Raw genomic sequence first — 57,671 nt, 5'->3', positions numbered from 1 at the left:
CGATAATTTCGGAGAGTTGCTAACGGGCGCGGGCGAAATGGACAAACATTTCCGCGACAGCGATTTCCATGAAAACATTCCCGTTGTACTAGCCTTGTTAACCGTTTGGTACAACAACTTTTACGGCGCCGAATCCGAAGCGCTGATTCCGTACACCCAATACTTGCAAAAATTAGCGCCATATTTACAGCAAGGAATCATGGAAAGTAACGGAAAAAGCGTTGATCGTTCCGGAAACCCAATCGACTATCAAACCGGAACCATCATTTGGGGCGAGCCGGGTACAAACTCGCAACACGCTTTCTTTCAATTGTTGCATCAAGGAACGAAACTCATTCCAACAGACTTTATCGGCTTCGTTAAATCCTGTCACGGTCTGCAAGATCACCACGATAAACTCATGTCGAATTTCTTTGCACAAACCGAAGCACTACTGAATGGGAAAACGGCTGAAACGGTTCAAGACGAATTCGATCAAGCGCAAATGAATCCAGAAAAGGCGGCGTTCTTAAAGCCTTTCAAAGTGTTTTCAGGCAACCGCCCTACCAATACCATTCTCATCGACCAACTTACGCCACATGCGCTAGGTGCCTTAATAGCCCTTTACGAACACAAAATTTTTGTTCAAGGCGTGATTTGGAACATCTTCAGCTACGACCAATGGGGCGTTGAATTAGGGAAGCAACTCGCCAATTCAATTCTAGACGAATTCGACGGAAAATCATCGAAAAAACACGACGGATCGACAGCTTCGCTCGTTTCATACTACCTCGACAAAAGGTAAACTTAGGTTTTAAGCGACATTTTCTATATATTTACCCTTATAAACATCGAAACAACTATGTATAATTTTTTGCAAAACGCACATTCTGGTTGGGCTTACATCGTCCTTATTGTTTTATTCTTCACCGTTTTAAACGCGGTTATGAGTACCGCAAACGCTAAAGCTTTTTCAGACAAAGACCGCAAATTAGCACTCTTTGCTTTAATTGCTTCACATGTGCAATTGCTTTTAGGATTAGTACTTTGGTTTGTTTCGCCAATCGGAAAAGCAGCACTTAGCCAAATGCAAGATGCCAGCTTACGATTAACAGCACTAGAACATCCGCTAACAAATATTATCGCTATTGTTTTGATTACCATAGGCTGGTCGAGACACAAAAAGATGACTGACAGTGGAGCTATCTTCAAAAATTTCTTGCTTTTCTACGGATTAGGTTTAGTGCTGATTTTAACAAGAATCCCTTGGCAACTTTGGTTTTAAAACCCTGCCTGCACTAACCTGTATTTTATGAAATTAAAACTAGTATACCTATTGCTCACCACGGCTGCTACACTATTTGCGATGGCTAGCTTCGACAAACCGGCTCCTAAGCCTAAAAAAGTCGTGACGCAAACTCGCGTACAACAAGACACGATCAAGAAAGCAGATTCACTTTCGAAAAAAGTGAAATACAAGTTGTTCAAGAAAAACGCACACGCTTCGTACTACGCCGATAAGTTTAACGGCCGACGAACCGCTAGTGGAAAACGATTCGACAACAACAAATACACGGCGGCACACCGAAAATTACCTTTCGGAACTAAACTACGCGTTACTAACGAGGTCAACAAAAAATCAGTTGTCGTGGTGGTTAACGACCGCGGACCTTTCACCCGCGGACGCGACATCGACCTATCCAAACGCGCATTCATGGATATCGCGTCCTCACGTTACGGCGGATCGCTTAAAGTAACCATCGAAGAAATAATCGAATAATGCGCAGCGCGCAATGGCTTCTATCTTGCAGTCTTGCTTTGCTGCTTTTTGGTTGTGGAGCTTCCAAAAGCAAACAAAACCTACTGAAATCACAAGCAGAAATTAGTTATTATGCCGATTCTTTCGAAGGAAAACGAACCGCTTCCGGCAGCACATTTCGCCAAAAAGAAAAAACCGCCGCACACCGCACACTCGCGTTCGGAACCAAACTTAAAGTAGTTAATACCAAAAACGGAAAATCGGTTGTGGTAACAATTACCGATCGCGGACCCGCTAAAAAAAGTCGCGAACTCGATTTGTCTAAAAGCGCGTTCCTAGAAATTGCCGAATCAACGTCTATCGGCATTCTTAAAGCCGACATTTACATTCTCAACTAAAAAACTGAGAAGAATTTACCAAGTATTAAACGGGTTTTCAGCAATAAAAGCATTGTAAAACCGTGCATCGCCGGTAACTTCTTCACCCAACCAATCGGGACGATCAAAAGGCTCATCGGCACGTTCCAACTCAATTTCTGCAATCACCAAACCAGTATTCGCACCTTCAAAAACATCTATTTCATAGGTGTGTTTTCCCGCATGAATTAAATGCCGAACCTTATAAATTGGCTCCGGAAGGCAAAGTTTCAAAAGCTCCAGCGCATCGTCTACCGGAATTTCCTTTTCCCACTCGTACCTACTCGATCCATCGCCTGACGAACTGCCTTTAATGGTCAGAAATCCTTTGTCATCTTTGGTTCGAACGCGCACAGTACGCGCCGGATCGGTACTTAAATAACCCTGCGAAATACGATACGAACGCTCCGCAAATTGCAAACAATCTAAGTGAGTAACTCGAAATTTTCGTTCTATTTCAATCATTTTTTTAGTTGGGCGTTGCGCCGCCGACGTTTCGTTGATACAATAAAATAAGTAACTGCGGCGCCGGGTGCTCTGCTTTAGTCCTCGCTGCTCCGCTATGGCTCCGCAGCTGTGGGCTACCGCTGCCGCCCCCTAACGCGGGCAATCGTTACCGAAAATTAGTGCAAAAATTACGGTTTTTCCGTAATCGCAACTGCAAAAAAGCCATTAACTTTACCCGAATATAAGCCAATTTAATTTTATACGCCATGAAAACACCTGCTCTTGCAAGGATTCTCTTGCTCTTTTTCTCAATTCTTTACCATTATAGCTCTGCACAAGATTCCGGAGTGCCCGTAAACGTAAGTTTTGGTCGTTATGCCAGTGAAAACGGCGGATGTTTGGGCGGTCGCGGTATTTGCAGCTTTTCGGCAGCTACAATTGCAACAAAAAACGCTGTGCTGTACGAACTCGAAAACGGCACCATTCGACTCGTAATTGACCTTGAAACCCTTCCCGATATCGAGAAACAAAGCATTTACAGGCAAATCAACTTGTTTACAAAAGATGTAAATCTGTTTGTTCAAGAAGAAAAAATAACCGTTCCTGCGATTCTATTCGATAAAAACCGAAGCAGCAGCAGAGATTTGCTAGTACCCGCAGGTAACTATCCGATGCAATCTAGTAGCAGCAAGATTACCATCGATTTCAAACCCATTAGAACAACTGCGCCATGAAACCGCTGCTGTTTGCCGCCGCTCTATTTTACTTGCTTCCTGGAGCCGCAAACGAGCTTCATACAGCTGTTGCCGAACTCAATCTCACAGTCGAACAACGTTTGCAACAAAGTGCTTTCGAACTCAAAAGGATAAATTTAGAAATCGATTATATTTCGAGACAGCTCGTTGTGGAAACCAATAACCAAACGATTATTCAATACTTAAAAGCCAACGAATTATTGCGACTTAAAAAAAAGCGCTTGCTTGCCGAATTGCAATTCGATATTTCCAAAATACGCTATTTGAAAGGCGTTCAAATCATCCGTTTGTTGTACGAGAAAGTGCTGAGTCTCGACCATCATTTCGCGTCAGTACGAACCTTGGGCGAAATTCATAAAATATCGAATCCGACGCAGTACGCCGAGTATCAAAAACTACGCGATTACATCAGCTCGAAGCGCGACAAGAAAAACAATGTCGATTTGAGCACAGTTTTAGCAACTAATCCGTTGGTTTCTCTGGTAAATACCTTTACAAACATGATTAGTTCGAACCTCAACAAAGAGGAAAAAGAAAAGGAACTCGCCAACATCGAATGCATACTCGATTTTACGTTGCGCATGCAAAACGATTTAAACACGATTTATTTCGAAACGGCCTATTTAACTACATCGAATTCGCGTATTAAGCAAGAAATTGAAGTGCTTTTTAAAGACTACACCAAACCCGTAAACTACAGCGAAACACTCGAAAAATGTCGCGCCAACGACGACTGGGACACGCTAACCCAAAAAATGGAGGAATATCTCGGTAAGATGAAATCGGCGCAAGGAAGTGCACAATACAAAATGCAAGTAAACATCGAATTTCCGGTTGATCGACTGTTGCAATTCATCAATCAGTACAATGTCTTTATTGATCAGGGCGGCAAGTTTTACGAGAAGTTTCGGATTATCTTAAACAGTTACGAAAATGCCCAACGTTGCGAAACCAAATTGCCGTCGGAGTTTCAGAAAATGCGCGCCGATATTGATGTAGCGATCAACAAGTTTAATGTAGCCTACAAACCTGTAGAGATAAACGGCAGCAAAATGAAGGAAATCTTATACGGACTAAACGAATTTGAATAAGCGATTACACAGCGAAAAAACTATAAACTCCAATTAAAAACGTAATTGCCATGAAAAAGTAAAACACCTCTAATCTGATTTTATCGGCAGGCGTGTTTTGTTCGTTGTTTCTGATTTTATAAAAATAAAACAACAGCGTTCCAACAATAGCAGAAACTACAGCTATAATCGCACGGATCTCGATAGCTATAAAAGACTGCCTTAAAAACAGAATGAAACTCGCTAATATTAAAAGTACTGCTGCTATATGCTTTTGTTTCATAAATCATAATTTTCACAAAGTAAAAACAATTTCGTAAAACGTTTGTTTTCTGCTGTTCGAATTACTGATTTTTTTTCAAAATTGCATGCTTAAGATAATTGCTTTCCTATCCGCGATCGAAGAAAATGCCGAATGGGGCACAAGCGTGCTTTTGCGCTAAAGTAGTGGAAACATAAAAAAGCTTGAATTCGAATACCACTTTTATTCAGAATGTTTGAATGTAGGTAGTTACAAAAAAGTTCGTTGTACGATAATCTCAAATCGATTTTTCCGATCTTATCCTCATAACACTACTGCTTGAGCGCTTTAAACACAATACGCAGCTCGGATTTTGCACACCACGGAATGCTCTAGAAAGCATGTTTACTATGGCTATAATTGGTGTTTAACTGTAGTTTTGATGCGCTCCAGTGAATAGAGGTAACTTATCTTGCACAACTTTTCAGCGACTTATTCTTGACGAAGTACTTTTCTGCAAGAGCGGTTGACGCGGAAATATAGCTGTACAAAAAGCTTGCGTAGGCGGTGTTTTTGGGGCGATTTCATGAGCCAGAAAAACGCCAGCCGCAGCTGCTTTTTGTAAGCGGTATTGCTGCAAACCTGAGTTCGATTAAAAATCTTTGTCAGATCGCTTGAAATCAAATAGCAATGGAAAATAACAACTTGCACACTAAACAGATAAACGGCTGCCTACTTCGTTAGATTTTTTTGCGATACTACAGTATCCCAAAAAAATCTGCCTTGTAATCAACCATTTATCTGCTTTCTGACTGCAATTTTTAAATCGAACTCAGGCAGCAAAGACGCGACCTGCCGCTTCATTAGTTTCCACAGACAGCGGCAGGGCTTGCCCTAAAAAACAACAAAGTAAGTTCAATACAAAAATCTTGGTTACAGCACTTGTAGTGTATGCTTTAAAAGATCGAGGAAAAATTTTTAAAAGTTAGCGATTCCATTCGTCGGTTTCGTCGGTATACTTTTTTGAGATACCTCAGTATCGCAAAGAAAATACGCCTGTTACACCGTTTTAAAGATTCCTAACTTCAATTTCTACGTCGAACGCAAGTCAGATTATTGATATACCCGAATATAATCAATTTCGAATGTTTGTGGAAATGCCGTTTCATCGATGGTCGGACCGCCAAAATTGCCTCCGACAGCCACATTTAAAATGAAATAAAATGGCTGATTATAAGGCCAGGTATCTTCATTTTTAACAGCTGGGTTATACGTATACACGTGGTTTCCGTCGACGAAAAATGCAATCGATTCTTCGTTCCATTCAATAGCATATTCGTGAAAACCTTGATCGATTCCGGCAATTTTTGAAATTTTAGTATTGATGGTGTTTCCGTGGCTCGACTGTGTGTGCAGAGAAGTAAACACTTCGCCGGGAGCGCGTCCGACGTACTCCAAAATATCAATCTCTCCACATTTGGGCCAGCCCACTTGTTTAATGTTTGCACCCAACATCCAGAAAGCAGGCCAAGTTCCAATGGCTGTAGGCACTTTTGCGCGCGCTTCCATACGGCCGTACTTGAACTCCTTTTTAGAAGCCGTTGTAATTCGGGTCGAGTAAAATTTGTCGTCTTTCTTGGTTACGTTTATCACAAGTTTTCCGTCGCGCAGTTCGTGGTTGTCGCGGGTGTACAACTGTTTTTCGTTATTTCCCCAGCCGCAGATGTTCGGGCAGCCGTCGCCAAGCTCGAAATTCCAAACTTTTTCGTTTAGTGTCTTGCCGTTAAATTCTTCCGACCAAACTAATTTTCGCTTTTGCGCGAAGCTCGACAGGCTGCACGCGAGAATCAAGATTGCAATTTTAGTTTTCATTATTCTACGGTTAAAACTTTAAACGAATTGGTTTGTGCATTTGTGCCGATATAAATTTTAAAAGTGCCGTCTTCGGTTTCCCATTTGCGGTTTGCGGAAAAGAATTCAAGCATTTTTTTGTCGATGGTAAACGTTACCGATTTGGTTTCGCCAGCAGCTAGCGTAACCAATTCAAAACCTTTAAGTTCTTTAACGGGGCGCGTTCCGGTTGCTACTTCGTCTTGGATGTACAGTTGTACGACTTCAGTTCCGCTTACTTTTCCCGTATTTGTAAGATCGATACTGGCAGTAATTTTTTGCGAATCGGTCAATTTGGCGCTGCTTAAGCGGAGGTTGTTGTACGAGAACGTGGTGTAACTGAGTCCGTATCCAAAAGGAAATTGCGGCGTATTGGGAACATCGCCGTAATGCGACCAGAATACGCTGTTGGGTTCATTAGCAGCCGGACGTCCGGTGCTTTTAGCGTTGTAATACAAAGGCAGTTGTCCGACCGATCGCGGGAAGCTCATCGGAAGTTTTCCTTGCGGGTTAAAATCGCCGAACAAGATTTGTGCAATGGCATTTCCGCTTTGCGTACCCAAATGCCAAGCTTCCACTATTGCTGGAATATTTTCGGCTGCCCAAGGAATGGTTAGAGGACGTCCGTTTTGCAATACCAGCACAATGCTTTTGTTTACTGCGAAAACAGCTTCTAGTAATTCTTGTTGAACTCCGGGCAATCCAAGTTCGGAACGGCTGCGTCCTTCTCCCGATTGCAGGCCATGTTCGCCGAGCATCATTACTACAATATCGGCATTTTTGGCGGTTTCGATTGCTGCTGCAAATCCGCTTTTATCGGTCGTATTGATGGTGAGTTCCGAAACGAATTTGGTTTCGCCAAGCGCAACATCAGCCCCTTTTGCGTATGTAATTTGGGCGTTGGGATAGTTTTTCAAGCCTTCGAGTAACGAAACGGCGGTATTGTCGCTGGCACCTATTCTCCAGCTTCCGAGCGGACTGGTTTTATCTGCTGCAAGTGCGCCAATCACTGCAATTCTTTTCCCTGATTTTGGTAAGGGAAGTAAATTTTGTTCGTTCTTAAGCAATACGACCGATTTCAGAGCCATGTCTAAAGCGATTATCTGCAAGGGTTCCGAGAAGGTTACTTCTTTCTCACGCTTGGCATCGCAGTATTTGTATGGATCGTCGAACAAGCCAAGTTCGAATTTCAGTTTTAAAACACGTCGTACGGCATCGTTTAAGTTTTCTTCGGAAACCTTACCGGATCTAACCAAATCTTCGAGATGATTCACGTAGGCGTAGGATTCCATATCGATATCGTTTCCGGCATTTAAGGCTATTTCGGCGGCATGAGATAAGTTTGAGGCGTATCCGTGTGGAATCATTTCCATAATCGAGCCCCAATCGGAAACCACGGCGCCTGAGAAATTCCAACGATTCTTAAGAACGTCGCGTTGCAAATACGAACTTGCTGTTGCGGGCACTCCGTTCAGGTCGTTAAAGGCATTCATAAAGGTTCGAACGCCGGCATCGACAGAAGCTTTGAATGGGGGAAAGAGTACGTTTTCGAGTGTAGCTTCGCTCACATCAACGCTGTTATAATCGCGTCCGGCTTCGGCAAAACCGTAGCCCACAAAGTGTTTGGCGCAGGCGAGTATGGTGTTATTTGCGGCGAGATCGGTTCCTTGAAAACCTTTGATGCGCGCAACGGCAATTTGACTTCCGAGATACGGATCTTCGCCGGATCCTTCCATGACTCTGCCCCACCGCGCGTCTCTGGAAACGTCGACCATCGGAGCGAACGTCCAGTTGATTCCGGCAGCTGAGGCTTCTTCCGCGGCCATTCGTGCCGATTTTTCAATGGTTCTCAGATCCCAACTAGCAGCTTCGGCCAGCGGAATGGGGGAAATAGTTTTAAAGCCGTGAATGACATCGAATCCAAAAATAAGAGGAATTTTCAAACGGGAATTGTCCATCACTATTTTTTGGATGTTGCGAACTTGTTCGGCGCCGGTAATGTTTAGAACTGAACCTACAAGTCCTTTTTTTAGATGTTCTAATTTCTCGGCTGCTTGCCCAGATTTGGGTTCTGGACCTGTTACGTCGTAAAAGCCGTTGTACTGATTGAGCTGTCCACCTTTTTCTTGGAGCGTCATCAGTTTCAAAACTGAATCAACTTTTATATCTATTGCACTTTTCGCTGCGGTTGGCGTTGTTCCCACAGGAGCTGTACTACTGCAGGCCATGCCCAAGGCAAGAGAAAGGCAAATGACGGATTTTACTATTTTCATTTTGCTTAAAAATAAGGCAGACAGCATTCTTTTGGAATGCGATGTCTGCCATAATTAAAAAGGATTTTATTGGTAAACGCGGATGTAATCTACTTCCATGGTTGCCGTTTGGAAGTCGTTCGCAACAGTTCCTCCGAAGGTTCCTCCCATAGCCACGTTCATGATTAGGAAGAAATCGCTATTAAACGGTACGCTGTTGTTGTTTGCGAAGGAATGGAACAAGACATCGTCTACATAGAAACGTATCGCAGATGGGCTCCAAATTACTTTGTAGAGGTGAAATTCTGAGCTTACGTTGGCTACGTTGGTTGTGTTGGTGTTTGCGTTTCCGCCGAAGTTTCCGGGGTAGTGCAGCGATCCGTGGATGACGCCGGGGCTATTTCCGCGGTGTTCCATGATATCTATTTCGCCGCAATTTGGCCACCCTACTTCGGGGAAATTTGCGCCAAGCATCCAAATAGCGGGCCAAGTACCTCCGCCTACGGGAAGTTTAGCACGTGCTTCTACTTTTCCGTACGTAAATTCGAATTTATCTTGTGATTTTAGGCGTGCTGATGTCCAGTTGTTGCCTGTTTTTAAGGCATTGATTTTCAGGGTACCGTTGCTAACTGCAACGTTTGCCGCGTTGTTGGTGTAGCTTTGCACCTCGTTATTACCCCAACCGCCACCACCTAAGTCGTAGCCCCATTTGGTTGCGTCGGGTGCTCCTGCAACATCAAATTCATCAGACCAAACAAGGTTTGTATAATCTGTTACAGGATCTTGTACGGGCGGTGTTGTCGTGAAGATATGATACCAAGCTAAACCAGAATCATTACCCATAACGGCTCGTACTACCATGCGGTTTTCAGTTATAGACAAGATTTCATAGGAGCTTTGACCTATGTAATATCCCATAAACCCTCCATCTGTGAAATTAAGCATGGTACCTCGAGTTTGTCCCGGTACATTATTAGCAACTACAGCTGAATTTGATGGACTCAAACCCACAACTCTTTCGTCAACAACTGCATATGGATAACAAAAATCGGTTCCTGCACTACCTCCTCCAACTCCTTGGTACGAGACGTGGAAAAATGTACTACCCCCATTGTCTAGTTTAAAATAAAGGTTGTCGCCGTCTTTACGGAAAGTTAATTCGTTGTCGTACAAACAGCTACTGTCTGGAGAGCCTGCCTTTTCGAAAGGTGCAGCAGCATAGTAAACAGGGAAGTAGTTTTGAGTTGCATCGCTGTTATTTGGTCCTACACCTAAATGTCCGGGTTCTCCCGCTGCCCAATACCAGGTTTTTTGCGTTCCACCTGTAAGGAATGCAACTGCTTCATCGTCACGGAAATTACTAAATACAGTAACTTCTGTGGTAATCGTAGAAGCAATACCAGCAGTTCCTGTGGCAGTAATTGTTACTGTATAAGTGTTTACACCCGGTTGAAAATATCCGTGAGTTACACTTCCGCTGGGCACGGTTCCTCTGACTCCATCTCCGTAGTCAAATTGATAAGAGATTGCATTATCGGCCGTTGCGGTAAATTTAACCAATCCACTACCGTCGCCATTCGGATTTTCAGCGTCTTGGCCGATAATTTCTACCGTCACAGCTAAATTTTCAGGAGAGGTCAACTCGCCGAAACTGTTATTTTCTTCGCATCCTAAAAACAAAAATAGGCCGAGAATGGTAAAGCTTTTAAAAAGTAACTTTTTCATAATTTTTATTCTTAGTTGTGGAAATAAACGTTGTCAACGAAAAGCGTTCCGGAGCCCGCAGGCGTTCCCGAAAAAATTAATTGAGCAATATGCGCACGATTGATTAAGCCTGTGAATTGCGATAGCGGAATGTCGTAACTGTTCCAACCGGCTTGTGTTGGTGTGAAAGTTAACTCGTGCTCAACGTCGTCGCCACCTTGGAATGCGCCGTTCGCTCCAAAATCAACTAGTTTGATTCGCACGGTGGTCATGTTTGGTGTCCAGACATCTACGTGAAAGTGCGTCATTGAAGTGGCATTAATTTGCGATGCAATGGTCTCTACACCTACAAAATTTAGATTCGTGTAGCGCTTAACAGCATTTCCAGCGATAGTTACATCGGTTAGAGTTCCTTGTGACCACGGAGTTTGCCAAGTGTCTACTGGAACATTGTTATAAACTCCGCTAAACATGGATATTACGTTTGCTTGCGGCAGTGTTGGGTTTGGAGCAGCTACTAGAGGAACATTTGATGGTCCGCCTTGATTGTAGAAATAAACATTATCAATGTAAACGGTTGTATTTCCGGCAGGCTGACCCACATAAATAAGTTGCGCAATGTGTGCTCTAGTTGTGAGTCCGGTAAACGAACTTAATGGAATATCTAAACTCACCCACTGATTGCGAGCTGGATTATCGATTACTATTTCGTGTTCCACATCGTCTCCGCCGCCAAAAGCTGCGTTTGCTCCAAAGTCAACTAATTTAACACGAAACTGTGTAAAGTCGGACGACCAAATGTCCGTGTGGAAATGCGTCATTCCCGTAGCGTTGATTTGGTTGTTAACGGTTTCTATACCAACGAAATTCAATGCGCTGTATTTCTTAATATCGTCACCATCCACTTGAAACTCTTCTAGATTTGCTTGCGACCACGATGTTCTCCAGGTATCAACTGGTACATTTGTGTATGTATTACTGAATAGTGAAATTACACTCGATTGTGCTTGAGTTGGCGTTGGGGCAGTACCTATATCAACAATTACTACAGTTTGAGTATAGGTTGTTGTAGCTGCGCCGCCGCTTAATGCGGTTACAGTAACCGTGTAGCTTCCTGCTTGGGCATAGGTGTAACTTACCGTCTCTCCTTGATTGAAAGCAACCGGCTCTGCAGCAGGATTATCGCCAAAGGTTACTTCAAAGAAAGTCTCCAATTCGGCTTCTGCCTGAACCGTAATCGATAGATTGGCTCCGGTAGTAATTGTTACGTTTAGGTTTGTGGGTTGTACGAAAGACACGGTAACTTCTTGAGTTACTTCGGTTCTTTTACCATTGAGCGCCACTCCGACAATTCGTGCCTGATAGGTTCCCTCGGCATAAGTGTGCTCTGTAGTATTACCTGGGCTCACGAGAGCGGGTTCTGTCGAATCGTCGCCGAAGTAAATTTCGTACTGACTGACACCGGTTCCTTTCGGCAAGAAAGTTACATTTCCGGAATTGTCTTGCGAAATAGTTACCAACGCAGAAATGTCTTTTGGTGCATCGAGCTGGTCGATATTCACATCGGAATCATCGCTACAAGCCCAAAAGAGCAAGCTAGCGAAGACAAGGAAGAAAGATGCTATTTTTTTCATATTCTTTTTTTTTTTAGTATTCTGGATTTTGCTGCCAATTACCGTTAGCGAATTGTATTTCTTCGATCGGAATTGGGAAAATTTCATGCTTACCTGCTACGAATCCGGGTATGGTTCCGGCAGCTTTTCCAGTACGCACTAAGTCAAAGAAGCGGTGTCCTTCACCCATTAGTTCATACCTTCTTTCAGCAAGGATAAAATCGGTTAATGCTGCACCTGAAGCGCTAATATCGTGGTTGTTATCACCAAAAGCTCTTCTTCTTACACGATTCAAATATTCACGAGCCGTTGCGTCGTTAATGCCTCCTCTACTGTAGGCTTCAGCAGCCATTAGAAGTACATCTGCGTACCGAATCGCTCTGTAATTGTTTGGATTTGTCAGATTTTGGTCGCCGATATTTGCATCGCCTTTACGGGGAAGGTATTTTCTGTTGAAATAACCGGTGTGTTTGTATCCCGTTCCGTAGGTGGCATTATTTGCAGCAGCAAAAGTGACAATATTTAAGATAGCCACATCTCGGCGATTGTCGCCCACTTCATAACTTTGATACGCTTCTTGTGTTGGAACATTGAAGCTAAATCCTGAATCGAAAAGAGGTCCGCTGTAGTTTCGGATTCCATTAAATCCTACTGCTACGTTTCCTTCGCTACACTGCAAGCAACCAAAGCCTGCGCCTTCAGCATCAGAATACTGTACTTCAAAAACCGATTCGCTGTTGTTTTCGTTGTTGTTTTCAAAAATTGTATTGTAGTTTGCAACTAGCTGGTATTGGTTGCTGCTGATTAGATCATCCAAAACATTAGCAGCGTCCACAAATTTTTCTTGGAATAGGTATACTTTTCCGAGAAGTGCTTGCGCCGCTCCTTTTGATGCACGACCAACTTGAGGGGCAACTGGATTTAAATTCTCCACGGCATACTGCAAGTCGGCTTCAATCGAAGCATAAACATCTGCAACAGGCGAACGCGGAATTGTTTTTTCGTCGTTTAATCTAAATCGAGCATCTCCTTTTAACGGAATCGGACCAAACCATTTTACCAATTCGAAGTGGTAATACGCTCTTAAAAATCGAGCTTCTGCAATGATTTGCTCTTTACCTTCAAAATCTGTTTTGTCTTTAAATTCAAGGATATAACTTGCTCTGTTAACACCTGCAAACATCCAATTCCAAATATCGCGTAGGTTGCTGTTAGTAGGTGTGTGAATCATTTCATCGATTTGCTGAATACCAATCACGTCGTTAGCAGATTCTCCACCGGATAGGGTATTATCTGAGGCGATTTCTCCCAACATAACATTGATGTAGGTGCTTTGCAGCATGTCGTATGCCGCAATTAGTGCGTCATAGTAATCTTGTTCGGAGTTGAAGTAATTTTCAGAATCAATATTATAAACCGGTTTACGGTCAACGAAGTCGTCGCTGCAAGAATGTATCGTTCCAAGCAACAAGACGAATAAAAGAGATCGGAAGATTATGTTGTTTTTCATGATCATTCGTATTAAAAATTAAGATTTAAACCTAGCATATACGTACGTGGTACAGGATAGAAGCCGTTGTCAATTCCTCCTCCAATAGGCGCACCTGAACTTGCACCAGGATCAAACCCTTTATATTTAGTAAAGGTGTATACATTGTTTACAGCTCCGTAGAGTCTAAATTTTGTAAATCCGATACTTTCAGCAAATTTTGGAGGGAGTGAATAACCTAATTGGATAGCTTGAATTCTCAAAAATGAAGCATCTTCTACGAAATAGTCGGAGAACACATTGTTTCCTGATGCTCCAGTGGTTACCCGAGGCACGGTGTTGCTGGTTCCTTCGCCAGTCCAACGATCTAAAACGTAATCTAAACGGTTCATATTAGCTAGAACTCTTTCATAGTTTCTTACCATATCGTGTCCGATTGACGCAAAGGCATTTGCTGTGAAATCGAAGTTTTTATAATTGAATCCCACATTGAAACCCATTGTAACGTCTGGAATTGGGTCTCCTATAAACGTACGGTCTTCTAAATTGATAACGCCATCGCCGTTTAAATCTTTGTATCGAAGATCTCCAGGCGCCGCTTCTGCTCCTAAAGCGAGTTGTGATGGATGTGCATCTACTTCAGCTTGATTTTGGAAAATTCCGTCGGTTTGGTATCCAAAAAACGCGCCTAATACTTGCCCTTCTTGCATTCTCGAAATAAATGGTTGTCCTACTCCGAATGAACCCGTTTCTAAAAATCTAGTTTGGTTATTCACTTCCAAGACCTCGTTTTTGATAAAAGCTACATTGTATCCGAAATTATATCGAAATGCCTTATCCGAGGAAGAATTATAATTAAACGCGAATTCAAAACCTGAATTGCGAACAGAACCGGCGTTTACCGTTGGAGATCCCGATCCTGGCGCATAAATACCGGTAATACCCGAAACCGGAATATTTCCAATTAATAAATTTGCGCGTGTGTCAATAAAATAATCTGTTGTTATTTGAAGTCTGTTCTTAAAAGCTTCTATATCGAAACCAACGTCGAACTTTCTCGCTTCTTCCCAAGCAACATTTGGGTTTGGAAGCGTTCCAACGGCTCGTCCATTCACCAATACACCATTGATAACGTAAGTTGCTTCGCCCGACAGCGAACCTGCAAACAAGTTACTACCTATGGCGTCGTTCCCTAGTTCTCCGTAACTTATTCTCATTTTCAAGAAGTTAATTTTTCCTTCTTTAGGAAAGAAAGACTCTTCGGAGATTTTCCAGCCCGCTGTAACAGATGGGAAGTTCGCTACTTGATTACTTCTTCCAAATCTTGACGATAAATCTCTTCTAAACATCATAGAAAAAAGGTATCTGTCTTTGTAATCGTACTCTAAACGCCCAATGTAAGAAAGACGTCTTTCGTCGTATGCATACGATCCTACATCTCGCCCGCCATCTGGACTGGTTCCAATAGCTAAAGAAATATCTGCAAACTCCCAACTGTTGTTTGGCACATCGAAGCCGGTTGCGAATAATCCGTTTCCGTATTGTTTAAAAATAGTTGTGCCAACTGTTGCTTTGAAATTGTGCTCAGAGTTGATGTTAAAATTATAAGCTCCAAAGAAGTCGAATGTATAGTCGTTATCTTCTATAGCATTTTGATTGACGCTGCTTCTTTCAATGTCAAAGACTTTCCCGCCGTAATCGACCTCTTTATTGAAGACACGGCCACGGCTGTTTACAGTATTAAAACCAACTCGTCCTGTTAAAAGAAGGTTGTCTATAATCGAATAATTAAGTTCAAAATTTCCATTTAGTTTTTTAAGCTTATAATCGTTGAATGTGTTTGCGAGTTGTTGAACAGGGTTTATGACTTCGATGCCATAGCCGGGAGTGCTCGGAATTGGATTGAAATCGCCGTTTGCGTTGAATACAGACAAAGTAGGATCTGCGTTAACCGCATTAAATAAAACAGAACCAAGACCGTTTTCATTGAATGAGTCTCGGTCGATGTACGTGTATATTACGTTGGTGCTTAACTTTAGCTTCGAAGATAAGTCTGCACTGAGTTGTAGGCGAGCTGTATTTCTTTTAAAATCAGACTTTTCGCGACCCACTATACCTTCTTGTGTAAAATCGGAGGCGCTAAACATGTATGATATTTTTTCACTACCTCCTTTAATTGAGAAATCGGTATTTCGAATAGGTGAAGTATCGAATACTTGGTCTTGCCAATTGGTACCAGTCCCTAAATTACTTACGTTTGGAAAAGGTACTGGTTGCCCCCCGTTTGCATAACTTTCGTTTGTTAAAAGTGCATACTCAGTTGCATTTAATAACGGCAGCTTTCTTGTTGTCTCCTGAAAACCTGTAAAAGTATTCAGCGATAAAGTTGGTTTGGCATTTTTCTTTCCTTTCTTAGTGGTTACTAAGATAATACCATTTGCACCAATAGTTCCGTAAATTGCCGCTGCCGCATCTTTCAAAACCGTCAACGATTCAATATCGGACGGATTAAGCAAGCTCAAGTCGCCCTGATACCCATCAATAATAGCAATAGGTGCACCATTACCGTTCGTTGCTACACCTCGAATTCGAATGTCCAAGCCCGCGCCCGGTGCACCCGATTGTTGTGTAACAGTTACACCAGCAACGGTTCCCTGCAATGCCTGTTCCGTTTTAAAAGGCGTTAAATCTTCGATGGTTTTAGCGCTTATTACTGCTACTGAACCCGTCACATTTTTTCGTTTCTTTTCACCGTATCCAATAACTACGATTTCTTCAAGTGCATTCACCGCCTCCTGAAGTTTAATGTCAAAAGTTCCGCTCTTACTTACCGTTATTGAAAAGTTTTGAAATCCTACATAGCTAAATTGAACAGTTTGCCCTGCTGCAAGATTATTAAGTTGATACTTTCCGTCGAGATCAGTTGCTGCGGTAGCGGTTCCTCCAACCGAGATACTAACACCCGGAAGAGGCAGCCCAGATGACGCTTCGCTTACAGTACCCTGAATATTGATATTCTGCGCCTGTAAACCAAAAGCCCATAAGACTAGTGCGAATAAATAGATTCTTGATTTCATATTTGGTTTTGCTGTTATCGTTTACGAAAATAGTTGGATAAACTTGCATATTTCGAAATAGCAACCACAACAAAAAATATACAACAGAAAAAAAAGCGTTTAAAATTCCGAAATCGATAAATATTTAAGGATTTACGCGGATTTGCAGCGATGTACATCGCTAAAAACTCTACAAAAACCCCGTTTCGCAAACGTTGTTGTTGTGGCGATGTATAGGAACTTTTATGAAAAATTAACGCTTTAAATCGACAATATGTACTCCACCAAGCCTTGCTCATGCGGCAAATCCATTTTTTTACGCAAACGATATCGCTTTATCTCTACACTGCGAACCGAAATATTCAGCAAAGGAGCAATCTCTTTCGACGATAAATTCAATCGTAAGTACGCACATAAGCGTAGATCGTTTGGTGTAAGTGCTGGATGAGCCTGCTTTATTTTCTTTAAGAAATCTTTATCAGCACTGTCGAATGCCTCTCTGAAAACGTTCCAATTGTCGTCTTCAGAAATATTCTTAGAGATTTTAGAAATTACATTCTTTACACCACGAGTGGCATCGCCTGCAGAAGTTTTATTCAAATCTTCCTTTATTAATGCCAAGAGTTCATTCTTTTGAATCAGAGTAAGCGTAGATACGGCAAGCTCTTTACTTTTGTTGTCTACGTCCTTTGCCAATTGCTCGTTACGAAGCTTCATGAGCTGTTGCTCGTTTTCTAACTCTTTGATTTCTAGCAATAAATTGTTTTCTTCAATGAGTTTTTCACGCTGGTTTTGGTAATAACGTTTGTACTTTTTGTGAATAAAGAATCCTAAATAAATGCCTAGTATCAAGTAAATAAACAATGCTAGATTGGTGGCGTACCAAGGTTTTAAGATGGTAAAGGTATACCGAGCCACGTTAGCAGGTTTTGAATTAGCAATTTTTGCTCGAACCATAAATGTGTAGGTTCCTGGCTCCAGGTTTTTAAAACCAGTAGCCGATTTGCTGCTCCACTTACTCCAATTGTCTTGAAATCCTTTAAGCGCAAATTGGTATTCTGCATTTATATACTTATTGAATTCCGGAACGGCATAACTAAACATCAGATTATTTTGATCGTGAGAAAAGGAACCTTCCTCCGTTACCGAAACAAATTGTTCGCGTTCGTTTTGCTTGTAATTCGAAACATAGGTAATTGCCACCGGATGATTGCTGAAACTTAAATCATCAATGTTTAAGGTGTAATATCCGTCGGTAGTTCCAATTAGGTACGAAGAAGGCGAAATTTGTGTGACATTTTCGTATCCCAACATCGAATTGGTAAGCGTTGCTGAAATCGGAATAAAATTAAATTCCAACTTATTACTCAATTTTCCGACGGTAAAGTAATGGATGTAATTTTTTGTAAACATCCAAAGTTTGTTGGTTTTATCAACGATTAACTTTCCCGATGTATACTCGTCTTTATCTAAAATCTGACTAAAAAATGGATCTCGAGCAAAGCTCTTTGTTTGCGGATTTAACTTATAAATACCGTTTTTACTCGCGTAATAAATTTGATTCTGGTATTTTATCAAACCCGCGTTCTTTCCCTTTTTTGGTTGATCGTAGGTGAATACGTTTGTAGATTTTGTCAAAGCAGCATCTACTTCTAGTCTAAAAATTCCCTTGTATTCGTGTGAGACATAGATTTGGTTTGGTCCGGCGAGTTCGAAATTTTTAGAAGAATAATCGAACTTGGCAATTTTATTACGAAATCGCCAGCCGGTAGTGGTCTTTTCTAGAACAGATAAACCATAGTAGTTACCTTGCAGCAGCAGATTGGGGTTATTGGGAACGGCAGCAAACTTCCATGTACCCGATTGGCTAAAAATGGGAGTAGCCACCGCATCTTTTATAAGAAACGTCCCTGAATCATGACCGCAAAACAAACTTCCGGCGTAGGCAAACAAGTTCCAGACTTGGCCTTTCGTTCCTGCCACAAAGCGGAATGATTCGCCACTGTTCCATTTCTTGCAGAACAATCCTTGGTTGGTTCCTACGTAGAGAATTCCTTGATACAGCTCGGAAGTATAAACCGTTCCTAACAATCCTGACCGGTCGCTATAACTTTTTACCGGCGACTGTAAATTAATACAGTTAATTCCGTTATCTAAACCTACCCATACATTTTTGTCGTGATCTTCAAAGAGTGATAAAGCGGTATTATTGCTCAAGCCGAGTGCTTGTGTGATGTGAAATTGTACACTGTAATCCGGATTTAGAATAATAATCCCATCGGATACGGTGCCAATAACCGAGCCGCCGTTTTTCAAATGTTGCGAACTGTACACACTGCTGGCTTGCAGTAGCGCATTTACCGGAAAATTACTGGCAAATACTTTTCCTTGATACAGCGTTAAAAACCCGTTTAGTTGTGTAAGAATAACCAGCGCTTCGCCTTTCTTCTCGATACGAACAATTTTATTGGTTTTAATTTTCGGGTCGTTCGAAATAAGCTTGCTTTTGGCGTTTTCGATTTCGTATAAATTCCCTGTAGTGGTTTGATAATACAGATTGCTTCCGGTATTGAAAGCCTTTAATATTTGTTCTTTAGGTGCAATGATTTTAAACTTGCGCGTCGATTTTTGATAGATGTAAATCCGACTTAACGACTGGAACAGCACAAAGTCTTGATATTGTAAAATATTCCAGAATTGCTCGTCGTCGAGAAGGTATTTTCGGATTGGTGCGCTTAACGAGTGGTATTTTAATATTCCGGTTGCTTCTCGTTTCCAATACCCAAATTCCATATAACAGCCCGTGTATATGAGTCCGTCGATTACTTTTACTGAACGAATTATGGTTTCGTTTGGCGAAGGATACAAATTCCAAGAAGCGCCCGTAAACTCCAGCAAGCCTTCGTTATTTGCGAAGAATAAACGCTTCTGCGCATCTTGATCGATCATCCAGTTTTGATTCCCGGCGTTGTATAACTTCGGGCTATACGGAACAATTGGTGGTAATTCTTGCGCAAATACAGTACACGAAAACAGTCCAAAAAGCAAAAGCCCGATTAGGCTTTTTTGAACATGGCTATTTGAATTCAGCGAAATTTTTATTCTGGGCATAGTGCAAATTAAAGAAAGCTTGTGATAAAAATACAGCAACTACAGCGATTTCGTACTGCACACAACAATTAAAGTTCGACAGTTAAAACGAGACTATAAAAAATTGTAAGAAAAAGACACTAATTAAAATTCAAATGTTTGATTATAAGTGCTTTTATAAAAAAAGCTGCACCGTTTTGGGGTGCAGCTTTAACAATCAACTACAAAAAACTATTTTATTTTTTTACGATTTTACGCGTAATCGTTTGATCTGCAATCTGAATTTTTGCAATGTACGTTCCTACAGTCCAAGCTGCTGTGTTAATTTGTGTAAGTGCAGCGCCTTTGTTCTCGAAAACTAATTGACCAAGACTGTTGTACACTTCCATACGTGTTACTGGCTCTGCTGTCGAAATTTGAAGCACGTCGTTAACCGGATTTGGATAAAGCGAAAGTCTGGTTTGTTCAGGAGCGTTAACGCTTAACGGAATAGCAGAGAAGAATACGTTATCTACAAACAAAATACCTTGTCCAGTTGGATTACCCGACAAGATTAGTTGTGCAATATTCGAACGAGTTACCAGACCAGTAAAGTCGCTTAGCGGAATAGTGTACGTATTCCATTGTGATTGTGTCGGTGTGAAGCTCAATTCGTGCTCAACGTCGTCGCCACCACCAAAAGTACCGTTTGCACCGAAATCTACTAACTTGATGCGGAAAGCCGTCATGTTTGGTGTCCATACATCGATGTGGAAGTAATTCATTTGCGAAGCATCGATCGGATCTGTTGTAGCTTCAATACCTACAAAATCTAGTGAAGTATATCTTTTGGTTGGATTTCCAGCGATTTCAACATCCTGAAAATTAGCTGCCGACCACGAGGTTTTCCAAGTATCTACAGAAAGATTTGTGTAGCTTTCTGAGAACATAGATTGTACTAAAGCTGGATCAACATCAGGAGTGTTTGCTGCCACTGCAGGTACATTCGGATCGACAACAGCTACGTTGTGGAAATATACGTTGTCTACAAAGACAATTCCGCTTCCAGACGGTGTTCCCGACAAGATTAATTGTGCAATGTTTGCTCTATTGATGAGTCCAGAAAAGTCGCTTAACGGAATTTCGTAGCTCACCCAACCTGCTTGTGCTGGTGTGAAAGTAATTTCGTGTTCCGTATCGTTACCGCCACCAAACGCACCATCTGCACCAAAATCAACTAATTTAATACGGAAAGATGTCATGTTAGGTGTCCAGATATCCATGTGGAAGTACAACATAGATGTGGCGTTGATTTGGTTGTTAACAGTCTCAATACCTACAAAGTTTAAGTTGTCGTATTTTTTGGTATCGTTTCCTTCGATTTGTACATCGGAAACGGTTCCAACCGACCAAGAGGTTTGCCACGTATCAACCGGGACGTTTGTGTATGCGTTGCTAAACATTGAAATTACGTTTTGTGCCGGACGTGTTGGTGTAGGTGCTGCAACGGTAGGTTCTACCGGAACCACAACACCTTCTTTATGGAAATAAACGTTGTCTACGAAAACAATTCCTTGTCCTACCGGAGTTCCCGATAAAATTATCTGTGCGATGTGTTCTCTGGTGGTAAGCCCAACGAAATCGGCCATCGGAATTTCTAGAGCTACCCAACCCGACTGATTTGGGGTAAAAGTAAGCTCATGTTCTGTGTCGTTTCCTCCACCAAAAGCAGCATCGGCACCAAAATCTACGAGTTTGACGCGAAATGTCGTCATGTTTGGTGTCCAAATATCCATGTGGAAGAAGAGCATTTCTGTTGCGTCGATCTGATTTGCTACGGTTTCGATGCCAACGAAATTTAAACTTTCGTACTTTTTAATGTCGTTTCCTTCCACAGCAAAGTTTGATACAACGCCAGCCGACCAAGACGTTTGCCACGTGTCTACAGGTACATTGTTATACGTGTTGCTGAAAAGTGAAATGACATTTTCCGCCAAACGTGTAGGAGTTGCTGCGGCAACTGTTGGTTCTTGTGGCGTGCTAGTAGCAACGTTGTGAAAGAAAACATTGTCTACAAAAACAGTTCCTTGTCCAGCAGGCAAGCCCGAAATAATCAACTGTGCGATATTGTTGCGGTTTTGCAATCCTGTGAAATTTGCTAGATCAATGTTTAAAGTATTCCAGCCGTTTAAGGTTGGATTAAAGATAAGTTCGTGCTCGGTATCGTCGCCGCCGCCAAAAATGGCATTTGGACCGAAGTCGACTAATTTCACACGGAACGTAGTCATGTTTGGTGTCCAAATATCCATGTGTAAATACAACATGTTGTTAATGTTGATTTGGCTGGCAATGGTTTCGATACCCACAAACGATACGTTGTTGTATTGTTTGGTGTCGTTCCCAGCAATTTGCGTTTCAGTGAGCACACCAACCGACCACGATGTTTGCCAGGTATCTACTGGTACGTTTGTATAGGCGTTGCTAAAAAGAGAAATTACGTTTGCAGCTGGAAACTCAGGAGTTGGAGCAGCTTGCGTGGGCGTTCCGTCTAGAGGAGCGCTCGATTTAACAGGAAAGTTAACAGCTTGCGCAGAAAAGCCACAAGAAATTAACAATCCAGTAAAATAAAGGGTAATTTTTTTCATAGAATGTTGTTTTGATGTTTGAAACAAATGTAGAATACAAAAGGAGTTTTACGATCTAAGGCATTCCTATATAAAAACTATACAGGTTTTTTGCAGGCGAAAACGTTTGCGAACGCCTTATTACTGCTGATTTTCGGCGATTTGGCAACGAGCAACGGTTGCGTTTGAATTTTGCTGTTGTAAAGGAAATGTTGAGGTAAAAAATAGCTTTAAGAATGAATTTTAAGAGTAAGAATAGTTTCAAAAATTACAAGTTAATGACACTTGTATGTTTTTGACGAAGAAATATAGAAGCGATTGCTTTGCACGATTTTGGGTTTGGGAGGCCAATCCGTTAGCGATTGAAGCGGCAGCACCGATTGTTGGCGGCGTTGGCGGAAGTGGCTGAAAACGGCGACACCGAGAGCCCGTTGAAAGCCCCTGACGCCCGCTGCCGGTAATTGGTGCTAAAGCGGAAAGCGCGGCGGCGCCTAACAGAACGTTGGTTGGGAAGAAGTTTGCTGCGCCGCAACGGCCAAAAAATTCGAACACGCGAATTAACGCTTAGGTAAACGGCTTTCGGTTAAATTTTCGTTCTTTTGTGCCGACACAATTTGAGAATAATGCAAAAATTTGACGCCATTAGACCTTATTACGATACGGAGATTAATGCCGCTATTTGCGAGGTATTGCATCATCCGATGATGAAGGCTTTGATGAATTTTACGTTTCCAGACGTTGCCGACGAGGTGTGGAAAGAGCAGTTGAAGAAAACGCATAGTATTCGCGATTTTCAGTGCAATTTTATTTACCATTCGGTGCAACAAGTGCTGCGAAACAGCGCTGAAGGATTGAGTACCTCGGGATTTGAAAAGCTCGAACCCAATACGGCATATTTGTTTATTTCGAATCACCGCGACATTATTCTAGACACTTCGCTGCTAAATGCTGCCTTGTTTGAACATGGTTTAGTGATGACGGCTTCGGCGATTGGGGATAATTTAGTGAAGAAGTCGTTTTTGAAATCGCTTTCGCGGATGAACCGAAACTTTTTGGTACAACGCGGTTTGCCGCCACGCGAATTGCTGCAAAGCTCGAAATTAATGTCGGAATACATTGCACGTTTACTGCGCAGAGAAAATCGTTCGGTTTGGATTGCCCAACGCGAAGGACGCACCAAAGACGGCAACGACGCTACTCATCCGGGCGTTTTAAAGATGTTGGCGATGGGTGCAGGCGACGATCATCAGCTGCACTATTTCAAGAAAGCACGAATTGTTCCTGTGGCTATTTCGTACGAGTACGACCCGACCGACGCATTGAAAATGCCGCAATTACTGGCCGAAGCCAACAATGAAAAGTATATAAAAGAAAAGAACGAAGATTTTATGACCTTGCTTAGCGGCATTATGGGTCAGAAGAAACGCATTCACATACATATCGGAAAAACTTTGGATACAGAGATCGACGATATTCTGGCAGAAACCGATAATACTAACAAGCAAATTCAGGCATTGGCGCAAAAAATCGACGATTCGATTATTAGCAATTACCGCTTGTGGCCGACCAATTTTATTGCGTACGATTTGCTGAATCAGTCGGCTGCATTTACACACAAATACACCGATAGTGAGAAGCAGCTGTTTGAACGTCGTTTGGAATTGCGTATTGATGCTAACGATCCGAACCAGCTACAGAGTTTCTTAGCCATGTACGCCAACCCTGTTTTCAATAAATTGAAGTATGGAACCATCGAATAAAGCGCGTATTTTATTGATTTATACCGGTGGAACGATTGGTATGGTTAAGGATTTTGAAACCAAAGCCCTGAAAGCCTTTAATTTTAAAAAGCTTTTGCAGCGCATACCGGAATTGAAACAGTTGGATTGCGATATTGAAACGATTTCGTTTGAAACTCCGATTGATTCGTCGAATATGAATCCGGCGCAGTGGATCAGCATGGCCGAAATTATTGAAAGCAATTACGAGCAATTCGACGGATTTGTGGTTTTACACGGGTCGGACACTATGTCGTACTCGGCTTCGGCTTTGAGTTTTATGCTAGAACATTTACAAAAGCCGGTAGTTTTTACAGGTTCGCAACTACCGATTGGGGATTTGCGCACGGATGCTAAGGAGAATTTAATTACGGCCATTCAAATTGCCTCGCAGTTGGAAGAAGGCAGACCGGTTGTTCGCGAGGTGTGTTTGTATTTTGAATACAAATTATATCGAGGCAACCGAACTACGAAAGTGAATGCCGAGCATTTTAAAGCCTTTACATCGCCTAATTACCCAGCGCTGGCAGAGAGTGGCGTTCATCTAAATATCGTCCACGAGAACTTGCTTAGACGCGATTTGACGGGTGCTCCCTTCAAGGTCCGTAAATTATTGGATTCGCATATTGCCATTATCAAGATGTTTCCGGGCATAAACGCAACGGTTTTGAATGCGATATTAGAGATTAGAGATTTAAAAGCAATCGTTTTAGAAACCTACGGTGCGGGCAATGCTCCGAGCGAGGCGTGGTTTATCGATTTATTGAAACAAGCCATCAGACGCGGCTTACACATCGTAAATGTTACGCAGTGTATTGCCGGGAGTGTACAAATGGGTCAGTACGAAACCAGTAGTGCATTAAAGGAAATTGGCGTGATTTCGGGTAAGGATATTACGACAGAGGCGGCCGTTTGCAAGTTGATGTTTTTGTTGGGTAACGAAACGGAGTTTGCCGATTTTAAAACGGCTTTTGAAACGCCAATTTGCGGGGAAATGACTTTTAGTTCGTAAGAAAAAGTATATTTGCTGCAGAAATAGAGAGGTGTCCGAGTGGTTGAAGGAGCAAGCCTGGAAAGTTTGTATGTGGGTAACTGCATCGAGGGTTCGAATCCCTTCCTCTCTGCGAGTAGTAAAAAAAGCCGACGGTAGTCGGTTTTTTTATTTCCCAATCCCAAGCTCGAGCTCTGCTCGAAGGCTTGAGATTGGGAAATAAAAAGTAGCGGCGATAGCTGCGTTTTTTGTGCTACTCGGGCACAGACCCCATTTTGGGATCACATTTATGTAATCGCTGTGTCTTTGCTCGAAGGCTTGAGATTGGGAAGTAAAAAGTAGCGGCGATAGCTGCGTTTTTTATGCTACTCGACCACGAACCCCATTTCGGGATCTCATTTATGTAATCCCTGTGTCTTTGCTCGAAGGCATTGATTCTGCGGATTTCAAATCTGTGCTTTCGGATCGAAGATGTCGTTTAAAAAACATTATAACTAGAATGATAGAGTTGCAACTACACGGTTAGCACGTTCCCCGCAATAACGACTGCAACGGAAACCAAAACGCCTGAAAATGCCTAAAACCTGAACTCGATTAAAAATCTCTGTCAGATCGCGGTTTCACAATACATTGAGATTTAGACTAACACAAAATCTGTGTAAATCGCGGCCGCTAAACATTTAAACGGTCGCTTACTTCGTTGCATTTATTTGCGATACTACAGTATCCCAAATAAAGTGCGCCTTGTAATCAACCATTTAAATATTTTCTGACTTTAACTTTTAAACCGAGTTCAGGTTTACAAAAACCCAAGCGAAAAAGCGACCTCAGAAGCTTTTTGGCGACCCGTTTTTGTGCTTTTTCGGGCGTTTTGTTGCAGTGAAAGGCGTGACGATGCGGCGCGACAAATTTCCAGCAAACGTTTGCCGCAGCGGATTGCCCAGAAACCAAGTACCTCAACCCAAATCTCTAATCTTTTAATCTTTCAATCTCGAAATCTCTTAATCTCGAAATCTCTTAATCTCCCAAAAAAAAACCCAATCAATACTGATTGGGTTTGTCTTTTGAAATCTCGTTTAATTATGCCTCGAAAGGAATGATTGAAACGTACGACTTGTTGTCTTTTTTCTTTTGGAACTTTACAACACCATCAACTTGTGCGTGTAATGTGTGATCTTTAGAGATGTACACATTTGCACCTGGATTGTGTTTAGAACCGCGTTGTCTTACGATAATGTTACCTGCAGTTGCTGCCTGGCCACCAAAAATTTTCACGCCTAAACGCTTACTTTCTGATTCTCTACCGTTTTTCGAACTACCGACACCTTTCTTGTGAGCCATCGTTTATAGGTTTTAAATATTATTACTCTTCAGTTGTTTCTTCTTTTTTAGCTTTTTGCGCTTTCTTTGGCGCTTCAGCCTCATCAGCTACAGGAGCAGCTTCTTTTTTAGCAGCTTTCTTAACAGCTCCTAAAGTAATGCCCTCAATAACAATCTGTGTTAACGATTGTCTGTGACCATTTTTCTTTTTGAAACCTTTTCTGCGTTTCTTTTTGAAAACAATTACCTTGTCTCCTTTTAAGTGTTGTAACACTTTGGCTTCTACTGAAGCACCTTCTACAGCCGGGGCGCCTAAAGTGATTGTACCGTTATCGTCAACTAAAAGAACTTTATCGAAAGTAACTTTCGAACCTTCCTCAGTTGCCAATCTGTGTACATAAACCTTTAAGTCTTTGCTTACTTTAAATTGTTGCCCTGCTATCTCTACGATTGCGTACATAACAATGTGTTTATGAAATTGTTTATAAAATGTCGGCAAATATACAACTTTCTACTTTTCAACCAACTAAACTTTATGCAATTCTTTCAAATACGTGCATTCGCTTTTTATAGGCTATTTTTGCAGCACTTATCGCACGAGCATGTTAATTGATACGCACATTCATCTTTACAGTCAAGAATATGAAAATCAACGATCTGAATTGATTGAACAAGCCTTTTCTTCCGGTGTTTCGCAGTTTGTCTTACCCGCAATCGACGCTTCCTCGCACGCAGGAATGAAACGTCTGAAGCAATTGTATCCCGAACACGTTTCGCTAATGATGGGCTTACATCCGTGTTACGTGAAAGAAAATTACCGCGAAGAACTCGCCATCGTTTTCTCCGAATTGCAACAGGGCGGCTACGTGGCCGTGGGCGAAATTGGCGTGGATTTGTACTGGGATAAGTCGACACTCAACTGGCAGCTCGAGGCGTTTCGCACGCAGATCGATTGGGCTTTAGAATTCGATTTGCCCATAAACATTCATTGCCGCGAAGCGTTTAACGAAATTTTCGAGGTTTTAGAATCGTATCGAAATCGCGGTTTGCACGGCATTTTCCACTGTTTTACTGGCGATCTTCAGCAGGCGCAACAAGCCGTTGATTTAGGTTTGAAGTTGGGAATTGGCGGTGTGGCCACGTTTAAGAACGGAAAAATTGATCAGTTCTTAGCTGAAATACCTTTGTCGGAAATAGTACTGGAAACTGATGGGCCGTATTTAGCGCCTGTTCCGCATCGTGGTAAACGCAACGATCCAGCTTTTTTACGCTTAATTGCTGAAAAGCTCGCATTTATTTATGCGCTTTCTTTGGAGGAAATTGCATCCATAACAACTCAAAATGCGCGTGCGGTTTATAGGCTTTGATAGACATGAAGCTCAGTTGCTTGAATGCCGTTTATAATCAGCGTAAAACTATATTCCAAACCTGGGTTAAATAGGCACAAAGAAGTCGTGTTAAAGTATAAATAGCCGAAAATCCAGTGCGGTGTAGACACAAAAAAAGCCGCGATTTCTCACGGCTTTGGTATTTGACGAACGTTGAGGTTTTAGTCGACTAAGATTATAACCTTGTTGTTGTTCATTTCGATTGTTCCGCTGTTGATTTGCAAACCAAGTGTTTGCGCGTCTAACTTCGTGACTTTTGATTCTGCTTCTTTTGAAAGTGCAAAACTAGGCGCGGCGATTTTTACCTGCCCGCTTTGCAACACGGCTACGATTGGCGCGTGGTTATTCAAAATCTGAAACGAACCATCGACACCTGGAAGCGTAACTGAATTTGCTTCGCCGGTGAATAATGTAGCTTCAGGAGATACGATTTCTATATGCATGAATCTATAGATTAAGCTTCTGCAAGCATTTTTTGACCCGCTTCGATTACGTCTTCGATAGTTCCTTTCAAGTTGAAAGCAGCTTCTGGAAGGTGATCGAGCTCGCCATCGATAATCATGTTAAATCCTTTGATGGTGTCTTTGATATCCACCAAAACTCCAGGAATACCGGTAAACTGCTCAGCTACGTGGAACGGTTGTGACAAGAAACGTTGTACACGACGCGCTCTCGAAACTGCCAATTTATCTTCTTCTGAAAGTTCTTCCATACCAAGAATCGCGATAATGTCTTGCAATTGCTTGTACTTCTGAAGAATCTCTTTTACGCGTTGTGCACAGTTGTAGTGCTCATCGCCAAGGATATGTGGAGTAAGGATACGCGATGTAGAATCTAGTGGATCTACCGCTGGATAAATACCTAACTCGGCAATTTTACGAGACAATACCGTAGTTGCATCTAAGTGTGCAAAGGTAGTTGCCGGTGCCGGGTCGGTTAAGTCATCCGCAGGTACGTAAACCGCTTGTACCGATGTAATAGAACCTTTATTTGTAGAAGTGATACGCTCTTGCATAGCACCCATTTCAGTGGCTAACGTTGGTTGGTAACCTACCGCTGATGGCATACGTCCAAGAAGTGCCGATACCTCAGAACCTGCTTGTGTAAAACGGAAGATGTTATCAACGAAGAAAAGAACGTCTTTACCTTGATCTGTTCCGGCACCATCGCGGAAATACTCAGCGATTGATAATCCAGATAGGGCAACACGTGCACGAGCTCCAGGTGGTTCGTTCATCTGACCGAACACGAATGTTGCTTTTGATTCGCGCATGCCTACTTTATCTACTTTGCTCAAATCCCAACCTCCATTTTCCATAGAGTGCATGAATTCTTCACCGTATTTGATAATTCCAGACTCAAGCATCTCGCGCAGTAAGTCGTTTCCTTCACGTGTACGCTCACCTACACCAGCAAACACAGATAAACCACCGTGTCCTTTTGCGATGTTGTTGATTAACTCTTGAATCAATACTGTTTTACCAACACCTGCACCACCGAACAAACCGATTTTTCCACCTTTTGCATAAGGCTCGATAAGGTCGATAACTTTAATACCGGTGAAAAGCACTTCAGATGAAGTTGATAGATCTTCGAATTTTGGTGCTGCTCTGTGAATTGGCATTCCGTTAGCACCTTCTTTTGGCAAGTTTCCAAGACCGTCGATTGCATCTCCGATAACGTTAAATAAACGTCCGTAGATGTCTTGTCCGATTGGCATTTGAATTGGCGCGCCAGTTCCTACTACTTCGTAACCACGGCTCAAACCGTCGGTAGAATCCATCGAAATGGTTCTAACGGTATTTTCACCAATGTGGGATTGAACTTCTAACACCAAAACGGTACCATCTTTTTTAGTGATTTCGAGTGAGTCGTAGATTTTTGGCAACTCAACATCTTTCCCGCTGAACGCAACGTCGACAACTGGTCCGATAATCTGGGCAACTTTACCTATTACTTTAGACATACTTAAGTATTAATTTTTAGTCTGTTATGTTCGAAAAAAGAAGGCGCAATTGCCCTAAATTTTCGAGTGCAAAGATAATTTTTTAAAATACATAATCAACAATAGTTGCATAAAAAAACGAATCGTTTTTGGCAATTTATTAAAGAATGATTTGAAATGTCGGAAATACGCACAAAAAAACCGCCGATGTTGGTCGGCGGTTTGTCGGTAAGCGGTCGCTTTTTAATTTTTTACAATCCATTTTTTGACTACCGCAGTATTATCAGTAGCTACTTTCACAAAATAAACACCACTAGAAAGGCCATCAAGCTGCACGCGCAGTTCTTCGTTTTGGGTTGTACTTTCGTAGATTGTTTTTCCTGATATGTCAAAAATCGTCACATTCGCTGAATTGATTACGTTGGAGGGCAAACGGATAATCGTATTCCCAGCACTGGGATTAGGTATCATTTCAAAGGACAGCTCTTGATTTTCGTTGGTGGACAGTGGAATTGGTGTTAAATAACCGATGAAAATATTAAAATTGGTTTCTGAACTACTTGGATCAAAAAGGGTTAGATTGGGTTGCATTGCGCCCGTTGTTGCTAAACCTGTGATACTATTTGATTCACCGACAACGAATACATTTTCGCCGAATGGATGGGCAATCATTGCAATTTCAGTATTATTTCCGCCATAATACGTGCCCCAAATTTTCTGACCTGTTTCGTCGAACTTTGCTAAAAATCCGTCAAGAGTTCCATTTAGAGACGTCTGAAATGCTTGGCCTTGAGCAACGTTTGCATTCAAACCAACCGTTCCGCTGAAAATTAAATTGTTTTCATTATCGATTTTTACGTGTCCTGAATTAGAAGCTGTTGCGCCTGTCTGATTGAAAGTTGTTCCGTTAAAAGTTCCCCAGATTCTTTCTCCCAGCTCGTTAAATCTCACCAGAAAAGGAGTAAGCAAATCAACACTTGGAGTTTCTTGAAAGGTATCAGATGTGGCGAGTGCTTGATCTAAACCTTGGCCTGCAAAGTAAATGGCATTGTTTCTTACATCAATTGAACGATCTGATACTAAGTCGAGTGAATTACCGCCATAATATGTACTCCAAAGGCGTTGGCCATTGGTGTCAAACTTAGTTAGAAATAAATCTTGACAACTAGCTCTAGTCGGCTGAAAAGCATTAGGTGTAGCATAATAGGTGTTTGGAATATTATCTGGCACGCATTCTCTTATCTGGCCACTTAGATAAACTGCTTCCTCGTTAGCCTTAATTGCAGTGAGCTGATTGTTTTCGTTAAAACCATGATAAGTTGACCACTGTGGGATGCCATCATTTGAAAACTTTACAATTAAAAAATTTGCATTTTCCTTTGTGGGTTGAAAAGTATTGGCAGTTCCCATGTTGGAACTCGTTGTTTCACAAAAAGCATAAAAATGATTAGCTCCGTCGTGCGCGAGTTGAATTCGATTAGAATCTATTCCCATCGATAAGGTAAGAAAAAGACTGCTGCCGTCGTTTCCATTTCCGCCGTAATAAGTACTCCATTGCAACAATCCTTCTTCATTGAATTTTGCAACAAATAGGTCGTTCAATGCGCTCTTATTAGTTTGAAAAGCCGTTGCCGTTGCAATCTGTGTTTCACTATCCGTGAAGCCGGCTACATATATGTTATTGCTGTTATCAAAATCGATACAAGAAACTACGTCATCGCCAACTCCGCCAAAATAAGTAATGTATAACAGTTGACCTTGGTTGTTGAATTTTGCAATAAATCCGTCGGAAAAACCGCCGCCGTAATTAGATTGGTAAACATCAGACGCAAACACGGGCGCTGTATCGACGTTACTGGTTATCAATCCTACTAAATATAAATTTCCAGCCCTATCAACAACTGAATCTTCGAGTTTGTAACGCTCATCACCAAAATAGGTTCCCCATACACGCTGCAAGGATTGTTGCTGAGAAAAACACAGCAGTGGAGCAAGTAAGGTGTAAAAAACAATTTTTTTCATGAATGTAGGACTAAGAATTGTAGCTGAGAACTTTTGGAATTTTCGAACAGCGGGTAGTTAACCATACGCGCAGCTGTTAAAACCTTTGCAAAAAAGTCTGCATAAATTCGATTGAAAGTACTTGCGCTACTGAAAATTCGTTTTCTATTTTATTGAACAACTAATTTTGAAACCTGGCTTGTATTTTTTGATTTAACTACTACCATATATATTCCTCGTGCAATACCTTGTAAGTTAATGACAGTATTTTGTTCAGTAGCATGTTGGTTAAAAATTTGTTTACCCGTGAGATCAAATATGCTGATTTCGAAAGGCAATTGTTCACTACTTACCGAAGCGAGCGTGAATGCTCCTGTGCTTGGGTTGGGAAAAATTTCAAAAGTTAACTCATGATTGTCTGCAACAGACAAAGGTATAGGGATAAAATAAGCGATAAAAATGTTTTTTTTTAGCGTGGTACTCTCATCAAAAAGGATCAAATTTTCTTGAAGCGCGCCGGAAGTAGAGAGGCCGTCTGTACTCAACGAGCTTCCGACCAAAAAGACATTTTCGCCATAGGAGTGTGCAATTGCTCTGAGCTCAAAATTGCTTCCTCCGTAATAGGTACCCCATAATTTCTGACCTGTACTAGTGAACTTTGCCATATAAGCATCGTTTATTCCATATAAATCCTCTTGCCAAGCTTGTGCCGATGAGATGTTCGCGTTTAAGCCGATTGTGCCACTTAAGAGTATATTTCCATTTAGGTCGGCTTCAACAGCTGTGTTATTTGATAAATAAGTTTCTGCTTGATTTTGACTAAGTCCGTTAAATGAAGCCCAAACGCGCTCGCCCTCACTGGTGAACTTTGCTAAAAATGGCGAAGATACTTGCCCTGATTGCGATTGAAATGTCCCTGCCGTAGCTAGCATGGAGCTTGAGCCTATACCAGAAAAGTAAACATGTCCATCTACAATACTCAGAGCATTATCTGAGGTCAATTCGGAACTTGTTCCACCATAATACGTGCTCCAAAGTCGCTGTCCGGTAGTATCAAATTTCGAAAGAAAGGTATCTCTACAACTACCTTTTACCTCCTGAAAAGCGTTGGCTGTACCAAAATAGTTGTTTGGTATTTGACCTGGTGTACATTCGTTGATTACTCCGCTAACATAAACGGCATCATTACCTGATTTTAATGAGTTCGCCTGATTTTGAAGATTTATTCCATAATAAGTACTCCAAACTAAAAAACCCGTTTCTGAAAATTTTGCGATTAAATAATTAGAATTTTCCTTGTTTGGCTGAAAGGTATCATCAGTACCTAAATCTTGGCTATTGGTCTGTAACAACAAATAGCAATGAGATTCTTTATCGTGCGATATGTGCGTCCGTTTTGTTGAAACACCTGTCGATAAGATGGTGTTAAGTCCTTCCCCATCGTCTCCTTCACCACCAAAATAGGTCGACCAAACTAGAGAACCACTCTCATTGAATTTTGCAACAAATAAATCGGTTCCAAGGCTTTTCACTTGCTGATAGGATCCTTGAGTGGCTATTTGCGTTTCACTTGTAGTAAAACCCGAAATATAAACATTATTATTAGGGTCCACATCAATAGCCGACAAACCGTCTATTCCCTCTCCGCCAAAATAACTGCATGTGATTAAGGAACCTTCCGCGCTAAATTTTGCTATAAACCCATCTGATTCACCGCCCCCAAAATTAGCTTGATACGCGTTTGTGTTGAATGTAGGTGCAGAATTTTTGTTGCCAATAAAGACACCTACAATGTATAAATTACCCGAATTATCTACCCGAGAATCTTGCAAATAAAACCGCTCATCACCGAAGTACGTTCCCCAAACACGGGTTACATTTTGAGATTGCGCCAGAGCCAGGTAAAGTCCCAAATAAAAAAAAGAAGTGAACGCATAGAGCAATTTAACTTGGGTATATTTTTTTGTTTTTCTCTCCATTGTTTATTCTTTAGATGGGCGATTCGCGGGTTATAAAAACTTTTGTTGTACCCTTTGCCGCAGTGAAATCATTCTTGAAAAAAGTAGAACTAGCTGAACGTTACTTGATAGGAAAAAAGCTTACAATACACTAGCCTGACGTATTTACAACTACAGTTCTAAATTTTCGAGTAAACACTCCTTTAAATATTAATGCTTTAAAAAAAAATAGTTTTATTATTATTTTTTAGAATACTTCTCAACCGTTTTTTTTTACGAACATAAAGTTAGCTATTATTATCGGTGAGTAATTGTTAATTTTTAAATTTTAAGATTTAAAAAAGAACGTGCAGTTATCAAAAACAAGCACCTTTTAGAAGAGTTAACCTCCATTTAAGAAAATATAGCTTGTTAAAGCAAAACCTTCACTATTGAGAATAAAAAAACCGCCGATGTTGGTCGGCGGTTGATTAAATTCTAGTTTTTTTAGTTTCCGGAACCAAACGGTATTTGTGGTCCGTACAAGATATTATAATCACCCATTTTTACATTAGGAATGTTCGAACCGTATTTGGTATTTATAGCATCTAAGAAAAGATTGGCGATAAATGCATATCCACGTGGCCCGGGATGAATACCGTCTAATGAGAACGTATTTCCTGTTACATAATCGCTGCGAAGAGTAAAACCATCGCGCACGATCCCAGTTGTTTTCAATTGCTCTAAGATTCCGCGGACATCCACTAAAGCTAAACCTTTGGCTGTTGCAATTTGTTCGATTGCGGCATTGTAAGCATCGGTGGCAGTCTTGATTTCTGCCACTTCATCTTTAGTTAGAACCCACTGATCTGCCAACGGGACAGAAACCCCATTGATTTGCTGTGGATTATTGTTAACCGCTGTACCGATTACCGCACGAGCTGGTAAAACAATAAAATCTTCGTTAGTAGCCTGACGAATCGATGGAATACCAAAGGAGGTCAAGTTTGTTAAGTAACTATCTGTTAACAACACGGCATTATTATTCCCAGCAGTATAGCTTATTGTTCTTCTTTGTGCCTCTGCTTGTGAAATTAAACCATTAGTTGCTGCAAACTGCAAGCCAGCATTGTATGCTCCAAAAGCTTGTGCACTCATTAAGGTTGCTGCTGTTTGTGCATTTAAAGGAACCGGATTATGAGGTACAGTAGTAAAGTAGGGAAGTGCATTTATGTAAGGTAAATTTGCAACTACACCTTTTGCACCACCTGCTGTAAGTGCATCAACAAGGTTAGAATAGGTTGCGGCAAATACCGTTGGATCGGTAATGTCGCTCTGACCATAAGTAGCAGGATTTAGGTTACCTGTTTGATTCGTACCGGTACCTCCTGAGGTTGCAAAACCCAAAACGTCATTGCCGCCAATCCAAAGAGAAAAGAATGTTGGTGATTGCGCTATAGCATCGCCCAAAACTGTTGCTGTTGCAGAAGAATCAAATCGACCAAAATACGGATTCAATTGTCCGTAACCGGGTGCCACTAAATGGAAACTCTTTGCCCCAGGAACACCAAGATTGTTGAAAGCTCCCGAAAGTTGATCCGTAATTTGAGTGCTAGCAATTCCAGCTAAAGAAACTGGAGTTGTCCCGTTAAGTACCAATCGGGTACCAAATCCAGGAACTTGCGATCCACCTAAACTAAATCCTCCAATATCATCTAACATAAAGGGAGTCGTAAATGCGCCTCCGCCTGCAAGAGTGAATTGCTCCGCTAGAATGTTAGGATATGCATTTTCTTGTCCGGATTTAAATAAAGCTCCGTCACTAAATCCTGCTGCAAATGAGTCGCCTAAAGCCACGTATTTTGCAAAATTGGCTTCACCCGGGGTAATTACTACTACCTCTTCGGTAGTATCGTCTTCGCTACAAGCGGTAAGCGCTAATGCAGCTACAAACAAATATTTAAAACTTTTAATCATAATAACTTATTTTAGAATTATGGATTGATTGTAACTGAAGCATACCACTGCTTACCGATTTCTCCCGCACCGATTACCTGGATATAGTCGCTTCCGAAAAGATTCGTGCCACCTACTTTTAGTACAGCTTTCAGGCTTGGGATCGCGTAATTGATTTGTGCATCAAACACTGTGTTTTCTGGAACCATACCATCAGCAAATGAAGACTGCCATAAGTATTCACTATTCCATCTTACATTCATATTGAAACCAAAGTTTTTAAATGCTTTTGGATTGCCAAACGAACCTTTGATTCTGTGCTTTGGTGTATTAAATCCAGGGATAAAACTTGGGTCTTCTGCTTGATCAAACTCAAATTGTGCATGGTTATAATTCACACCTATTTCATAATCTTTATAGATCTTTTTGCTAGCACCAATACCAAAACCTAGCGAAGTAACTTCTGTTTTTGAATTGGTATACACTTGGAATACGCGACGGTCGCCGTTGATAAGTGCTAAAAGCGATTGGCTAGTAGGTCCTAAATCTGTAACGGAACCATATAACGGAGTAATTACACGAGCTTGATTCAAGAAGTCATTATAAATGTTGTAATAACCGTTGATATCAATCGCAAAATCATCACCAACTACTGTACGATAGCCTAATTCAAAAGCAGTTACGCGTTCTGGTTTTACTAAATCTACGTTAGCTACCTGCAAAACGGAAACGTCGCCCGTTGCCGAAAACTGCTGCACAGATGCAAGCGTGAACGAATTATTGTAGGCATCGTTACCGTCTAAAGTAACTGTAGCTGGCTGTCCAGCTGCTTGACCCGCAGCACTTACTGTACGCGTTTCGGTATATCGATTTAAGTTGTCTGGAGCAGATCCGATTAATGCAAACGGACCTAAATCTAAACCGATATACTGATCTTGAGTTGTTGGGTTTCTGAAACCAGTTTGATAAGACAAGCGGAAATTGTGCTTTTTGGTGGCGCCCGCAGAATACACAAACGCTACACGTGGCGAAACAAACCCATCAAAATTCTGGCTCTTATCATAGCGAACCGAACCGGTAAATTTCAAACGCTCCTCTTTCAATAATTTTTTGCTAAATTGGGTGTAAGCACCGTACTCGTCGTAGGTGATTGGGCCGTCAAAATCGGTAAAGATGGTTCCGTTTGAATTCATCTCATATCTTCTAAAAGAACCTCCTACCATCAATTCACCAAATTTGATCATGTCTTTGAAGTTGTAATTCAAATCACTGTGATACAATTTAGATTGATCTTGGAATTTTGCACCTGTCGTTAAATTTGGATCTGCAGTAACACGTGCTAAAGCCTCATTGAACTCAGATGATCCCGGTAAAAAACGTCCTGAATCTGCTGTAGCTCTACCGGCAGCATGAGCCTGTGCTGGTGTAGCACCCGCTAACGTACTTTGAATGTAAGCTCCAGCGTATTGCCCAAACCATACATTATCCGCTTTCCAAGCGCGGTTAACATTCCATGCTGCAAATCGCATATCGTACGAATCTCCAGCATCTTCAGTGGTCATGTATGCACGCCAGAAGAAATTATTTGCTTTTACTTCTATTTTCGTCTGACTCATTTCAAAGTTTCGAAGTGCATAGCGGTTAGCTCCTTGGTAAACGGTGTTACCGAAACCGAGTTTGTGTTGTAAAATGATCTCAAAGTCGTTTTTAAACGGTCTGAAATGCAAAGAGAAATCGGCCTTAACACTCTTAATGTCCGAGTCATTCAAATCGCGCTCTTCATATCCTGTTCGCGCCACATTGTAGCTTGGCAACAAGTTAACAGCTGCGGGCGAAATAACACCAAGTGCCGCTAAAGAACGACCAACGTCTTTAATGTTTGTTGAAACCTCATCGCCGTACAAGTTTAGTCCGTCGTAATTTGGATTCGGATCAAGGCTCTGCAAATTTGTTCCTACATCACGACGATCGTTTGCGATCCACTCTGTAGCCTCCATATAAGAAACATTAGCTTTCGCTGCAAACCAGTCGGTAAATACGTAAGCGGCGCGAATTCCAAAATCAAAAAACGGGTTGATTCCAGCCGCATCTTGAATTGTTTCGCCTCGCTTATAATAAGCACTAATACCCGGAGAATTAAACGGATTCTTGCTATTCATAAACATAATACCATTGAAAGCGTTTGCTCCATATAGTGCCGACGACGCTCCAGGAAGTAATTCCACGCTAGCAACGTCGATATCACTTACCCCAATTAGGTTTCCTAAAACAAAGTTCAAGGCCGGAGATGAGTTGTCCATACCATCTACCAATTGCAAGAATCGCGTGTTCGCAACCGTCGCAAAACCGCGTGTGTTAATCGATTTAAACGATAGGGAGCTCGTATTAAAGTGAACTTCTTTCAAGTTCTCCAAGCCGTCGTAAAAAGTGGCAGCAGTTGTAGCTTTAATATCAGCTGAACTCATGCGCTCTACCGTAACAGGCGACTCTAAAATTCGCTCCGGCGTTCTGGAGGCAGATACTACAACTTCATTGAGCAACGTTTCCTCCTCTATCAAACGTACTGTTACTTTATTTCCAGCAACACTCACGGTTTGTGAGGTAAATCCTACCATACTCACCGTAATTTGAAAAGGCGGCTTCTTCGAAGTGGTCAACGAAAAACTTCCGCTTTCATCCGTAACTGTGCTCGATTCGTTGTCTACTACCGAAATCGTAGCTCCTGGCAGAGGCAAGCCATTTGCATCTGTCACTTTTCCTGTAACGGTGTTTTGCGCAACAGCAAGACCCACCGAAAAGAACAAAGACAGCACTAAAAAGTACACTTTCATTTGGTTCATTTTTGTTAGTTTATAATGCCAAAGTACAAATAATTTCAAATCCTCATAATTTTCCGAACTATTATTTTCACGATTCGCAAAAAGTTTTACAAAATTTTCAGATTTCACCATATCATCACAAATTAATGATTTCTTAACAATCAGAGGAGGTTTTGTTAAATCATTGTAAAATGTTGAGGGTTTTTGAGATTTAGTTAGAATCTTGTTAAACTTTTGGGCGTGCCCCTCGGTTTTTGTGTGTGCTAAAAGACGTAAGTGCAACCTCGGGTCGTGCCCTCCGCTGTATCTTTTATTCGGCCTAAAGGCACTCACAAAAGGATGCCGCTGCGGTCACTCACGCGGAAAATCGTTCACAAATCCACAAAAAAAAGCTGCATCATTACAATGCAGCTTTATAAATCTAAAACTATTTTTTATTATCCTTTCAAAGCCTCTGCTCCACCAACAATCTCTAAAATCTCGTTAGTAATCGCCGCCTGACGTGCTTTGTTGTATGTTAACTTCAATTGGTTTCGAAGTTCAGTAGCATTGTCAGTTGCTTTGTGCATAGCTGTCATACGTGCGCCGTGCTCTGCAGCAAACGAATCGCGAATTGCTTTGTACAATTGTGTTTTTAAGCTTTTCGGAATCAAGGTTTCGATGATGCTCTCTTTCTCTGGCTCGAACAAGTAATCAACCGAATTGTTCTGTTTTGCACCAGAAGAAACGAGTGGCAAAAACTGCTCCGTGCGCACTATTTGCGTAGCTGCATTCTTAAATTGGTTGTACACCAATTCCACGCGATCGTAATCGCCAGCAGCATAAAAAGCCATAATTTCTTCGGCAATCTGTGCTACATTGTCGAAAGTGAGTTGGTCAAAAACCTGACTCTTGTTTGCAACAACCGAACTGTTTTTCGACAATACGTCGTTTCCTTTCTTGCCAATCGCAAAAACAGCAACTTGCTTACCGCTGTAAAAATCTATACGATTTTTTACTTCTTTAATAACGTTTGTATTAAAGGCGCCGCACAAACCTCTGTTCGACGTAATGGCAACTACCAACACGCGTTTTACATCGCGCTGTGTTGTGTACACACCATTATCACCATCTTCGATACTTGCCGAAAGGTTTTGCAACAACTCCGTTAGCTTTTCAGCATACGGACGCATAGCCGTAATAGCATCTTGCGCTTTCTTAAGCTTTGCCGCAGAAACCATCTTCATCGCCGACGTAATTTGCATCGTCGATGAAACCGAGGTTATCCTGTTGCGTATTTCTTTAAGATTTGCCATTTAGAATTGTTCGTTTTACCGGTTTTCTTAGTTATACTTCGCAGCGATTTCTTTAGCGGCAGCTTCCAATACATCGGTAATGCTGTCGTCTAATTTACCCGCTTTCAAAGCATCTAATGTAGCGCGGTGCTTGTTATTCAAATAGTCTAAATAATCTTTTTCAAACTCTTTTACTTTGTTCACAGGAACATTTCTCAATAAGTTTTTAGAACCTGCATAGATAATTGCAACCTGATCTTCAACAGTAAACGGACTGTTCAAACCTTGCTTCAAGATTTCAACGTTTCTACGTCCTTTTTCGATTACGTTTAACGTTACAGCATCCAAATCCGATCCGAATTTCGCGAAAGCTTCCAATTCACGGAACTGCGCTTGATCCAGTTTTAACGTACCCGATACTTTCTTCATCGATTTAATTTGAGCGTTACCACCTACACGCGATACCGAAATACCTACGTTAATAGCCGGACGAACACCCGAGTTAAATAAATCTGATTCCAAGAAAATCTGCCCGTCGGTAATCGAAATTACGTTAGTTGGGATGTACGCAGAAACGTCGCCCGCTTGTGTTTCGATAATTGGTAAAGCCGTTAACGAACCACCACCTTTAACGATTGGTTTAAGTGATTCTGGTAAATCGTTCATGTTTTTTGCAATCGAATCGTCGGCAATTACTTTTGCCGCACGCTCTAACAAACGTGAGTGCAAGTAGAAAACGTCTCCAGGGTACGCCTCACGTCCTGGTGGACGTCTTAGCAAAAGAGATACCTCACGATAAGCAACCGCTTGTTTCGACAAATCATCGTATACGATCAACGCCGGACGACCTGTATCGCGGAAGTACTCGCCAATAGCGGCACCCGCAAATGGTGCATAAACTTGCATTGGAGCTGGATCAGAAGCATTAGCTGCTACGATGATGGTATAAGCCATTGCACCTTTTTCCTCCAAGGTTTTCGCAATACCTGCAACGGTTGAAGCTTTCTGACCTACAGCTACGTAGATACAAAATACAGGTTGTCCTGCATCGTAAAATTCTTTTTGATTCAAGATGGTATCGATACAAACAGTCGACTTACCTGTCTGACGGTCGCCAATAACCAACTCACGTTGACCACGACCTACTGGAATCATCGCATCAACAGCTTTGATACCTGTTTGTAAAGGCTCGGTAACTGGCTGACGGAAAATTACACCTGGCGCTTTACGCTCAAGTGGCATTTCGTATAATTGTCCACCGATTGGTCCTTTACCATCGATTGGCTGTCCGAGTGTATTCACCACACGACCAACCATTTCTTCACCTACGCGAAGCGAAGCAATTCTTTGAGTTCTCTTAACAGTAGAACCTTCTTTAATACCCGTTGAAGGACCCAAAAGTACCACCCCAACATTATCTTCTTCTAGGTTAAGTACGATGGCCTCGAGACCGTTTTCGAACTGTACTAATTCGCCATATTGCGCATTAGACAACCCGTACACACGGGCAATACCGTCTCCTACTTCAATTACAGACCCTACTTCTTCCAAAGTAGCACCTGATTCGAAGCCTTCAACTTGTTTTCTAAGAATTGCTGATATTTCAGCAGCATTAATTTCTGCCATAACTTATTATTGAATAATTAGTTGCTAAGTTCTCTTTTTAAATTTTGAATGCGTTGTGCAACGGAAGCGTTGAACTGCTTGTCGCCTATGCGTAAGATGAATCCTCCGATGATTGAAGGATCTACAATATTTTTCAGGGTTACTTTTGCCGAAGTAAGTGCTTTCACACTATTTAAAACAGCAGTTTCCAAGGCTGCATCTAGAGGTTGCGCCGTAGTTACCAATGCTGTTTCGATACCATTTCTTTGATCGTTAAGCTGTAAATAAGCTGTTGCGATATCTCCCAAAATTGCGAAACGCTTGTTTTCGAGGAGTAATCTGAAAACGTTCTTCGTGGTACCGCTCGTATTCGAAAAGATTGCTTCAAGCGCACTTAACTTATTTGCACCTGGAAGCACGGGATTGGTTAAGAAATTCGAAAGCTCGGCGTTTGCGTGCAAGGTATCTGCAATAGATTGCATATCGACAGCAACCGCGTCGGCTTCGTTTTTATCTAATGCAATATCTAGAATTGCTTTAGCGTATCTCAAACCTGCTCTTGATACAGACATTATTAGTTAGCTTTTACTTCAGTTAGTAATTTCTCGATAAGCTTTGTTTGTGCTGCTTTATCGGTAAGTTCTTGCTTCACCAATTTTTCAGCGATTTCGATAGACAAAGCTGAAACTTGATTTTTAAGCTCGGCCATAGCGGCATTTTTCTCAGCAGCAATAGCGGATTTCGCTTGTTCGATCATGCGAGCACCTTCTGCTTGAGCGTCTTGTTTTGAATCAGCGATCATCTTTTCACGCATTTCACGAGCTTCTTTTAAAAGTGCATCGCGCTCGATACGGGCTTCTTGTAAGATACGCTCGTTATCGGCTTGCAACAACTGCATTTCTTTACGAGCATTCTCTGCAGATTGCAACGCATTTTTAATACCTTCTTCACGCTGATTAACCGCATCGAGAATGGGTTTCCAAGCGAATTTTCTGAGAAGTAAAATTAATCCTACAAAAATGATTACTTGCCAAAAGAACAAGCCTAATTCAAACTGATTTATTAATTTTTCCATGTTGGGTGATTAATTCTAATTTAAACCTTTGTTAAAACCAACCGTTCTAACAAAGGTTAGATTGTTTAATTAAGCCGCGAAAAGTGCAGCGAAACCAATACCTTCAATAAGAGCTGCTGCGATAAGCATAGCTGTTTGAATTTTACCTGAAGCTTCAGGCTGACGAGCGATAGCATCCATAGCTGACCCACCAATTTTACCGATACCTAAACCAGCACCGATTACGATCAAACCTGCTCCTACAATAGTTGGAATTTGCATAAAATGTATATTAAAATTAAACGTTCAAATTATTAGTGATGACCTTCTTCGTGATGATGTTCTTCCACTGCTGCTCCGAAATAAAGGGCAGACAACATGGTGAAGATATATGCTTGTAGAAAGGCAACCAAAATTTCAAGAATAGACAATACAAAAGCTAGAGCCAACGAGAGCGAACTTCCGATCCAACTTTTGAAAATAAACATTAATCCGATGATCGACATTAATACGATGTGACCCGCAAAAATGTTTGCATAGAGCCGGATCATTAATGAAAACGGTTTAATAACTACTCCCAACAATTCAATTGGCGCTAAGACAATTCGCATTGCATAAGGCACACCTGGCATCCAGAAGATATGTCCCCAATAGTATTTATTAGCTGTAAGATTGGTAATTAGGAACGTTAAAATTGCTAGGGAAAAAGTGATAGTGATGTTACCCGTCACATTAATTCCCAGAGGAGTTAATCCAAATAAATTCAAGAAGAGAATGAAGAAAAATATGGTTAACAAATAGCCCATATACTTCCTGTGGTGTTTATGACCAATATTTGGAATTGCAATCTCATCGCGAACGTATAATACTAGCGGCTCAAAAATTCTTCCTGCACCGGCTGCAACGCCGCCGTTTCTTGCGTAAGATTTCGCTAAAGAACGAAACAGCAAGAACATAATCAACGCTACGAGTATTATCGACAATACACTTTTAGTGATTGAAAAATCTAAAGGTCGTTCATTCGTGATATGCCCTGTAGCATCTTCGTTCAAAGTGCCTTTCGCGTCAGTTTTATAAATCTTTCCGTCGTGATGACCGATCGCGTAGTAATTTCCGTTCGATTCAGCGACAGCATGTCCGTGATCAAATTTTGCAGAAGAAAAGATATGAACCCCATTATCCCACAATATCACCGGCAAAGGAAAACCGAAATGCGTCCCAGCTTCATCGTCTGAAAACAATGTGAAGTCATGCGAATCTAGAACGTGGTGATTGATGTGGGCTTTGATTTCTGATTTGATATCGCCGCTTTCATGATGTTCGCCTTTTGCAGCATGTGCTTCTGGAGCCTCGCTGTGATTGGCTTCACTTGTTTTAATAGTGTCGTTAACAGAAGTAGCCACAGCAGTAAAGCTGCAAGCTATTGCTAATAAAACTGATAGGATTGGTTTTTTAAAAATAACCATACGTTTTGGAACAAATTTTAAGGGTTCTCAAATTTGGCGCAAAGGTACATTATTTATTAGAACGACAAACGCTTTAAAAATTATTTTTTGTGCTGATAAAGTAAGCTTTCAGTCTTTTTTTTGTTTATTGTTCAATAATCTGTAAGTAAAATAAACCTCAATTGCCAAAAATAAAAGAAAACCGCTGTAACCCATTTGAATAGCAAGGGTTTCGTTTATCTGCTCCCGCGCGAATTTAATTACCACAAAAGCAGGAATCATTTTTACTGTGGTTACTGCCAGAAAGCTCATGCCCGTTTGATCAAAGTTTTTCTGAGATACCAATAAAACGATACTCATACAAATTGCCGCGGCTAACACAAAAAAAGCCAAATACTGCCAAACAACGATTTCCACTTCTGCGAAAGCTACACTGTGGTACCCGAGCAGTACGCTCCAAGCAGCCGCCGTTAAAAGAATAGCAATCCCTAGTGATTTAAATAAAAGTGACTTCATCAGCTGTTTAAATCTTTCAATTTTCTGAATACGGAATAAAATGCGAGTGCTATTCCGACCAATAAGAAGATTACGTGATAATCGGCCGGACTCTCCGGATATTGCTGGTTTACATACTCGCCTAACTTATGACCCGCAAAAATCCAAGCAAACATTTCGATTCCCATGGTCGAGAGCAAAAGCCATTTATTGGGATTGTTATTTGAATTCTGCTGCATTTTGAAAGTATGTTAGCAATGTGACAAGCGCTTTTTAACCGAACAACCGGTATTAAGCCTCAGCTATTTCTGGGATACGAAACCTAGTCTTGCTCTCTGTTTTTTAGTGTTAAAATGTCGTCAAACATCGACGGATTGAAAACTATTTTGGTTTCTGGGTTCTCGTATTTCCTCCTGCTGGATCGTCGGTCATGTCTGGAGAAGGACTAATGCTGCGAGAACCTTTGTCGGCTTGCTTTTGGTTGGGTGCGTTACCCAAGCCGGGCGGCATACCTGGATTTTGTCTCGGATTAGTTTGCGGCTTGGCTTGCTTTGGTTTTGGCGCAGCAGCCGCTGCTTTTTTCTCTTCAGGCTTAGGTTTGATAACCACGGGCTTTTTCACTCGTGGCTGTCTTGGCAAGTGATACGTTTCGAAGTTCTTTTTCACTTGCGTAACCTTATAATTCTCCGACGACATTACTGTGGCTGGTAACTTAATCTGATAGTCTTTGTACTCTTTTAAAATCGTTGCAACATCTTTTGCTGCTGTTTCATTTTCAAAATTGTGAAGCACGAGAAAATACGAGGTTGGTGTGTAAATGTCAACCGATAACTTTAATGCGTCTGTGGTTCGTTCTTTTACAAATGTCTCTAAAATCGTTCGAACTGCTTTAACCGACTCGGCTTCGGGATCGTCGACTTTGTATAAAATTTTATAGGTTGTTGGCTTAAAATCATCGTACTCCATATCTTCCAAAATCGGAATGTCGGCACGCAACAATTCTTCGGCTTCTTTGCCCTCGCCTGTTGTTGGAAAATTGAGTGCTACGAAATTCAACCCAGCTTTGTACGCTGTAACTCCGTTGAGTTTTCCGGCATTGGTTGCCTTTAATAACTCGAGCTTCGGAATGATTTCCTCACCTGTAAATTGCGAAATAGCTGCATCAATCTTTGGCGCCAAACGGATGTAATCGCCGTTTCTGAACTGCTCGAAAAGTTCATTATACACTTCCTCGCCCGTCATGGCTTCGTTTCCGGTAGCTAATTCCGGATTTTGAAGAATTTGCGCATATCTGCTGTTCGGATAGCTGGCAATAATGCGGTCTTTAATGGCTTGCGCTTTGGATGGATTAATTTCCATATAATCTTTGTACAGATTGTAAAGCGCCGGTAAAATGTAGCGTTCTTCTGGATTTTGCTTGAGTAAACTCTCGTATTTATCTGCCGAAAGCTGATATTCTTTGAACTTGTCTTTATAAATGGCTCCTAATTGAAAGTAGGCAAAATTGCGTTCTTTGGCCAAACTGTCGAGCACCGTTTTAGAAGTAGGAACGCCTTTTAGATAAAAATCGGCGGTGTATTGTGGTTTTTCAACTTCTTTGACTTGGGCTTTTTCGCTAATCGAATCCGACTTTTTATCAACTTTTTCGATTTCCGATTTGTTTTGTGTAAGCGAAGTTAAACGCCAGTTGTCGCGCAAAGTTCTGTTTCCCCAAATCTTTTTAAAATCGATTTTCCCTTGGGAAACATTTACGGTGTTGTAGAAATAGAATCCGTCTTTGCCGCCTGCACTTGCACCTGCGGTTGATCGGGGTCGTTTTTCTGACGACGCACCTTTGTTATCGGATACGTCTTTTAGGTTTTGACCTGGGGCATCGTTGCGTCGTAATTCAGCGCGAATTTCCGAAGCAGTATCGTCGGAGTTATCTCCGTCTCGTGCGGCTAAACGTTCGGCTTTCTCGGCTGCTTCTTTTTCTTTCTTCGCTTTTTCGGCGTCGGATTTTTTAAGTTTTTCGATGTATGCTTCGTAGAATTCTTTTCTGTCGGAAGGCGAAAGTGCGGCTACATTTAAAATACTGTCGTTTCGCTGTGCAATGCCTTCGTATTTAATGACATCGTCTAGATTATTGCGCTTTTTCTCGATGGCTTTGTACTCGCGTGTTCTGGGCTTTAGTTTTGTTAAAGTACTGTCGTAATACTGACCAGCAGTTTGATATTTCGCTGAATCGAAGTATATCCCTGCGAGATTACGGTAGTTGCTGGCCACCAGATAATCGTCGTTTGATTCGATTTGCAGGGACTTGTTGTAATTTTCGATTGCCGGTTTGTACTTTTTGCGCTTGGTGTAGAAAAGTGCCTTTTGGTGGTATAAAACATCGAGAAACGGTCGGTTTTCGCGATCTTTTATCAAGGCATCCATATGTTTGATGAACGCAATTGTATCGCCCGACTTGTAATCGAATTGCTGTGCGAGTTTCGCTTCGGCTTGAATGATGTACACACGCGGCGATTTTCGTTTCATGTCGATTACCGTTCTGAACTCGTTTGCTGCCAATTCGGGTTTGCCTTGACGTTCGTACAACTGACCTAAAATAAAGTGGTAGCGCGCTTTTTCTTCGTCGTTTTTAGAAAACTCGATAGCTTTTGCCAAACGTACGGTTGCGCTATCAATTTGATTTAGGTTTACGAAGGCTTGTGCGATAGTAGCATTAGCGTCGGCAAAGACTTGGTCTTTAAATTTTATTTCGGATAAGAGCTGTTTTAGATTTTTAACGGCGAGTGCGTCGTTTCCGAGTCGCATATTGGTGCGTTCGCGCCAGATTTTTGCGATATAAATTTTGTCGCTTTCGGGGTATTTGTACAAGATGTAGTTAAAGGCTTCTAGAGCCGGAATGTAGCGTTGGTCGTAGTAGCGCGCTTGTCCGAGCATGAGGTGCGCTTCGTCGATTTGCGGGTTACGCTCTTTACCTTCGATATTCATGGAGCGTTTTTGAATGGCCTTTGTGGCTTTAAGCTCGGCGCGTTCGAAGTTGGTGTTTTTTGGTTTGGCTTTATCGGACTCGCCGGCGGCCGCATCACCTTGCATGCGTTCGATGGGAAGAATATCCCAGTAATTGTCTTGGTATTTTTGTTTGACTTCTTCGAGACCTTTATCTAAAGCCAGTTCGCCGTTGTAAAGCGCGTTATATTTGGTGTTGAGTGCCTGGAATTGACGATTTACAAACTTGTTTTTTCGCGTTGAACAAGCAACGATCAAAACAGTTAAGGCTAAAATCAACAGACCTTTCGTATGTGCCTTCACGTAAATTTTCTTTGGGATATAAACTTTCAAAATCCGTTTTTAGTGTACCAACGGGTAAAAGTAAAATTTTTCGCAAACGCACACACTTTTATAGGTAGAAAATCGCTGAACGGTTCGTTCTTAGCCCCGATTGGACGGAAAGCCCGCATTTTGAGTGGCGATTTTTTAAGGCTTTGCGGCGGCGCCCAACGGAAGCCGGCGGGAAAGCCATTAAAAAACGGCGGCGAAAAAGCGGACTTGGAGGGAAAGCGGGAATAGCTTCAAAAATTAGTTTTAAAAATTAATCCCTTTCAAAAATAGGGTTTGTTTGAATTATAAAATAACTTTTTTAGATTTGACCCGTATAAAACTAGGGTTGTGATGAGAAAAATTGAAAAAAGATGGATTGTTTCGTTTTCGCTAATCAGTTTGTTTAGTTTGGTAGGATTGTTTTGGAAATCGGATCCATCGGCTATTCGCAACAACTTTTTAACAGAAGAAGCCGTGTCGTTTGCAGATGTAGCGTGGTTACTTACCGCATCGTGTTTGGTTTTATTGATGACGCCCGGTTTGTCGTTCTTTTATGGCGGAATGGTTGGCAAAAAGAACATCATTAGTACGATGCTGCAGAGCTTTGTTTGCTTAGGTGTAGTGAGTTTACTGTGGGTGATTTGCGCTTTTTCGTTAGCATTTGGCGAACCTTTAGGTTTTGAGATTTCGGGGAAATTTTACAGCGTTGTTGGAAATCCGTTTACCTACGCCTTTTTTGATCACGTGAGTATCTTGCCGCACAGCAAAATGGCTTCGACGATTCCGTTTATGCTTTTTGCGCTCTTTCAGATGAAATTTGCGGTGATTACACCTGCTATTATCACCGGTTCGTTTGCTGAGCGCGTGCGATTTATCTCGTATTTGCTCTTTATTTGCTTGTTTACTTTGCTGATTTACGCGCCTTTATGCCACATGGTTTGGTATCCGACGGGCTTATTGGGCAGCTTTTTTGGCGTAAAAGATTTTGCCGGCGGAACCGTTGTACACATGAGCGCCGGATTTGCTGCACTTGCAGGCGTTTTGGTTTTGGGAAAACGCAAAGACAGTTTACATATACCAACAAATATTCCGTTTGTAATTTTAGGAACGGGCATGCTTTGGTTTGGTTGGTTTGGCTTTAATGCGGGTTCGGCCTTGGCTGCAAACGGAACGGCAGTTATGGCGTTTGGAACTACGATAACAGCGTCGGCTGCAGCGATGATGACTTGGGTTTTTTACGATCGGTTGTTTGGTAGAAAAGTCTCGGCTTTAGGGGCTTGTATTGGTGCCGTGGTTGGTTTGGTGGCTATTACGCCTGCCGCTGGATTTGTGAGCATTCCTGAAAGTATGTTTTTTGGATTTATCACGGCAATTGTATCGAACTCGATTTTGTATTGGCGGGTGATGAAACGCATAGACGACACTTTAGATGTGTTTGCGTGCCACGGTGTAGGCGGCATTATGGGCATGATACTTACTGCAGTATTTGCGCAAGGCGAATCGGCTAGTTTGTTGCACGGAGGCTGGGGCGTTTTTGCGCACCACATGGCGGCTTTGGGCTTGGTTGCGGGGTTTACGTTTCTAGGTTCGTTGGCTTTGTACCGCATTACAAACGCTATAATTCCGCTTCGTGTAAGCGAACAATCCGAGAAAATTGGACTGGATTTATCGCAGCACGACGAGAGTTTGGATGCGCAGCGGCACGTGGTAGGGTAGAAAACTTAGCTTTTCGGCTCACAATGGAAGCTAATATTCCACATTCGAATTAAATTACCAATTTTGGACGTAGTATTTCTCTGAGAAATTGAGTAGTATTGTTATATCAATTTGCAAATCAGCTGAATTCGACAAAAACCACGTTCAGATTACTCAAAATGAGCTGTTTATTTTGGTACATGAAACCTGAATTACAAAAGTTTTGAGCAATTATTTTGATTGATTTCTGACCTCAATTTTTGATTCGAATACAGGTAAATCGACAAGTCTTTACTGTTTGTATTTGTCGTAGCAGCTTTACACTTCCCCATTATGAATCGGAATCTCGACCAATTACTCAATCAGCGTATTACCGGCTATGAAGAAGCACTCGCAACCTTACCGATAAGCGAGATTAGGCGCAAACAAATTCAAACCGATTTTATTGTTAGCGTTCGGTTAATGGAAACACTGGCCAACCGGAATTTACTCGCCAACGACTGGTCGAATGTAATCGTAATCATACTCAGCGCCTTAGTTCCGGTGCTTATTAACTTTTCAACGGGCCCAGATAAGGAAAACGACAAATATTTGGGTATAGCAACTATTTGTAGTGTGCTTTTGGCTATTGGCAATGCTTTACGGCAGTCGTATAAATTTCGAGAAAAGTGGATCAGCTACAAGCATACCGCCGAACTCCTGCTTATCGAAGGACAACATTTCTTTTCCCTTTCGGGGAAGTATCTCAAATATCCGTCGCACGATGACGCCTTTGCCACTTTTATTGCGAACATCGGCAATTTGCGCCTCAACCAGCTAAACAATTACAAAAAGGAAATCGTCTCAGACAGCGAAGCCGATCTTGGGCCGCGCACCGAAACCGTTGTTACTTCAAAAACAATAGCTTCTACGGAATTTGTGGGCGAACCGTCTAAAATTAAGCTCATCAACAAAGAGATTAATGCCTTTGTAAAAAGTAAAACCGAAGTATCATACAGCGAAACCGACCATCAACGCCGACTCATAACATTGTATTTACACGCAGCGCTACACGATCTTCCAGAAAAACTCAAATTTGCTCATGAGGATTTGGAAGGCATCGCGTACCGTATTCGAACGGAAAAGTCGGAAGCTGAACTGCACGGTATTTTCAGCCCGTCGGCAGGCGTGAAAAATGCCGATGTACCTACTGCCGATTTTGGAAGTGCGGGCTGTTTTTGCAAAAAAGGCGATGCGTTTGTTTTTATAACGTGCTACCACAGCGTTAAACATCCGGCGCAGAGTTGGAATTCGTTTTCAACCGCCGATGGATTCGATAAAATAATCACAACCGACTCTACGATTGTGGGCACCATATTGGAGGCCGAGAAATCGGATACTATGGATGTTGCTTTGGTACAGATTTCGGATAAGATCCAATTTGAGTCGCTATTTCCTAACCATTTGAAAATAAGTGCGCAACCGGTTTACTTGGATGCCGAAAATTTCGAGAATTACCAAGAGGTTTGTATAATCAGTCGAACGCGCGGTTACAAGAAAATTTACGGTCGTCTTGCGGAAGTCGACAAACCTATTACCTTGAACTACGGCACTGCTGCCGAGCCCGATTACAAAGATCTCGATGGCATGTTGCTGGTTCACGGCATAAGTACGGAACCGTTTTCAAAGAAAGGCGATTCGGGTTCGCTGGTTTTCACTCCGAGTGGCACGCCTATAGGAATTGTTGTGGGTGGCGATGCCGAACGTTGTTCGTTTGTAATTCCGTTTTCGAGTATTGTAGATCGGTTTGCGATTTCGTTGGTTTAGGGAAGGATGTTTGGGATGGTTTGATGGAAAGATGTTTGTAATGAAAGGGGGAAATGCTGCCTAAGAAAGCGGAAAGAACATTTAGTTAACCTCAAAAAAAGAAGAAAGTGAAAAGTTTCGTTAACAATATTGAACACACATTTTTTAATTTTCTAGTTAGCGTAGGTTTTCTAAAAAAAGATAAAAACATAGTGTTCAAACAAACTAATATTGATGCTGAAATTGTATTTAGTTTCGGTTGTTTTTATGTTTCAAAAGCCAACGTTTATAACACTTCTTGTAACTTTAATATTAGTTTTACATCGATTAATACATTTTTTGTTGATTGTTTTGAAAAAGACGTTTTTTTGTTTTACGACAGTGATGATAAAAAAGTTAACGTTATTTCTGGTTTTGGCCTATTTTATGTTCAGAATCTTTACGGCGAAAATAGCTATCCTGATGGAATTTACAGTATCTTCACTAGACAACAAGTAGAAGAAACCCCCGATCTTGTATCGGCTTATTTACAGAGGGAATATTATGAAAAGTGTCTTTTAGATATTGAGGAAAAGTATGGCACAATTGAAAAAGCGGATAAAACCATTAATGACGAAATATTATCCAATGGTTTTGTAAAAAAACATAATATTAATTGGGCTGATTTTGATAATCAATGTATTAGAAGTCTATTGTTTGGGTATTTCAATAACAATCCGAGAATCGCGGAGCTTGTTGAAATTTGCAATAGAACAATGATGGAAGAAAAGCTAAAGAACCCCAAAAACTCCAGGATACCTCTGTATAATTTTATCTTGAATAAAATGGGGTTTCAGGCGATTTAATTTTGCGACGTTCTTAGTTCTCTATCAATTCCTGCGTGTACAGATTTCCTTCGATACTTTTTAAGCTTGCATGCAATTTGATCGATTATGAAATATAAAACCAAGTGTTTAATGGCTTTGTATTTTATAATCTCAATTTAGAAGGGTTTTGGTAATTGTTCCAAAAACGCAAGAGTTCGATATCTTTATTTTGATTTATGTGGTAGTAAAGTGTTATCTGTTTTATAATAGGCACTTGAAAAGTGTCTTTGTAATTGGTAGGTTGAAAAGTTAGGTTTTCTTTGGCTAATAAGTCTAAAACTTCGTTGGTTTTATCTATGAAAGCATACACTTCTGTAAGCGTCCATTCACGTTGTAAATAATCAATATTATCCCAATAATCGAATTTAGATGGTTCAGACCATAAAATTGACCTCATCGTTTATCGGTCGTATAAATGAGGAAAACGTTTTTTTGTTTCTTCCATTACGGTATTGTGCGAAATTGTTCCCTCTTGTTGAATTGATTCAAAAGCTTGGTCTATCAAAGCTTTTTGCTCGTTTGTTAAGGTAGAATCTTCGGCACTACTCATTATTGCTTTTAATTTATCCACAAGGCTAGAATCTTGCAATTGGCTAATCCAATTGATAATCTTTAATTTATCGTCTTGTAATTGGTGTGCGTTCATCTTTTTACAATTAAAGTTTAGCTGTGTGTTTTTGAAAAAAGTCTTTAAATTTTTCTATTTTAGAAAAGTGTTTACCCGTTTAAAATCCGCATTCTTTCTTATTCTAGTTCGTGCATGAGCTTAACTCGTTCAGTAAGGTTTTTATCTTCAAAAGCTATTTCTTTAGGAGTTTCTCCTTCAAAATTCACTAATTAGTAATTGATCGTACTTAAATGCTTAGCCATTTTACCTAAAGCTTCAATAGTTAACCTGCTATCACTTGTTTCAACTCTCGAATAATTAGCATAGGTCATAACCATGAGTGCGGATATAAATTGTTGCTAAAACTCTTTATATTTCCTACTACGCTTTATGTTTTTACTACTATGTAGCTCAATAATTAATAGGGTCTAAAGTTATCTAAAATGCACAGATAAAACAAGATGCGTCTTTTTGAGAAAAACACAGCTGTTTTATTGATTCGATAGCGCGGATTTACTTCGTCTGTTCGGCTGGAGGCTCGGGTGCAATCCGTGTTTTGAAAAATTGTTGCCAACGCTTCCTCGATAACGTCTGCCCGCAGCTTCGATTACCCATTACTGCTGCGGGTATCGTTTCAGGTTCGTTTACTTCAACTGAACCAGACCAGCTTTCGTTTGCCATTGTAGCTACGGCCAGCACGCCTACCTCTATACTCGCTGATGATTTTTATGCCTATACCGTAGCGCCAAATCCGGAAGATAACGTAACTTTGACAAGCACAGTTTGGCTGAAAGACGCTGTCAGAAGCAAGCTAAATGTTTGGATACTAGGCAGATTTTTTTAGGATAGTGTACTATCGTAAAAAAATCTAACAACGTAGACGAGCGTTTAGCTTGCTAGCCAAAAATAATTGTCCCTTAAAACAAACCACTTGGCGTTCTGACAAAGTCTTGAAACCAAAATGGGCTTGATAATCCTGACGTTCTTGCCTTTAACGACTACGACCCCTTTGGCATGCTTATACCGAATAGGCACGATGAAACGGGGAATTACCGGTATGGGTTTAACGGAAAAGAGAACGATGATGAGGTGAAGGGAGAGGGGAATAGTATTGATTTTGGTGCACGGATGTACGACCCTAGGGTGGGGAGATGGTTTGCGGTGGATAAGATGGAGGAAAAATATCACTCGCTGTCACCATATAATTCTTTCGCCAATAACCCAATATTCTTTGTGGATCCAGACGGAAACGATATAGAACCGTGGAAGTGGTTTCGAAGCATTTTCGGCTTTAGATTTGGGCCTTTTTATAGCATAACTGATCAGTACAGTAGTGATGTAAAATTTGATAGAACCTACCAAAGTCTTAGAAATTCCTCGTCTGTATTTCGTAGAATTATTAAGCAGCTGCAGAATTCATCGCGAACTTATAGGTTTGATACAGTTTATAACTCCTCTCGCAATCAAAATTCTGCTAGTCATGCAGGTGTGTTTAATCCTAATCACGAGGGTACTGCATCCGACCCTTTTACGATAAGTTTTATGATTGATTACAAGACTAATAAAACTTATGCAGACAGTAGGTCGGTAATTTTTGAAGAAACTTTCCACGCGGCGCAACATGATTATGCTTTAAATACAAAAACTAAAACTTCTAGTTTAGCTATTGAAGTTGAAGCTAAGCTAGTAAAGAATATTGAAGGTTTGGCAAAAAAAGGAGAGGGTTTTGATTATGAAGTAATGAACTTTAAAGGAAGTAAAGAAATATTTAGTGCTTTGAGATCACGTAAAAAATTAACCCATGAACAAAGAAATTTACTGACCTCGGCTATAAATCAACTTTCAGAATCGGTCTCAAGAGAATATAGTAAAGGCACTGATAATTACAATATTAATTCATTCAATGCGGAATTTGACTTGCAATTTGCTGAAAAGCTATATGGCCAAGATTTAACAAACAAATCAACATTACCAACACTTGAAATTGAAGTAAAAAAATGAAGAACTTGATCGTTACTGTTTGTTTAATAGTAATAGGATTGTTTGGGTGTGAGAAAAAGGACTCTAACCCTTGTAAACAAGCCCTCAAAATCGCCGATATTGAGTCCTCAAAAGGAAATTTATACTATTATCAAAGTTTAAATTATTCGGAAGTGACCGAGTACGAATTATTTAAAAAATATAGAGTCATAGATTACCTGGAAGTATATCCTAAATCAGATGATAGTTGTTTTAAAACTATAATGACAAAAAAAATTGAAAAAAAATTAAGACGCAATATAGCTGTTTTGAATGAAGATGCTGAAAGGTTAAAGAATCTTGAAGATATAAATGATAGCTTGCAGATTATACCCAAATTTTCTGACGGAATTTATTATCCCTTGCTTGATGTTGAACGTCCTATCTTGAAGTATCCAGGAGATGAAACTTCATTTTTAATGCGTTTAAGAAAAGAGATTCGTTCTATAGACAAAAACCACTCTGCCAGCTCATTTTGGATTGTTGTGAATAAAAAAGGGGTTATAAAAGAAATAGAATACTATAAAAAATACTCTCCCGAAGTAGATCAATTTATTGTGAATATGTTAAAAAGAACCAGATGGGTTCCATCATTAAACAGAAGAGACAGTACATTCGTTACTAGCAGGATTTTATTTATGGTACGTAGTTAAAAAATTAAATTAGCTGAATCCTAGCGCGGATTTGCAATCTCTACCTTAAATAATATTGCTAACGATTTTTCAGCAACGTCTCCCCGCAGCCCGGATAGCAGCGAAAAACCCGTAAAGCGGCAGGTGCAAATTTGGCGTGCTTTTACTGGCGACCCAAGAAGCCAAAGTAAAAGCACTGCCAAATGCGCCTGAAGCTGCGGCTTTATAGCGAATAGCCGGAAATGCTGCCCCCAAAAAAAAATCGAAATCCTGCCTTCGACCCGCTCAGGCACCCGCTTTTATTGCGCACAGAAAACACCGAAGTTCGCAGATTATTTCGAAATACAGAACTGTTGAGGAAAACACAGAACGTGTCAAGCCAACAAAAAATGCACTAGCCTTCGACCCGCTCAGGCACCGACGATACGCGGGTTCGGGTGGGAACATGAAACGTTAAGTGGTGAACGTCGGGAAGTCTAACTTCTCGATTCTAGCTTCTAGCTTCTCCAAAAAAAATCCCTACCTTTACCACTCTAAACGTACACGCCATGATAGAAAAAATTAATGTATCGCATTTGTTGTTTATTGATATCGAGACAGTTCCGTTAACGGCCGATTTCTCGCAGCTCGATACCGAATCCCAAGAACTTTTTGAAGAAAAAACCCGTTACCAACGCAAGGAAGGTGAAACGGCAGAAGCTTTTTACCACAAAGCCGGCATTTGGGCCGAGTTTGGTAAAATCATTTGCATTTCGCTTGGGCAGTTTGCCATACGGCGCGATGTTCGAAATTTTCGCGTAACCTCGTTTTACGGCGAGGAGCCACAGTTGTTAAAGGAATTCGCCAACCACCTGTCGCAGAACTACGAGTCGGCGCAATACGTGTTTTGCGGACACAACATTAAGGAGTTCGATTTACCGTATTTATGTCGGCGTTTTCTCATCAACGGCATAAAACTTCCCGAGAAATTGCAATTTTTTGGAAAGAAACCTTGGGAAATCGCGCACATCGACACGCTCGAGTTGTGGAAGTTCGGCGATTTTAAACACTACACTTCACTCAAATTACTGACCTCTGTTTTAGGCATTCCGAGCAGCAAAGACGACATTTCCGGAGCCGATGTAGCCCAAGTTTTTTACCGCGAAAACAACATCGACCGCATCATTCTCTACTGCGAGAAAGACGTTATAGCCTGCGCCAACGTACTGCTCCGCCTGCGCAACGAACCCCTTTTAGATCCCGACGAAATCCTAAAGTTTTAAACCGTACCGAAAAGCTACAGTATTTGGGCGTTGCCCGCTTAGCATCCGTACGAAAAGGGTGTCAAGCGGGCCGGGCTGTTCGCTGCAATCCGCCACTCGGCAACCGCCGCTCGTGGCGGGATTTCCGCTGCCATCCCTAACGCAAAATCGTTACCGAAAAGAGGGGTTGGAGAAACGTTTGTGCCCAAAATTAACATGCGATAACTCGAAAAATCGTTTTTTTCTAAAAATTTACAGAGCGTTCGATTTTTGAGTAAATTGGTTGCGGGAAAGATTTGATTTTTTCTTTAGTAATTAGCTACAAATCTCAATTAAATGGTTATGAGTCAGGTTCTTTTTAAATATCGCGTTCATCCAGGCGATTTTTTTCGAAATGCCGAGATTGCAAAACTTCCTGATCCGGCACATAATTTCGAAGGATTTTTAATTTGGTTTCTAGACAATTATCAATCAGACTCGCGAGTCGCATATATTGACGATTTGTCAAAAGCAATTGAAGAAGAGAACATTACAACTATTTTGATTGGCGATAAATCATTTAAGAACAAATCCGAAATACAAAATGAAATTGAGGTGATCGAAAACGAGCTAAAAGCCGAAGCTTACGAAAATTTCTATCGGTTATTGCGAGAAAACAAAATTCAAATAATCACCGATCATGATAAATAATAATTGGACTAGAGAAGAGACGATTGTTGTGTTAAAACGGAGTTACTAAATCTAAATTAATGAGAACCAAATGGTTTATCCGGTAATTTGTGCCATCATTCATTTTGGCGATCGAGTACTTGCAGTTCAACGATCGGAATCAATGAGTTTACCCTTAAAATGGGAATTTCCTGGCGGAAAACTCGAGGACAACGAAACGGAAGAAGAGTGCATAATAAGAGAAATAAAAGAGGAATTAAATATTAATATTGAAGTTTTACAACGACTTTCGCCTGTTTTACACTCTTATCCCAATATTTCAATAGAGCTAATTCCATATTCTTCTAAATATTTAAGTGGGGAATTGCTGTTAAAGGAACACAAACAATACGTTTTACTAGAAATAGAAGAGCTTTGCCAATTAGACTGGGCAGAGGCAGATGTGCCAATATTAAATCAATTGAAAAATTTATGAA

47 protein-coding genes, 1 tRNA gene and 1 pseudogene (2 of these 49 cut by a window edge) are annotated in these 57,671 nt (G+C 41.2%); 20 read left to right on the top strand and 29 right to left on the bottom strand.

Annotated elements, in window-relative coordinates; all coding sequences use genetic code 11:
* The 4 genes in view from pgi to Q0064_RS04980 are tightly spaced (at most 57 nt apart) and all read left to right on the top strand, a layout consistent with a single transcriptional unit that may run on beyond the window.
* A protein-coding gene (gene pgi / locus Q0064_RS04995) for a glucose-6-phosphate isomerase (RefSeq protein WP_298145198.1) crosses the window boundary here: on the top strand, window positions 1-784 show its final stretch. Its footprint begins 860 nt before the window's first position; 784 of the gene's 1,644 nt are visible here — the last part of the coding sequence; the start codon falls outside the window, past its left edge; its stop codon occupies window positions 782-784.
* Window positions 785-841: 57 nt separating this feature from the next.
* Window positions 842-1,264 carry a hypothetical protein gene (locus Q0064_RS04990; RefSeq protein ID WP_298145195.1) on the top strand — a complete coding sequence of 141 codons (423 nt, stop codon included), beginning with the start codon at window positions 842-844 and terminating at the stop codon, window positions 1,262-1,264.
* Window positions 1,265-1,291: 27 nt separating this feature from the next.
* A complete protein-coding gene (locus Q0064_RS04985) occupies window positions 1,292-1,759 on the top strand; it encodes a septal ring lytic transglycosylase RlpA family protein (RefSeq protein ID WP_298145192.1) in 468 nt (155 codons plus the stop codon).
* On the top strand, window positions 1,759-2,136 hold the full coding sequence (locus Q0064_RS04980; RefSeq protein WP_298145189.1) for a septal ring lytic transglycosylase RlpA family protein: 378 nt from the start codon (window positions 1,759-1,761) through the stop codon (window positions 2,134-2,136). Before Q0064_RS04985 ends, Q0064_RS04980 begins: the two co-directional genes overlap by 1 nt.
* A gap of 15 nt (window positions 2,137-2,151) precedes the next feature.
* Here Q0064_RS04980 and Q0064_RS04975 read toward each other — a convergent pair whose 3' ends face one another.
* The gene (locus Q0064_RS04975; protein WP_298145186.1) at window positions 2,152-2,619 is read right to left on the bottom strand and encodes a CYTH domain-containing protein; all 468 of its coding nucleotides are present in this window, start codon (window positions 2,617-2,619) and stop codon (window positions 2,152-2,154) included.
* Window positions 2,620-2,867: 248 nt separating this feature from the next.
* On the opposite strand from Q0064_RS04975, the gene Q0064_RS04970 reads away from it, so the two are divergent.
* Both Q0064_RS04970 and Q0064_RS04965 read left to right on the top strand, forming a co-directional pair.
* On the top strand, window positions 2,868-3,335 hold the full coding sequence (locus Q0064_RS04970; protein WP_298145184.1) for a hypothetical protein: 468 nt from the start codon (window positions 2,868-2,870) through the stop codon (window positions 3,333-3,335).
* A complete protein-coding gene (locus tag Q0064_RS04965; RefSeq protein ID WP_298145180.1) occupies window positions 3,332-4,447 on the top strand; it encodes a hypothetical protein in 1,116 nt (371 codons plus the stop codon). Before Q0064_RS04970 ends, Q0064_RS04965 begins: the two co-directional genes overlap by 4 nt.
* A gap of 4 nt (window positions 4,448-4,451) precedes the next feature.
* On the opposite strand, the gene Q0064_RS04960 is transcribed toward Q0064_RS04965, so the two are convergent.
* The 9 genes from Q0064_RS04960 to Q0064_RS04920 form a co-directional block, all read right to left on the bottom strand.
* Window positions 4,452-4,709: a hypothetical protein gene (locus Q0064_RS04960; protein ID WP_298145177.1), complete on the bottom strand. Its 258-nt coding sequence runs from the start codon at window positions 4,707-4,709 to the stop codon at window positions 4,452-4,454.
* Between the two features lie 1,071 nt (window positions 4,710-5,780).
* The gene (locus tag Q0064_RS04955) at window positions 5,781-6,539 is read right to left on the bottom strand and encodes a glycoside hydrolase family 16 protein (protein WP_298145174.1); all 759 of its coding nucleotides are present in this window, start codon (window positions 6,537-6,539) and stop codon (window positions 5,781-5,783) included.
* The gene (gene bglX / locus Q0064_RS04950) at window positions 6,539-8,830 is read right to left on the bottom strand and encodes a beta-glucosidase BglX (RefSeq protein WP_298145171.1); all 2,292 of its coding nucleotides are present in this window, start codon (window positions 8,828-8,830) and stop codon (window positions 6,539-6,541) included. The genes Q0064_RS04955 and bglX overlap by 1 nt, the downstream gene beginning before the upstream one ends.
* 66 nt (window positions 8,831-8,896) lie before the next feature.
* Window positions 8,897-10,534: a family 16 glycosylhydrolase gene (locus tag Q0064_RS04945; protein ID WP_298145168.1), complete on the bottom strand. Its 1,638-nt coding sequence runs from the start codon at window positions 10,532-10,534 to the stop codon at window positions 8,897-8,899.
* 11 nt (window positions 10,535-10,545) lie between these two features.
* Window positions 10,546-12,147 (bottom strand): PKD domain-containing protein, encoded by a 1,602-nt coding sequence (locus Q0064_RS04940; RefSeq protein WP_298145165.1) that lies wholly within the window; start codon window positions 12,145-12,147, stop codon window positions 10,546-10,548.
* A 13-nt stretch (window positions 12,148-12,160) separates the two neighbouring features.
* Window positions 12,161-13,636, bottom strand: a complete 1,476-nt coding sequence (locus Q0064_RS04935; protein ID WP_298145162.1) for a RagB/SusD family nutrient uptake outer membrane protein — start codon at window positions 13,634-13,636, stop codon at window positions 12,161-12,163.
* An 11-nt stretch (window positions 13,637-13,647) separates the two neighbouring features.
* Entirely contained in the window at window positions 13,648-16,692 is a 3,045-nt protein-coding gene (locus Q0064_RS04930; RefSeq protein WP_298145159.1) for a TonB-dependent receptor, read from the bottom strand.
* 240 nt (window positions 16,693-16,932) lie between these two features.
* Window positions 16,933-19,782, bottom strand: a complete 2,850-nt coding sequence (locus Q0064_RS04925; RefSeq protein WP_298145156.1) for a triple tyrosine motif-containing protein — start codon at window positions 19,780-19,782, stop codon at window positions 16,933-16,935.
* A gap of 215 nt (window positions 19,783-19,997) precedes the next feature.
* A complete protein-coding gene (locus tag Q0064_RS04920; RefSeq protein WP_298145153.1) occupies window positions 19,998-22,385 on the bottom strand; it encodes a T9SS type A sorting domain-containing protein in 2,388 nt (795 codons plus the stop codon).
* Window positions 22,386-22,987: 602 nt separating this feature from the next.
* On the opposite strand from Q0064_RS04920, the gene Q0064_RS04915 reads away from it, so the two are divergent.
* The 3 genes from Q0064_RS04915 (at window position 22,988) to Q0064_RS04905 (ending at window position 25,266) form a co-directional block, all read left to right on the top strand.
* The gene (locus Q0064_RS04915; RefSeq protein ID WP_298145150.1) at window positions 22,988-24,124 is read left to right on the top strand and encodes a 1-acyl-sn-glycerol-3-phosphate acyltransferase; all 1,137 of its coding nucleotides are present in this window, start codon (window positions 22,988-22,990) and stop codon (window positions 24,122-24,124) included.
* Entirely contained in the window at window positions 24,108-25,154 is a 1,047-nt protein-coding gene (locus tag Q0064_RS04910) for an asparaginase (RefSeq protein ID WP_298145146.1), read from the top strand. The genes Q0064_RS04915 and Q0064_RS04910 overlap by 17 nt, the downstream gene beginning before the upstream one ends.
* 25 nt (window positions 25,155-25,179) lie before the next feature.
* Window positions 25,180-25,266: transfer RNA gene (locus tag Q0064_RS04905), tRNA-Ser, on the top strand.
* Between the two features lie 947 nt (window positions 25,267-26,213).
* Here Q0064_RS04905 and rpmA read toward each other — a convergent pair.
* A complete protein-coding gene (rpmA, locus tag Q0064_RS04900; RefSeq protein WP_094485044.1) occupies window positions 26,214-26,474 on the bottom strand; it encodes a 50S ribosomal protein L27 in 261 nt (86 codons plus the stop codon).
* A gap of 22 nt (window positions 26,475-26,496) precedes the next feature.
* Window positions 26,497-26,913 carry a 50S ribosomal protein L21 gene (gene rplU / locus Q0064_RS04895; protein ID WP_298145142.1) on the bottom strand — a complete coding sequence of 139 codons (417 nt, stop codon included), beginning with the start codon at window positions 26,911-26,913 and terminating at the stop codon, window positions 26,497-26,499.
* 142 nt (window positions 26,914-27,055) lie between these two features.
* Between rplU and Q0064_RS04890 the strand changes: the two genes are divergently transcribed.
* Complete coding sequence (locus Q0064_RS04890) at window positions 27,056-27,820, top strand: TatD family hydrolase (protein WP_298145139.1); 765 nt, start codon at window positions 27,056-27,058, stop codon at window positions 27,818-27,820.
* A gap of 182 nt (window positions 27,821-28,002) precedes the next feature.
* Here the strand turns inward: Q0064_RS04890 and Q0064_RS04885 are convergent, their stop codons facing one another.
* From Q0064_RS04885 to Q0064_RS04815, 15 genes are all read right to left on the bottom strand, one after another.
* On the bottom strand, window positions 28,003-28,284 hold the full coding sequence (locus Q0064_RS04885) for a F0F1 ATP synthase subunit epsilon (protein WP_298145136.1): 282 nt from the start codon (window positions 28,282-28,284) through the stop codon (window positions 28,003-28,005).
* 11 nt (window positions 28,285-28,295) lie between these two features.
* On the bottom strand, window positions 28,296-29,807 hold the full coding sequence (atpD, locus tag Q0064_RS04880; RefSeq protein ID WP_298145134.1) for a F0F1 ATP synthase subunit beta: 1,512 nt from the start codon (window positions 29,805-29,807) through the stop codon (window positions 28,296-28,298).
* Between the two features lie 222 nt (window positions 29,808-30,029).
* On the bottom strand, window positions 30,030-31,808 hold the full coding sequence (locus Q0064_RS04875; RefSeq protein ID WP_298145131.1) for a T9SS type A sorting domain-containing protein: 1,779 nt from the start codon (window positions 31,806-31,808) through the stop codon (window positions 30,030-30,032).
* A 149-nt stretch (window positions 31,809-31,957) separates the two neighbouring features.
* Window positions 31,958-33,766 (bottom strand): T9SS type A sorting domain-containing protein, encoded by a 1,809-nt coding sequence (locus tag Q0064_RS04870; protein WP_298145129.1) that lies wholly within the window; start codon window positions 33,764-33,766, stop codon window positions 31,958-31,960.
* A gap of 465 nt (window positions 33,767-34,231) precedes the next feature.
* On the bottom strand, window positions 34,232-35,701 hold the full coding sequence (locus tag Q0064_RS04865) for an SGNH/GDSL hydrolase family protein (RefSeq protein ID WP_298145126.1): 1,470 nt from the start codon (window positions 35,699-35,701) through the stop codon (window positions 34,232-34,234).
* A gap of 17 nt (window positions 35,702-35,718) precedes the next feature.
* The gene (locus Q0064_RS04860; RefSeq protein ID WP_298145123.1) at window positions 35,719-38,511 is read right to left on the bottom strand and encodes a carboxypeptidase-like regulatory domain-containing protein; all 2,793 of its coding nucleotides are present in this window, start codon (window positions 38,509-38,511) and stop codon (window positions 35,719-35,721) included.
* 425 nt (window positions 38,512-38,936) lie between these two features.
* Window positions 38,937-39,794 (bottom strand): ATP synthase F1 subunit gamma, encoded by an 858-nt coding sequence (atpG, locus tag Q0064_RS04855; RefSeq protein WP_298145120.1) that lies wholly within the window; start codon window positions 39,792-39,794, stop codon window positions 38,937-38,939.
* A gap of 27 nt (window positions 39,795-39,821) precedes the next feature.
* Window positions 39,822-41,399, bottom strand: coding sequence for a F0F1 ATP synthase subunit alpha (atpA, locus tag Q0064_RS04850; protein WP_298145118.1), 1,578 nt, complete (start codon window positions 41,397-41,399; stop codon window positions 39,822-39,824).
* 17 nt (window positions 41,400-41,416) lie between these two features.
* Window positions 41,417-41,950, bottom strand: coding sequence for an ATP synthase F1 subunit delta (atpH, locus tag Q0064_RS04845; protein WP_298145115.1), 534 nt, complete (start codon window positions 41,948-41,950; stop codon window positions 41,417-41,419).
* A gap of 2 nt (window positions 41,951-41,952) precedes the next feature.
* Window positions 41,953-42,453, bottom strand: a complete 501-nt coding sequence (locus Q0064_RS04840; protein ID WP_298145112.1) for a F0F1 ATP synthase subunit B — start codon at window positions 42,451-42,453, stop codon at window positions 41,953-41,955.
* Between the two features lie 69 nt (window positions 42,454-42,522).
* Window positions 42,523-42,714: an ATP synthase F0 subunit C gene (gene atpE / locus Q0064_RS04835; protein ID WP_008255642.1), complete on the bottom strand. Its 192-nt coding sequence runs from the start codon at window positions 42,712-42,714 to the stop codon at window positions 42,523-42,525.
* A gap of 32 nt (window positions 42,715-42,746) precedes the next feature.
* Window positions 42,747-43,898 carry a F0F1 ATP synthase subunit A gene (atpB, locus tag Q0064_RS04830; protein ID WP_298145109.1) on the bottom strand — a complete coding sequence of 384 codons (1,152 nt, stop codon included), beginning with the start codon at window positions 43,896-43,898 and terminating at the stop codon, window positions 42,747-42,749.
* Between the two features lie 108 nt (window positions 43,899-44,006).
* Window positions 44,007-44,393, bottom strand: coding sequence for a hypothetical protein (locus Q0064_RS04825; protein WP_298145106.1), 387 nt, complete (start codon window positions 44,391-44,393; stop codon window positions 44,007-44,009).
* Window positions 44,393-44,611, bottom strand: coding sequence for an AtpZ/AtpI family protein (locus Q0064_RS04820; RefSeq protein WP_298145103.1), 219 nt, complete (start codon window positions 44,609-44,611; stop codon window positions 44,393-44,395). The genes Q0064_RS04825 and Q0064_RS04820 overlap by 1 nt, the downstream gene beginning before the upstream one ends.
* Window positions 44,612-44,753: 142 nt before the next feature.
* Window positions 44,754-47,702 carry a gliding motility protein gene (locus Q0064_RS04815; protein WP_298145100.1) on the bottom strand — a complete coding sequence of 983 codons (2,949 nt, stop codon included), beginning with the start codon at window positions 47,700-47,702 and terminating at the stop codon, window positions 44,754-44,756.
* A gap of 330 nt (window positions 47,703-48,032) precedes the next feature.
* Between Q0064_RS04815 and Q0064_RS04810 the strand changes: the two genes are divergently transcribed.
* The 3 genes from Q0064_RS04810 to Q0064_RS04800 all read left to right on the top strand — a co-directional run bounded on the left by Q0064_RS04810 (window position 48,033) and on the right by Q0064_RS04800 (window position 52,006).
* Window positions 48,033-49,397 (top strand): ammonium transporter, encoded by a 1,365-nt coding sequence (locus Q0064_RS04810; protein ID WP_298145098.1) that lies wholly within the window; start codon window positions 48,033-48,035, stop codon window positions 49,395-49,397.
* A gap of 312 nt (window positions 49,398-49,709) precedes the next feature.
* Window positions 49,710-51,182, top strand: coding sequence for a DUF4231 domain-containing protein (locus tag Q0064_RS04805; RefSeq protein WP_298145095.1), 1,473 nt, complete (start codon window positions 49,710-49,712; stop codon window positions 51,180-51,182).
* A gap of 107 nt (window positions 51,183-51,289) precedes the next feature.
* Window positions 51,290-52,006: a hypothetical protein gene (locus tag Q0064_RS04800; RefSeq protein ID WP_298145092.1), complete on the top strand. Its 717-nt coding sequence runs from the start codon at window positions 51,290-51,292 to the stop codon at window positions 52,004-52,006.
* 124 nt (window positions 52,007-52,130) lie between these two features.
* On the opposite strand, the gene Q0064_RS04795 is transcribed toward Q0064_RS04800, so the two are convergent.
* Window positions 52,131-52,424, bottom strand: a complete 294-nt coding sequence (locus Q0064_RS04795; protein WP_298145089.1) for a type II toxin-antitoxin system RelE/ParE family toxin — start codon at window positions 52,422-52,424, stop codon at window positions 52,131-52,133.
* Window positions 52,425-52,427: 3 nt separating this feature from the next.
* Window positions 52,428-52,673, bottom strand: a complete 246-nt coding sequence (locus tag Q0064_RS04790; protein ID WP_298145086.1) for a hypothetical protein — start codon at window positions 52,671-52,673, stop codon at window positions 52,428-52,430.
* Window positions 52,674-53,190: 517 nt separating this feature from the next.
* On the opposite strand from Q0064_RS04790, the gene Q0064_RS04785 reads away from it, so the two are divergent.
* From Q0064_RS04785 to Q0064_RS04755, 7 genes and pseudogenes are all read left to right on the top strand, one after another.
* Window positions 53,191-53,478, top strand: a complete 288-nt coding sequence (locus Q0064_RS04785; RefSeq protein WP_298145083.1) for a hypothetical protein — start codon at window positions 53,191-53,193, stop codon at window positions 53,476-53,478.
* A 167-nt stretch (window positions 53,479-53,645) separates the two neighbouring features.
* Window positions 53,646-54,635 (top strand): annotated as a pseudogene (locus Q0064_RS04780) (RHS repeat-associated core domain-containing protein); the annotation flags it as partial.
* Complete coding sequence (locus Q0064_RS04775) at window positions 54,632-55,306, top strand: hypothetical protein (protein WP_298145080.1); 675 nt, start codon at window positions 54,632-54,634, stop codon at window positions 55,304-55,306. The pseudogene Q0064_RS04780 and the gene Q0064_RS04775, both read left to right, overlap by 4 nt.
* A gap of 527 nt (window positions 55,307-55,833) precedes the next feature.
* Window positions 55,834-56,547, top strand: a complete 714-nt coding sequence (locus tag Q0064_RS04770; RefSeq protein ID WP_298145077.1) for a 3'-5' exonuclease — start codon at window positions 55,834-55,836, stop codon at window positions 56,545-56,547.
* Between the two features lie 321 nt (window positions 56,548-56,868).
* Window positions 56,869-57,216, top strand: a complete 348-nt coding sequence (locus Q0064_RS04765) for a hypothetical protein (RefSeq protein ID WP_298145074.1) — start codon at window positions 56,869-56,871, stop codon at window positions 57,214-57,216.
* 70 nt (window positions 57,217-57,286) lie between these two features.
* Window positions 57,287-57,670, top strand: coding sequence for a (deoxy)nucleoside triphosphate pyrophosphohydrolase (locus tag Q0064_RS04760; protein WP_298145071.1), 384 nt, complete (start codon window positions 57,287-57,289; stop codon window positions 57,668-57,670).
* A protein-coding gene (locus Q0064_RS04755) for a DEAD/DEAH box helicase (RefSeq protein ID WP_298145068.1) crosses the window boundary here: on the top strand, window positions 57,667-57,671 show its start. It continues 3,142 nt past the right edge of the window; only the first 5 of its 3,147 coding nucleotides appear in the window; it begins with the start codon at window positions 57,667-57,669; its stop codon lies beyond the right edge, outside the window. The genes Q0064_RS04760 and Q0064_RS04755 overlap by 4 nt, the downstream gene beginning before the upstream one ends.

Source organism: Flavobacterium sp., assembly GCF_027490375.1.
In the GTDB taxonomy this organism is placed as follows: Bacteria; Bacteroidota; Bacteroidia; order Flavobacteriales; family Flavobacteriaceae; genus Flavobacterium.
This window is presented reverse-complemented; position numbering and strand designations above follow the sequence as displayed.

Coding starts and splice junctions, on each gene's coding strand:
- Q0064_RS04990 (WP_298145195.1), top strand. CDS start 842: ATGTATAATTTTTTGCAAAACGCACATTCTGGTTGGGCTTACATCGTC.
- Q0064_RS04985 (WP_298145192.1), top strand. CDS start 1,292: ATGAAATTAAAACTAGTATACCTATTGCTCACCACGGCTGCTACACTA.
- Q0064_RS04980 (WP_298145189.1), top strand. CDS start 1,759: ATGCGCAGCGCGCAATGGCTTCTATCTTGCAGTCTTGCTTTGCTGCTT.
- Q0064_RS04975 (WP_298145186.1), bottom strand. CDS start 2,619: ATGATTGAAATAGAACGAAAATTTCGAGTTACTCACTTAGATTGTTTG.
- Q0064_RS04970 (WP_298145184.1), top strand. CDS start 2,868: ATGAAAACACCTGCTCTTGCAAGGATTCTCTTGCTCTTTTTCTCAATT.
- Q0064_RS04965 (WP_298145180.1), top strand. CDS start 3,332: ATGAAACCGCTGCTGTTTGCCGCCGCTCTATTTTACTTGCTTCCTGGA.
- Q0064_RS04960 (WP_298145177.1), bottom strand. CDS start 4,709: ATGAAACAAAAGCATATAGCAGCAGTACTTTTAATATTAGCGAGTTTC.
- Q0064_RS04955 (WP_298145174.1), bottom strand. CDS start 6,539: ATGAAAACTAAAATTGCAATCTTGATTCTCGCGTGCAGCCTGTCGAGC.
- bglX (WP_298145171.1), bottom strand. CDS start 8,830: ATGAAAATAGTAAAATCCGTCATTTGCCTTTCTCTTGCCTTGGGCATG.
- Q0064_RS04945 (WP_298145168.1), bottom strand. CDS start 10,534: ATGAAAAAGTTACTTTTTAAAAGCTTTACCATTCTCGGCCTATTTTTG.
- Q0064_RS04940 (WP_298145165.1), bottom strand. CDS start 12,147: ATGAAAAAAATAGCATCTTTCTTCCTTGTCTTCGCTAGCTTGCTCTTT.
- Q0064_RS04935 (WP_298145162.1), bottom strand. CDS start 13,636: ATGAAAAACAACATAATCTTCCGATCTCTTTTATTCGTCTTGTTGCTT.
- Q0064_RS04930 (WP_298145159.1), bottom strand. CDS start 16,692: ATGAAATCAAGAATCTATTTATTCGCACTAGTCTTATGGGCTTTTGGT.
- Q0064_RS04925 (WP_298145156.1), bottom strand. CDS start 19,782: ATGCCCAGAATAAAAATTTCGCTGAATTCAAATAGCCATGTTCAAAAA.
- Q0064_RS04920 (WP_298145153.1), bottom strand. CDS start 22,385: ATGAAAAAAATTACCCTTTATTTTACTGGATTGTTAATTTCTTGTGGC.
- Q0064_RS04915 (WP_298145150.1), top strand. CDS start 22,988: ATGCAAAAATTTGACGCCATTAGACCTTATTACGATACGGAGATTAAT.
- Q0064_RS04910 (WP_298145146.1), top strand. CDS start 24,108: ATGGAACCATCGAATAAAGCGCGTATTTTATTGATTTATACCGGTGGA.
- rpmA (WP_094485044.1), bottom strand. CDS start 26,474: ATGGCTCACAAGAAAGGTGTCGGTAGTTCGAAAAACGGTAGAGAATCA.
- rplU (WP_298145142.1), bottom strand. CDS start 26,913: ATGTACGCAATCGTAGAGATAGCAGGGCAACAATTTAAAGTAAGCAAA.
- Q0064_RS04890 (WP_298145139.1), top strand. CDS start 27,056: ATGTTAATTGATACGCACATTCATCTTTACAGTCAAGAATATGAAAAT.
- Q0064_RS04885 (WP_298145136.1), bottom strand. CDS start 28,284: ATGCATATAGAAATCGTATCTCCTGAAGCTACATTATTCACCGGCGAA.
- atpD (WP_298145134.1), bottom strand. CDS start 29,807: ATGTCTAAAGTAATAGGTAAAGTTGCCCAGATTATCGGACCAGTTGTC.
- Q0064_RS04875 (WP_298145131.1), bottom strand. CDS start 31,808: ATGAAAAAAATTGTTTTTTACACCTTACTTGCTCCACTGCTGTGTTTT.
- Q0064_RS04870 (WP_298145129.1), bottom strand. CDS start 33,766: ATGGAGAGAAAAACAAAAAAATATACCCAAGTTAAATTGCTCTATGCG.
- Q0064_RS04865 (WP_298145126.1), bottom strand. CDS start 35,701: ATGATTAAAAGTTTTAAATATTTGTTTGTAGCTGCATTAGCGCTTACC.
- Q0064_RS04860 (WP_298145123.1), bottom strand. CDS start 38,511: ATGAAAGTGTACTTTTTAGTGCTGTCTTTGTTCTTTTCGGTGGGTCTT.
- atpG (WP_298145120.1), bottom strand. CDS start 39,794: ATGGCAAATCTTAAAGAAATACGCAACAGGATAACCTCGGTTTCATCG.
- atpA (WP_298145118.1), bottom strand. CDS start 41,399: ATGGCAGAAATTAATGCTGCTGAAATATCAGCAATTCTTAGAAAACAA.
- atpH (WP_298145115.1), bottom strand. CDS start 41,950: ATGTCTGTATCAAGAGCAGGTTTGAGATACGCTAAAGCAATTCTAGAT.
- Q0064_RS04840 (WP_298145112.1), bottom strand. CDS start 42,453: ATGGAAAAATTAATAAATCAGTTTGAATTAGGCTTGTTCTTTTGGCAA.
- atpE (WP_008255642.1), bottom strand. CDS start 42,714: ATGCAAATTCCAACTATTGTAGGAGCAGGTTTGATCGTAATCGGTGCT.
- atpB (WP_298145109.1), bottom strand. CDS start 43,898: ATGGTTATTTTTAAAAAACCAATCCTATCAGTTTTATTAGCAATAGCT.
- Q0064_RS04825 (WP_298145106.1), bottom strand. CDS start 44,393: ATGAAGTCACTTTTATTTAAATCACTAGGGATTGCTATTCTTTTAACG.
- Q0064_RS04820 (WP_298145103.1), bottom strand. CDS start 44,611: ATGCAGCAGAATTCAAATAACAATCCCAATAAATGGCTTTTGCTCTCG.
- Q0064_RS04810 (WP_298145098.1), top strand. CDS start 48,033: ATGAGAAAAATTGAAAAAAGATGGATTGTTTCGTTTTCGCTAATCAGT.
- Q0064_RS04805 (WP_298145095.1), top strand. CDS start 49,710: ATGAATCGGAATCTCGACCAATTACTCAATCAGCGTATTACCGGCTAT.
- Q0064_RS04795 (WP_298145089.1), bottom strand. CDS start 52,424: ATGAGGTCAATTTTATGGTCTGAACCATCTAAATTCGATTATTGGGAT.
- Q0064_RS04790 (WP_298145086.1), bottom strand. CDS start 52,673: ATGAACGCACACCAATTACAAGACGATAAATTAAAGATTATCAATTGG.
- Q0064_RS04775 (WP_298145080.1), top strand. CDS start 54,632: ATGAAGAACTTGATCGTTACTGTTTGTTTAATAGTAATAGGATTGTTT.
- Q0064_RS04770 (WP_298145077.1), top strand. CDS start 55,834: ATGATAGAAAAAATTAATGTATCGCATTTGTTGTTTATTGATATCGAG.
- Q0064_RS04765 (WP_298145074.1), top strand. CDS start 56,869: ATGAGTCAGGTTCTTTTTAAATATCGCGTTCATCCAGGCGATTTTTTT.
- Q0064_RS04760 (WP_298145071.1), top strand. CDS start 57,287: ATGGTTTATCCGGTAATTTGTGCCATCATTCATTTTGGCGATCGAGTA.